The sequence below is a fragment of the Microlunatus soli genome (assembly GCF_900105385.1).
GTDB classification, from domain to species: Bacteria; Actinomycetota; Actinomycetes; order Propionibacteriales; family Propionibacteriaceae; genus Microlunatus; species Microlunatus soli.
This window is the reverse complement of the sequence record NZ_LT629772.1, coordinates 345,697-401,171: the sequence shown is the minus strand read 5'-3', so window position 1 is coordinate 401,171 and position 55,475 is coordinate 345,697. Positions and strand designations below refer to the sequence as shown.

Annotated in this window: 60 protein-coding genes (2 of these 60 only partly in view); 37 read left to right on the top strand and 23 right to left on the bottom strand. The window is 67.8% G+C overall.

Features of this window, described 5'->3' with window-relative positions:
* A protein-coding gene (locus BLU38_RS01805; protein WP_091518948.1) for a DUF222 domain-containing protein crosses the window boundary here: on the top strand, positions 1-350 show its 3' end. The gene continues 1,312 nt to the left of window position 1, outside the view; only the last 350 of its 1,662 coding nucleotides appear in the window; its start codon lies off the left edge, out of view; its stop codon occupies positions 348-350.
* 871 nt (positions 351-1,221) lie between these two features.
* On the top strand, positions 1,222-1,962 hold the full coding sequence (locus tag BLU38_RS01800; protein ID WP_197679949.1) for a sigma-70 family RNA polymerase sigma factor: 741 nt from the start codon (positions 1,222-1,224) through the stop codon (positions 1,960-1,962).
* 123 nt (positions 1,963-2,085) lie between these two features.
* Here the strand turns inward: BLU38_RS01800 and BLU38_RS01795 are convergent, their stop codons facing one another.
* The 6 genes from BLU38_RS01795 to BLU38_RS01770 all read right to left on the bottom strand — a co-directional run bounded on the left by BLU38_RS01795 (position 2,086) and on the right by BLU38_RS01770 (position 7,014).
* Positions 2,086-2,667 carry a Dps family protein gene (locus BLU38_RS01795; protein ID WP_091518942.1) on the bottom strand — a complete coding sequence of 194 codons (582 nt, stop codon included), beginning with the start codon at positions 2,665-2,667 and terminating at the stop codon, positions 2,086-2,088.
* Complete coding sequence (locus BLU38_RS01790; RefSeq protein ID WP_091518940.1) at positions 2,660-3,646, bottom strand: SDR family NAD(P)-dependent oxidoreductase; 987 nt, start codon at positions 3,644-3,646, stop codon at positions 2,660-2,662. Before BLU38_RS01790 ends, BLU38_RS01795 begins: the two co-directional genes overlap by 8 nt.
* Positions 3,647-3,670: 24 nt before the next feature.
* The gene (locus BLU38_RS01785; RefSeq protein WP_091518936.1) at positions 3,671-4,663 is read right to left on the bottom strand and encodes a TIGR03557 family F420-dependent LLM class oxidoreductase; all 993 of its coding nucleotides are present in this window, start codon (positions 4,661-4,663) and stop codon (positions 3,671-3,673) included.
* A gap of 46 nt (positions 4,664-4,709) precedes the next feature.
* On the bottom strand, positions 4,710-5,258 hold the full coding sequence (locus BLU38_RS01780; protein WP_091518931.1) for an isoprenylcysteine carboxyl methyltransferase family protein: 549 nt from the start codon (positions 5,256-5,258) through the stop codon (positions 4,710-4,712).
* The gene (locus tag BLU38_RS01775; RefSeq protein ID WP_231920134.1) at positions 5,251-6,348 is read right to left on the bottom strand and encodes a type III polyketide synthase; all 1,098 of its coding nucleotides are present in this window, start codon (positions 6,346-6,348) and stop codon (positions 5,251-5,253) included. Before BLU38_RS01775 ends, BLU38_RS01780 begins: the two co-directional genes overlap by 8 nt.
* Positions 6,349-6,477: 129 nt before the next feature.
* Positions 6,478-7,014 (bottom strand): hypothetical protein, encoded by a 537-nt coding sequence (locus BLU38_RS01770; RefSeq protein ID WP_157683149.1) that lies wholly within the window; start codon positions 7,012-7,014, stop codon positions 6,478-6,480.
* A 141-nt stretch (positions 7,015-7,155) separates the two neighbouring features.
* Here BLU38_RS01770 and BLU38_RS01765 point away from each other — a divergent pair, with 141 nt between their 5' ends.
* The gene (locus tag BLU38_RS01765) at positions 7,156-7,689 is read left to right on the top strand and encodes a DUF6328 family protein (RefSeq protein WP_091518924.1); all 534 of its coding nucleotides are present in this window, start codon (positions 7,156-7,158) and stop codon (positions 7,687-7,689) included.
* Positions 7,690-7,835: 146 nt separating this feature from the next.
* Here the strand turns inward: BLU38_RS01765 and BLU38_RS01760 are convergent, their stop codons facing one another.
* Entirely contained in the window at positions 7,836-8,603 is a 768-nt protein-coding gene (locus tag BLU38_RS01760) for a GAF and ANTAR domain-containing protein (protein WP_091518921.1), read from the bottom strand.
* Between the two features lie 141 nt (positions 8,604-8,744).
* On the bottom strand, positions 8,745-9,569 hold the full coding sequence (locus BLU38_RS01755) for an endonuclease/exonuclease/phosphatase family protein (protein WP_091518917.1): 825 nt from the start codon (positions 9,567-9,569) through the stop codon (positions 8,745-8,747).
* Positions 9,570-9,742: 173 nt separating this feature from the next.
* Here BLU38_RS01755 and BLU38_RS01750 point away from each other — a divergent pair, with 173 nt between their 5' ends.
* The 6 genes from BLU38_RS01750 to BLU38_RS01725 all read left to right on the top strand — a co-directional run bounded on the left by BLU38_RS01750 (position 9,743) and on the right by BLU38_RS01725 (position 14,512).
* A complete protein-coding gene (locus BLU38_RS01750) occupies positions 9,743-9,958 on the top strand; it encodes a hypothetical protein (protein ID WP_091518913.1) in 216 nt (71 codons plus the stop codon).
* Between the two features lie 134 nt (positions 9,959-10,092).
* Complete coding sequence (locus BLU38_RS01745; protein ID WP_157683148.1) at positions 10,093-11,112, top strand: FUSC family protein; 1,020 nt, start codon at positions 10,093-10,095, stop codon at positions 11,110-11,112.
* Positions 11,113-11,212: 100 nt separating this feature from the next.
* A complete protein-coding gene (locus BLU38_RS01740; RefSeq protein ID WP_091531648.1) occupies positions 11,213-12,394 on the top strand; it encodes an alcohol dehydrogenase catalytic domain-containing protein in 1,182 nt (393 codons plus the stop codon).
* Between the two features lie 57 nt (positions 12,395-12,451).
* Positions 12,452-13,237: an aldo/keto reductase gene (locus BLU38_RS01735; protein WP_091518907.1), complete on the top strand. Its 786-nt coding sequence runs from the start codon at positions 12,452-12,454 to the stop codon at positions 13,235-13,237.
* Positions 13,238-13,289: 52 nt separating this feature from the next.
* The gene (locus tag BLU38_RS30675) at positions 13,290-13,709 is read left to right on the top strand and encodes a hypothetical protein (RefSeq protein WP_157683147.1); all 420 of its coding nucleotides are present in this window, start codon (positions 13,290-13,292) and stop codon (positions 13,707-13,709) included.
* A gap of 128 nt (positions 13,710-13,837) precedes the next feature.
* Entirely contained in the window at positions 13,838-14,512 is a 675-nt protein-coding gene (locus BLU38_RS01725; RefSeq protein WP_091531644.1) for a DUF6766 family protein, read from the top strand.
* Between the two features lie 3 nt (positions 14,513-14,515).
* On the opposite strand, the gene BLU38_RS01720 is transcribed toward BLU38_RS01725, so the two are convergent.
* Complete coding sequence (locus BLU38_RS01720; protein WP_091518904.1) at positions 14,516-15,028, bottom strand: MarR family winged helix-turn-helix transcriptional regulator; 513 nt, start codon at positions 15,026-15,028, stop codon at positions 14,516-14,518.
* 101 nt (positions 15,029-15,129) lie between these two features.
* Between BLU38_RS01720 and BLU38_RS01715 the strand changes: the two genes are divergently transcribed.
* Genes BLU38_RS01715 through BLU38_RS01705 form a run of 3 tightly spaced genes read left to right on the top strand, consistent with a single transcriptional unit; the run spans position 15,130 to position 18,306 of the window.
* Positions 15,130-16,371 (top strand): FAD-dependent oxidoreductase, encoded by a 1,242-nt coding sequence (locus tag BLU38_RS01715; RefSeq protein ID WP_091518900.1) that lies wholly within the window; start codon positions 15,130-15,132, stop codon positions 16,369-16,371.
* The gene (locus BLU38_RS01710) at positions 16,371-16,739 is read left to right on the top strand and encodes a DUF3099 domain-containing protein (RefSeq protein WP_091518897.1); all 369 of its coding nucleotides are present in this window, start codon (positions 16,371-16,373) and stop codon (positions 16,737-16,739) included. Before BLU38_RS01715 ends, BLU38_RS01710 begins: the two co-directional genes overlap by 1 nt.
* On the top strand, positions 16,732-18,306 hold the full coding sequence (locus BLU38_RS01705) for an SDR family oxidoreductase (RefSeq protein ID WP_091531640.1): 1,575 nt from the start codon (positions 16,732-16,734) through the stop codon (positions 18,304-18,306). The genes BLU38_RS01710 and BLU38_RS01705 overlap by 8 nt, the downstream gene beginning before the upstream one ends.
* On the opposite strand, the gene BLU38_RS01700 is transcribed toward BLU38_RS01705, so the two are convergent.
* Positions 18,257-19,606, bottom strand: a complete 1,350-nt coding sequence (locus BLU38_RS01700) for a cryptochrome/photolyase family protein (RefSeq protein WP_091518894.1) — start codon at positions 19,604-19,606, stop codon at positions 18,257-18,259. The genes BLU38_RS01705 and BLU38_RS01700 overlap by 50 nt on opposite strands.
* Complete coding sequence (locus BLU38_RS01695) at positions 19,603-21,597, bottom strand: acyl-CoA dehydrogenase family protein (RefSeq protein WP_091518890.1); 1,995 nt, start codon at positions 21,595-21,597, stop codon at positions 19,603-19,605. The genes BLU38_RS01700 and BLU38_RS01695 overlap by 4 nt, the downstream gene beginning before the upstream one ends.
* A gap of 205 nt (positions 21,598-21,802) precedes the next feature.
* Between BLU38_RS01695 and BLU38_RS01690 the strand changes: the two genes are divergently transcribed.
* The 3 genes from BLU38_RS01690 to dprA are packed head-to-tail and all read left to right on the top strand — an operon-like array spanning position 21,803 to position 24,969.
* Positions 21,803-22,195: a YraN family protein gene (locus BLU38_RS01690; RefSeq protein WP_091518887.1), complete on the top strand. Its 393-nt coding sequence runs from the start codon at positions 21,803-21,805 to the stop codon at positions 22,193-22,195.
* Positions 22,192-23,763 (top strand): YifB family Mg chelatase-like AAA ATPase, encoded by a 1,572-nt coding sequence (locus BLU38_RS01685; protein ID WP_091518883.1) that lies wholly within the window; start codon positions 22,192-22,194, stop codon positions 23,761-23,763. The genes BLU38_RS01690 and BLU38_RS01685 overlap by 4 nt, the downstream gene beginning before the upstream one ends.
* A gap of 21 nt (positions 23,764-23,784) precedes the next feature.
* Positions 23,785-24,969, top strand: coding sequence for a DNA-processing protein DprA (gene dprA, locus BLU38_RS01680; protein WP_231920133.1), 1,185 nt, complete (start codon positions 23,785-23,787; stop codon positions 24,967-24,969).
* 5 nt (positions 24,970-24,974) lie between these two features.
* Here the strand turns inward: dprA and BLU38_RS01675 are convergent, their stop codons facing one another.
* From BLU38_RS01675 to BLU38_RS01665, 3 genes are all read right to left on the bottom strand, one after another.
* Entirely contained in the window at positions 24,975-25,697 is a 723-nt protein-coding gene (locus tag BLU38_RS01675) for a GntR family transcriptional regulator (RefSeq protein ID WP_091518874.1), read from the bottom strand.
* A 161-nt stretch (positions 25,698-25,858) separates the two neighbouring features.
* Entirely contained in the window at positions 25,859-26,407 is a 549-nt protein-coding gene (locus BLU38_RS01670) for a YciI family protein (RefSeq protein ID WP_091518871.1), read from the bottom strand.
* Position 26,408: 1 nt separating this feature from the next.
* Positions 26,409-27,062, bottom strand: a complete 654-nt coding sequence (locus tag BLU38_RS01665; RefSeq protein WP_157683146.1) for a VC0807 family protein — start codon at positions 27,060-27,062, stop codon at positions 26,409-26,411.
* A 104-nt stretch (positions 27,063-27,166) separates the two neighbouring features.
* On the opposite strand from BLU38_RS01665, the gene BLU38_RS01660 reads away from it, so the two are divergent.
* Both BLU38_RS01660 and BLU38_RS01655 read left to right on the top strand, forming a co-directional pair.
* Entirely contained in the window at positions 27,167-27,790 is a 624-nt protein-coding gene (locus BLU38_RS01660; RefSeq protein WP_091518863.1) for a TetR/AcrR family transcriptional regulator, read from the top strand.
* Positions 27,791-27,895: 105 nt separating this feature from the next.
* Positions 27,896-28,708: a 2-keto-4-pentenoate hydratase gene (locus tag BLU38_RS01655; RefSeq protein ID WP_091518860.1), complete on the top strand. Its 813-nt coding sequence runs from the start codon at positions 27,896-27,898 to the stop codon at positions 28,706-28,708.
* Positions 28,709-28,778: 70 nt separating this feature from the next.
* On the opposite strand, the gene BLU38_RS01650 is transcribed toward BLU38_RS01655, so the two are convergent.
* The 6 genes from BLU38_RS01650 to BLU38_RS01625 all read right to left on the bottom strand — a co-directional run bounded on the left by BLU38_RS01650 (position 28,779) and on the right by BLU38_RS01625 (position 34,350).
* Positions 28,779-29,396 (bottom strand): bifunctional 4-hydroxy-2-oxoglutarate aldolase/2-dehydro-3-deoxy-phosphogluconate aldolase, encoded by a 618-nt coding sequence (locus tag BLU38_RS01650; RefSeq protein WP_091531636.1) that lies wholly within the window; start codon positions 29,394-29,396, stop codon positions 28,779-28,781.
* A gap of 31 nt (positions 29,397-29,427) precedes the next feature.
* Positions 29,428-30,396, bottom strand: a complete 969-nt coding sequence (locus tag BLU38_RS01645) for a sugar kinase (protein ID WP_091518857.1) — start codon at positions 30,394-30,396, stop codon at positions 29,428-29,430.
* A 50-nt stretch (positions 30,397-30,446) separates the two neighbouring features.
* Positions 30,447-32,393: a penicillin-binding transpeptidase domain-containing protein gene (locus BLU38_RS01640; RefSeq protein ID WP_157683145.1), complete on the bottom strand. Its 1,947-nt coding sequence runs from the start codon at positions 32,391-32,393 to the stop codon at positions 30,447-30,449.
* 181 nt (positions 32,394-32,574) lie between these two features.
* A complete protein-coding gene (locus BLU38_RS01635) occupies positions 32,575-32,877 on the bottom strand; it encodes a GNAT family N-acetyltransferase (protein ID WP_091518850.1) in 303 nt (100 codons plus the stop codon).
* Positions 32,877-33,527, bottom strand: coding sequence for a GNAT family N-acetyltransferase (locus tag BLU38_RS01630; protein WP_231920132.1), 651 nt, complete (start codon positions 33,525-33,527; stop codon positions 32,877-32,879). The genes BLU38_RS01635 and BLU38_RS01630 overlap by 1 nt, the downstream gene beginning before the upstream one ends.
* Before the next feature lie 25 nt (positions 33,528-33,552).
* Entirely contained in the window at positions 33,553-34,350 is a 798-nt protein-coding gene (locus BLU38_RS01625) for a methyltransferase domain-containing protein (RefSeq protein ID WP_091518847.1), read from the bottom strand.
* 232 nt (positions 34,351-34,582) lie between these two features.
* Here BLU38_RS01625 and mtrA point away from each other — a divergent pair, with 232 nt between their 5' ends.
* The 9 genes from mtrA to BLU38_RS01580 all read left to right on the top strand — a co-directional run bounded on the left by mtrA (position 34,583) and on the right by BLU38_RS01580 (position 43,661).
* A complete protein-coding gene (gene mtrA, locus BLU38_RS01620; protein ID WP_269458150.1) occupies positions 34,583-35,302 on the top strand; it encodes an MtrAB system response regulator MtrA in 720 nt (239 codons plus the stop codon).
* A gap of 15 nt (positions 35,303-35,317) precedes the next feature.
* Positions 35,318-37,156, top strand: a complete 1,839-nt coding sequence (mtrB, locus tag BLU38_RS01615) for an MtrAB system histidine kinase MtrB (RefSeq protein ID WP_231920131.1) — start codon at positions 35,318-35,320, stop codon at positions 37,154-37,156.
* The gene (locus BLU38_RS01610; protein ID WP_091518841.1) at positions 37,153-38,925 is read left to right on the top strand and encodes an LpqB family beta-propeller domain-containing protein; all 1,773 of its coding nucleotides are present in this window, start codon (positions 37,153-37,155) and stop codon (positions 38,923-38,925) included. Before mtrB ends, BLU38_RS01610 begins: the two co-directional genes overlap by 4 nt.
* An 88-nt stretch (positions 38,926-39,013) precedes the next feature.
* Positions 39,014-39,772 carry a ComF family protein gene (locus BLU38_RS01605; RefSeq protein ID WP_091518838.1) on the top strand — a complete coding sequence of 253 codons (759 nt, stop codon included), beginning with the start codon at positions 39,014-39,016 and terminating at the stop codon, positions 39,770-39,772.
* Entirely contained in the window at positions 39,772-40,725 is a 954-nt protein-coding gene (locus BLU38_RS01600; protein WP_091518834.1) for a pyridoxal-phosphate dependent enzyme, read from the top strand. The genes BLU38_RS01605 and BLU38_RS01600 overlap by 1 nt, the downstream gene beginning before the upstream one ends.
* Positions 40,726-40,860: 135 nt before the next feature.
* Positions 40,861-42,138 carry an MFS transporter gene (locus BLU38_RS01595; protein WP_091518830.1) on the top strand — a complete coding sequence of 426 codons (1,278 nt, stop codon included), beginning with the start codon at positions 40,861-40,863 and terminating at the stop codon, positions 42,136-42,138.
* A gap of 9 nt (positions 42,139-42,147) precedes the next feature.
* A complete protein-coding gene (locus tag BLU38_RS01590; RefSeq protein WP_197679948.1) occupies positions 42,148-42,828 on the top strand; it encodes a GntR family transcriptional regulator in 681 nt (226 codons plus the stop codon).
* 63 nt (positions 42,829-42,891) lie between these two features.
* A complete protein-coding gene (locus tag BLU38_RS01585; protein WP_091518827.1) occupies positions 42,892-43,230 on the top strand; it encodes an ArsR/SmtB family transcription factor in 339 nt (112 codons plus the stop codon).
* Positions 43,230-43,661: an SRPBCC family protein gene (locus BLU38_RS01580; protein ID WP_091518823.1), complete on the top strand. Its 432-nt coding sequence runs from the start codon at positions 43,230-43,232 to the stop codon at positions 43,659-43,661. Before BLU38_RS01585 ends, BLU38_RS01580 begins: the two co-directional genes overlap by 1 nt.
* On the opposite strand, the gene BLU38_RS01575 is transcribed toward BLU38_RS01580, so the two are convergent.
* Together BLU38_RS01575 and BLU38_RS01570 are read right to left on the bottom strand one after the other, a co-directional pair.
* Positions 43,662-45,083 carry an MFS transporter gene (locus BLU38_RS01575; protein WP_231920130.1) on the bottom strand — a complete coding sequence of 474 codons (1,422 nt, stop codon included), beginning with the start codon at positions 45,081-45,083 and terminating at the stop codon, positions 43,662-43,664. It abuts the gene before it with no gap.
* Between the two features lie 54 nt (positions 45,084-45,137).
* A complete protein-coding gene (locus BLU38_RS01570; RefSeq protein ID WP_091518819.1) occupies positions 45,138-45,527 on the bottom strand; it encodes a VOC family protein in 390 nt (129 codons plus the stop codon).
* Positions 45,528-45,637: 110 nt separating this feature from the next.
* Here BLU38_RS01570 and BLU38_RS01565 point away from each other — a divergent pair, with 110 nt between their 5' ends.
* On the top strand, positions 45,638-46,474 hold the full coding sequence (locus BLU38_RS01565; protein WP_091518815.1) for a TetR/AcrR family transcriptional regulator C-terminal domain-containing protein: 837 nt from the start codon (positions 45,638-45,640) through the stop codon (positions 46,472-46,474).
* A gap of 187 nt (positions 46,475-46,661) precedes the next feature.
* Positions 46,662-47,300, top strand: a complete 639-nt coding sequence (hpf, locus tag BLU38_RS01560) for a ribosome hibernation-promoting factor, HPF/YfiA family (protein WP_091518811.1) — start codon at positions 46,662-46,664, stop codon at positions 47,298-47,300.
* Positions 47,301-47,384: 84 nt separating this feature from the next.
* On the opposite strand, the gene BLU38_RS31145 is transcribed toward hpf, so the two are convergent.
* Positions 47,385-48,227: a MerR family transcriptional regulator gene (locus BLU38_RS31145; RefSeq protein WP_172836045.1), complete on the bottom strand. Its 843-nt coding sequence runs from the start codon at positions 48,225-48,227 to the stop codon at positions 47,385-47,387.
* A gap of 174 nt (positions 48,228-48,401) precedes the next feature.
* Here BLU38_RS31145 and BLU38_RS31970 point away from each other — a divergent pair, with 174 nt between their 5' ends.
* From BLU38_RS31970 to secA, 9 genes are all read left to right on the top strand, one after another.
* Positions 48,402-48,533 (top strand): hypothetical protein, encoded by a 132-nt coding sequence (locus BLU38_RS31970; RefSeq protein WP_269458149.1) that lies wholly within the window; start codon positions 48,402-48,404, stop codon positions 48,531-48,533.
* A 130-nt stretch (positions 48,534-48,663) separates the two neighbouring features.
* Positions 48,664-48,855, top strand: coding sequence for a hypothetical protein (locus BLU38_RS31140; protein WP_172836044.1), 192 nt, complete (start codon positions 48,664-48,666; stop codon positions 48,853-48,855).
* A 31-nt stretch (positions 48,856-48,886) separates the two neighbouring features.
* Positions 48,887-49,036: a hypothetical protein gene (locus BLU38_RS30670; RefSeq protein ID WP_157683144.1), complete on the top strand. Its 150-nt coding sequence runs from the start codon at positions 48,887-48,889 to the stop codon at positions 49,034-49,036.
* A gap of 102 nt (positions 49,037-49,138) precedes the next feature.
* Entirely contained in the window at positions 49,139-50,146 is a 1,008-nt protein-coding gene (locus tag BLU38_RS01550; RefSeq protein ID WP_157683143.1) for a GNAT family N-acetyltransferase, read from the top strand.
* Positions 50,147-50,198: 52 nt separating this feature from the next.
* Positions 50,199-51,515 (top strand): winged helix-turn-helix domain-containing protein, encoded by a 1,317-nt coding sequence (locus tag BLU38_RS01545; protein WP_231920129.1) that lies wholly within the window; start codon positions 50,199-50,201, stop codon positions 51,513-51,515.
* Positions 51,516-51,987: 472 nt separating this feature from the next.
* Entirely contained in the window at positions 51,988-52,356 is a 369-nt protein-coding gene (locus BLU38_RS01540; RefSeq protein WP_157683142.1) for a hypothetical protein, read from the top strand.
* A 105-nt stretch (positions 52,357-52,461) separates the two neighbouring features.
* Positions 52,462-53,229 carry a phytanoyl-CoA dioxygenase family protein gene (locus tag BLU38_RS01535; protein ID WP_091518798.1) on the top strand — a complete coding sequence of 256 codons (768 nt, stop codon included), beginning with the start codon at positions 52,462-52,464 and terminating at the stop codon, positions 53,227-53,229.
* 229 nt (positions 53,230-53,458) lie between these two features.
* Positions 53,459-54,139, top strand: a complete 681-nt coding sequence (locus tag BLU38_RS01530; RefSeq protein WP_091518795.1) for a hypothetical protein — start codon at positions 53,459-53,461, stop codon at positions 54,137-54,139.
* Positions 54,140-54,223: 84 nt separating this feature from the next.
* Positions 54,224-55,475 carry the 5' end (the start) of a preprotein translocase subunit SecA gene (gene secA / locus BLU38_RS01525; RefSeq protein ID WP_456238074.1) on the top strand. It continues 1,706 nt past the right edge of the window, so the window shows 1,252 of its 2,958 coding nt (coding positions 1-1,252); its start codon is at positions 54,224-54,226; its stop codon lies off the right edge, out of view.

Below are 55,475 nucleotides of genomic sequence, written 5' to 3'. Positions count from 1 at the left end.
ATGAGATTCCGCGGGCGATGCGGGAACGCCTGTTCCTGAAGTATCCGGGCAGCATGTTCCCCCTCTCCGGCTCGGTCGGCCGGCATCTTGATCTTGACCACAACATCCCGTTCATCGAGGGCCTCCCGGCCCAGACCCGCGAAGACAACCTCGGCCCGAACGGTCGCCGGGAACACAATGTGATCACTCACGGACTGTGGAAGAGGCGACGAGCCGAGCCCGGGACGTTCTTGTTCCGGGCGCCGGACGGCAGAGTGTTTCTGGTCAACGCGACCGGCAGCTACGACCTCGGTCGTGGACAATTCGCCCAACACATTTGGCAATTGGCCGCGCCCACACCGTCCGGCTGAGCCACAGCCCGACGTCACATCCGAATGATCATGATCCCTGGATGAGGCGCAGCTCGTTCTGCTGGCCGGCGACAGCGCGACCGGACGCCTCCCGGGGTTTGATCAACACCTGCGGGTCGCCAAGCATGCCATCGCCGCGATCGGTCGGATCGATCCCGCAAGTTCCGACGTCGCCACCATATCTGTCCACATCGCTTAGGAATCCTGCAATCCGGCCTCGGCGTCACCCGCGTCAAGCGCATCGGGCCGATGATTCCAGGCTGCTGCCGGGTATCCAGGAACATCCGCTCCCGCATCGCCGGCGGAATCTCAAAGGCATCCACGGGCGTCATATCCACGGCAAGATCGATCACCGGTTCGACGGTGATATGGCAATGGGCGAGCCAGTCGGCGACCGGTCCGGCATGGGCACCGCTCCACCACCAGAAACAGCAGCCACCAGATTCACGCTGTGGGTTAATCCCGTCGGACATCCTCCCGAGGTGTGAAGTTCCAGCCCGGAGCAACCGTCGAACGCCCTCGTGGCCGTCGGGCCTCGACGGCCGAGAATGGCCCGTGCAGCGGGGTTGCCAAACGGTGCTGGTCATGGTTTGGTGGAAAGACGTGGTTGAGCAAACAGCCACGTGTCGTTCTCGACCCGTGAGGGGACTTGAGAACCATGAATGCAGCAGCAGTAGCCAACGAACCCACGCACGCAGCCGGTCAGGCTGACTCCTCCCGACAGGGCCCGGGCACCACGAAGCGTGGGAATCGACATGTTCAGCGCAGTGAGAGTGAGAACGCGCGACGAGAACAACGAACCATCGAGCTTCTCACCTCAGCCCGCGATGATCGACTGACCGCGGCGGAGCGACAACGGTGCCGGGATCTGGTGGTCAAGATCAACCTTCCGATCGCCGACTCACTGGCCCGCCGCTACCGGTCGCGTGGGGAGAACCTGGAGGATCTGATCCAGGTGGCGAGACTCGGCCTGGTGAACGCGGTCCTTCGTTACGACCCGGCCAACGGTGCGTTCCTCTCCTTCGCGGTCCCCACCATCTCCGGTGAGATCAAGCGGCACTTCCGCGACCACTGCTGGACGGTGCGTCCGCCGCGTCGGCTGCAGGAGTTGCACAGCGAGGTCGCCAGCGCCATGGTCGATCTCGCACAGGACAAGGGGAGTACGCCCACCGCCGCCGAAGTGGCCGACTGGATCGGGGCCGATCGGGCCGATGTTCTGGAGGCGATCCGGAGCAACGCCTTCCACTCGGCGTCTCTGGACACCAGCGACGGACTGGCCGCAGCTTCCGGAACGCTGGGTGCCACAGACGCCGGTTTCGACGAAGTGGACGATTCGATGGAGCGATCGGATCTGATGCGGCGGGTCGATGACGCCTGCACCCGGCTGTCGAACGACGAACGACGGCTGCTCCGGCTGCGTTTCGCCCAGGGCCGGACCCAGTCCTCGATCGCCGATGAGCTGAACATCAGTCAGATGTCGGTGTCCCGTCGGCTGCAGAAGATCACCAGGCGGCTACGGGCCGACGTCGCCGGTCGAGCCGGTACATCTCCGGTGGCGCGGTCGATGCAGCGTCGGGTCAACGTGGTGCCGCAGCAGCCCGCTCGTGCCTGACGGTAGGGATCCCGAGCACGTCGGAGGATCCTGGGCCCGGTGTCGGGGTGTGGCCACCGCCGGGTGGTCACGTCGGCCGACAGTGGCTCAGGATCCTCGACATGACAGGTGAAGTCGACGCGCTCAGGAGCCGGCGCGTGCCCGATCGGCAGCTTGATCAACAGCCTCCGCCGCCTCGACTTCTTCGGTTGCATCGGCGGTGACCAGACCGCCGGTCGTGTCCTCAAGATGGGCGCGGACGAACCAGTGGAAGAGTTCCAACTTCTGCGCGTGATCGATGAGCACGTCCTGCGTCACCGGGTCGAGCTGCTCCAGATCGGTGATCGCCGTTCTGGTGTCGGCGATGACCCCGCGGTACACGATGTCCAATGCCGCCAGATGCTCCTGGGTGCTCGCTCGGCCGACGCTGTAGTCCTGCCAGGTGCGGGCAGCGACCAGAGCACCCGGCGTTCCCTGCGGCGATCCGCCGAAGGTTGCGATCCGCTCGGCCGTCTCGTCCGCCATGGCACGCACCTCGTCCACGTGCGGGTCGATCATCTCGTGCACGGCGATGAAATGCGGTCCGACCACATTCCAGTGCACGTGCTTGAGGGTCAACTGCAGGTCGCTGTAGCAGTTGAGCCGGCTCTGGAGCAGATCGATCACCTGTCGGGCGTCGCCGACACTCATTCCGGGGACGGTGTACTTCAGATTCTGTTCAGTCATGTTCCTTCCTTACCCTTTCTCCGGTCTGCATCCCGGACGCGTGAGCCCCCAGCTGATTGAGGCGTTCGATCGCCCGACGACCGAGCACGGTGGCCCGGTCGTAGAGCGATGAGTCGATGGCATCGGCGGCGAGATAGCCGGGGGCGTGGTCGTCGCCGGGCCCCGGAAGCAATCGGCTCGCCGCTCCGAGCAGGGCCACCGTGGCTCGCGGGCTGATCCGGTACGCCATCGCGCCGGCCCTGGCCAACGGTGTGAAAATGATCTTGGAACGCCCGGTCAGCACGGCACGGACGATGATCGCGGCCGCCCGGTCCGCCGCGATCGAGACGATCGGTAACGAGGAGAGCAACGCGAACCACCGATACTCCTGCTCCGGCCGACCGTCGTACGCGGCATGCCAGTGGCCGCCGGTTCTCATCAGTCCAGGGACGATCGTGGTCACCGAGATCGGTTCGCCGCGCAGTTCCTCGGTGAGTCCCTGCGCGAACCCGATGGCTCCGTACTTGGCCGCGGTGTATGGGACGAGATGGGGAGTCGGGACGACGGCAGCGATCGACGTCACGATCCCGATCCGACCGGCTCCGCGCTGTCGCATTCGTGGTAGGACGGCATGGACCAGATTGATCGGACCGCGCAGCATGGTGTCGATCGGTTCGTCGTAGTCTTCGGCCCGGTCGGGGAGCGGACCGACCTTCAGAACGCCGGCGACGCAGATCAGCGTCTCGACCGCCCCGTGCTCGGACTCGATCTCGGCCACCAGATCGCGAGCACCGGCCGCATCCCTGACGTCGTGCACCCGGGTGATCACGGACCCGCCGTCGGCGGCCAGCTGGTCGCGGGCACGCCGGAGATCATCGGCAGTCCTGGCGGTGATCACCACACGCTGACCCGCTCGGTCGAGTTCGCGGGCGATCGCCAGACCGAGACCTCGCGATCCGCCTGCCACCAGAGCGATCGGTCGCCGATCCTGATCCTCCATCGTCGCTGCTCCTCTTTGCTCGGTTCAGGAAACTCGACGGTTCGTCCGCCGACGCAGTCGATCCAGCAGCGGCCCGGCGGCTTGATCAAGGAAATCCTGCTGACCAGCATCGCCGACCTGGACCAACCCGATGTCGGTGAAGCCGGCGTCGATCGCCGGTTCGCAGGCAGCAGCGAGCTGATCAAGATCGGGTCCGCACGGGATCGCTGCGGCGACGTCCTCTGGGCGTACGGTGTCGGTAGCGGCGGCGAAAGCGTGCGCGGTGGGAAGTTCGGCGTTCACCGACCAGCTGCCGATCGACCAACGGAACTGATCATGCACTGTCTCGATCGCTGACTGTTGGTCCGCCGCCCAACAGATCGGGAGTTGGATGAACGATCGGCTGGCCCGATCACTGTCCGGCCTGTTGGCGTGCCACTGTCGCAGGATGTCGGGGTCCGGCTCGGTGGTGATCAGATGGTCGGCAAGCGGGGCAAACCGTTCGATCGACCGACGTCCGGAGACCGCCACGCCGATCGGCACCGATTCCGCAGGACAGTCCCACAGCTTTGCTTGAGCCACGGAGAAGTGCGACTTCCGAGTGGTCACGGTCTTTCCACCGAACAGCTCCCGGATGATCTCCATGGCTTCGAGCAGCATCTGCTGACGCACATCGACGGTCGGCCACCCCTCGCCGATGACGTGCTCGTTGAGGTTCTCACCGGAACCGAGGCCGAGGATGAACCGGCCGCCACTGAGGAGCTGTATCGTCGCAGCCTTCTGGGCGACGACGACCGGGTGATAACGACGGGTCGGGCAGGTGACGAAGGTGATCAACTCGATCGCCTCGGTCGCCTGGGCAGCGGCCCCGAGCACTGTCCACGCATACGGTGCATGTCCCTGTGAGGCCAGCCACGGGCTGTGGTGATCGCTGCACAGGGCGAAGTCGAAGCCGACCCGTTCCGCCGACCGGGCGTAGTCGACGAGTGCGACCGGCCCACTCTGTTCGGTCATCAGCGTGTATCCGAAACGTGCCATGGCGTCCTGGTACCCCAGCGGTCGGCGTCCTAACCCGGGGCGCGGCTCAATCCGAACGCGCCGCCGACGCCGTCCCGGCCATGGCCAGGGCGCGCTGCTCGGCCCTGATCCGTACCCAGAGAAAGCCGAGATTCGTCAGTGTGAAAGCGATCGCGGTGATCCGGGCCGCCCCGGTCAGCGGAAGTGCGATGCCTTCGACGACGACGGCGACATAGTTCGGGTGTCGCAGCCATCGATACGGTCCGCGTCGCACCAGGCCGAGGCCCGGCACCACGATGATCCGGGTGTTCCACTGTCGGCCCAGCGTGCCGATACACCACCATCGCAGGGCCTGCGCCGCCAGCACCAGGATGAACATCACCAGAGCAAACGGGAGCAGAACCGGCGGCCGACGGAGCCAGACCTCGACCGGTCCGCCGACCAGCAGGCCGACCTGCAACGCCACGACGACGGGGTAGTGCCGACTCCCGGATTCCACGCCACCGCGGGCAAGGGACCAGCGTCGATTGCGACCGGCCACGACCAGTTCGGCGATCCGCTCAGCACCGATCAGCAGAGTCAGGAGGGTGAACCACACCGCGGAAGCGCTAGCCACGCAACAGCACCAGTTCGAGGGAGAAACCGGGACCCAGCGCGAGCATCAGCCCGTACGCACCCGGCTGGGGTGGCCGGGTACGCAGCGTGTCATCCAACACGTGCAGCACCGATGCCGAGGACAAGTTGCCGATCTCGGCCAGCGAGTCCCAGGTGAGCTGCAGCTCACCGTCCCGCAGGTCGAGCGTGTCCTGAACGGCCTCGAGGACCTTCGGGCCGCCGGGGTGGCAGACCCACCAGTCGATGTCGGCCCGGGACAGGTCCTGATCGGCCAGAAAGACGTCGATGTCCTTGGCCAGCTCGGAATGCACCAACTCGGGGATCTCCGCGCCCAACACGATCTGCAGACCCGTCGGGCCGACATCCCAGCCCATCACTCGCAACGATTCCGGATAGAGCCGACTGCGGGTGGCCACCACCTCGGGGGACCGCGACGGCCGATCGGCGGACATCACGCGATCCCGGCCGGCGAGCACGACGGCGGCCGCTCCGTCGCCGAAGAGTCCGCTGGCGATCAGATTGGCGGTGGACCGGTCGTCACGTTGCAGGGTCAGGGTGCACAGTTCGACCGTCACCAGGACGACGATCTGGTCGGGATGGCCGGCGAGATAGTCGGCGGCGCGGGCGATCCCGGCTGCACCGGCCGCACAGCCCAACCCGACGATCGGCACTCGTTTCACGTCCGGACGCAGACCGAGCCCCGGCGCGATCCGGGCGTCGATCGACGGCACGGCCAAGCCGGTGGTCGATGCTGTGATGATCATGTCCACCTCGTCCGGCGGAACCGACGCCACCTCGAGAACCTCACCGACGGCCGCCTGGCCGAGGTCGCAGGCGGTCGTGATGAACGCGTCGTTGGCATCGCCGAAGTCGCCCAGTTCGGCGTATTGTTCGACCGGCAGCGCCAGGTGTCGAAAGTGCACGCCGGCATGGCCGTGCACCCGTTCCAACAATCGGCGCCGCGGTCCGTCGAGACCGGCGAACTCGGCGAACGCTTCGGTCAGCCGGGCCTGCGGGTATCGATGATCGGGAAGTGCACCACAGACTCCCAGAATGCCGGGGCCGATGTGATGGCTGGTGGTGGGCTGCACGTTTGCTCCTGGAGCCGGATGGCACGCCGTGGTGACGTTGTGTGCCGAATCATTACCCGATGCCGTCCGGGTGACCCGCTGCCTCCATCGGCAGGCTCGCCAGCCAACGTCGTCAGGTCTGCCGGGTCGTCAGGTCGGCAGGCCCGTCGGTCGGCTCTCCCGCTGCACCGAGCCCAACGCTGCGCGGGCAGGTGCGGCGACCAACCGGATCGTCGTGACGTCGGTGCCGACGAATTGCCGGACCTGTTTGCCGTAGACGGTGAACAGTGCCGACTGTCCGAGGTCGCCGGCTGGCACGATGACAGACAGTAGGCTGCGAAAGCCGAGATGCGCGGCGAGCGGGGCCCAGCGGGGCCAGCGACGTTCGGTGAGGAGATCGCGGGAGTCCGTCGTCCCGGAGCAGGTCGCCGAGGTCAGGTCGATCCCAGGACCTTCGCGCAGTTGATCCTGCATCGCGTCGGTGGTGATCACCAACCGGTCGCTCTCGCCGACGGTGAGCAGTCGGCCGTCGGGGGCGAGCACGCTGAAACCGGCGGCGTCGGCACCGACGGCGCGCCGAGTGAAGGAGGCGATGCGGGCGAGGGTTGGCTGCGGGTCGTCCGACGAACTGTTGCGCAGCACAGCGCGAAGTTGATCAACGAACTCTTCGTGACTGACAGTGGACACGATATGTTCCTTGCTGGACAGCCGCCGTTGGCCATCCGCTGGTGCTATAGCCGTCCCGCTTTGTTGGAGGACGGTTCAACAGTAGTCCTGTTCCAGCGTTGGCGGAAGGCGCAGCGGTCGACGAACGAGGGGAGTGGACCGGTGACCCCATCCGATCCAGGCGGCTCCGATTCCGGCCGCCACGAAACCGATTCCGGCCGCCACGAAACCGATACCGAACGTTACGACCGTAACTGGCGTGACATCCAGCAGGAACTCCGGATCACCCAGACCGGCACCCAGCTCCTTGCCGGCTTCTTGATGACGTTGCCGTTCCAACAGCGGTTCAGCATGCTCACCGACAACGAAGAAGCGATCTATCTCGCACTGGTGCTGCTGGCAGCCGGAATCTCGATCCTGGCGCTGGCTCCGGTCAGTGCACACCGGGTGCTGTTCCGCCAACATCGGATGTCGGAGGTGGTCAGGATCGGCAACCTGATCTTGATCATCTGCATGATCGCCAGTGCCGTACTGTTCGCCGGAACGGTCCTGATGATCTTCGACGTCGTGCTCGGTGAGTCGGTGGGGCTGCCGGTGGCCGCCGGGCTCTTCATCGGCACCGCCGTGCTCTGGCTGGCCGTCCCACTGCGGATCCGCAGCGGGCGCTCCGGAACGAGGCGACGCAAGCATGAATAGTCCGGCCGTTGGCGGGTACCACCCCGATCATGAACAGAGGAATCATCGGGACCATCATCGGCGTACTCGTGATCATCGTTTTGGTGATCGTCATTCTGCAGCTGATCTGAGCCGGCCGTTCCGGGTCCGCCGCTGGTGGGCCCGGATCAGCTTTCCCGCGGCTGGTCGACCGCGAGGTCGAACGAGCGCGCGACCGCATCAGCGACGTCCAGATCGTCGCGAATCCCCTTGTTTCTTACAAGATTCTCCGCGAGCACCCGCAGTTTGATGTTGTAATCGCGTGAGTAGCGGCGAAGCAGTTCGAAAGACTGATCGAGGTTGAGACCGAACCGTTGGACGAGGATGCCCTGTGCGACCCCGATCATCTGCCGGGATTCCAGGGCCGTTTCAAGACCTTCCCGGGTGCGCGCATCGGCGAGCGCTCGGCTGGCGTGCCGGGCGTAGATGCTGGCGATCGCCACGTCGGTGTGGTCGAAGACATGTGCTTCGACGGAATAGAGATTGAGCGCCGCGACCGCCTGCTCGTTCGGGCCACTGAGTCGCACGCTGAGAATCGATCCGATGCCCAATTCGGCAGCGCGCGGTGTCCAGCGCGGCCAACGCGACTCGGTCCGGAGGGAGTCGATCAGGTACGTGTCGGCCTGCCAGATGGCGTCCACGCACGGGCCCTCGGCCAGTTCGTACTGCAGGGCATCGGCTCGCGAGGAGATCGGGGACGTGCTGGCCGGGGTGGTGATCCTGCCGTCGCGGTCTCGCAGGGAGATCCCGCAATAGTCGCAGGCGTCGATCGTCTCGACCGCCAGACCGGCGATTCGTTCCAGGGTCGGTTGCTCGCGCGGTTCCTGATGGAGCTGCTCGGCGAGTCGCGCGAACTCGGTGGCATATTTCAACTCCGGGTTGTCCTCTCCCAGCATCGGACACCCCTCTCAGATTCCGTCGTGGCTTCCACCGGGTCCAGGGTAGCCGGATCGAACCCCGACCAGACCGGCTTGCGGGATCTTTGGACACCGCTGCGCTCAACCGGACCGACTGCGCCGTCCGACCGATCAATTGACTCAGTCGCCGTGCTCGCGACGGTCGGGGCGGAGGTCGACCAGGACTCCGAAGTGGTCACTGACGATGTCGGAGCCGTGGTCGAAGATCCGCATGCAGCCGTCGACAAGCATCGTCGGACCGTGCTCGCCGCACCGGACGAAGACGTGATCGATGGTCCGGAACGGCCAGTCCACCGCGGTGGTCTGTAGCGGATTGGCGGGGCTGTAGGTCTCGGCAGGTGGCCGGTCGCTGTGCCGGGCTTCCCACACACTGCGGTAGCAGACACTGACGTCGTCGATCACGTGCCGGCCGGTCCAGAATCGGATGCTGTCAGCTGCCGGGTCGGCGTCGAGGTCGCCGCCGACGACCACATGGCCGGGCGCCTGGGTGACAAGTCGTTCGAGTTCCCGGCCGACCGCTGCCGCCTGCAATCGACGCTCGCGTTCATGATCAAGTTGATAGTCGGGGAAGTGATGGGCAACCCAGACCCGGCCGATCGGTTCCGGAGCCAGGATCTCGGTGATCAGGCAACCGCAGGCGAAATCGTCGGTCCGTTCGGTCAGATGGAGATCGACCTCGACGATCCGCCCCAGTGGCCACCGGCTGGCCGTGCTGATCCCTTGTCCGGCGGGGACACCGGCGCGACCGCGCTCCCGGTCGCTCTGCTGGGCGATCTGAAAGCCGTCCCCGAGGATCTCGCGGGCCTGGTCGACCTGCTCGGTCAGCACCGTCTCCTGGAGCAGCACGATGTCAGCGGCCAGCGCGCTGAAACCCGCCCTCATCCTCGGCAGCCGACGCTGCCAGTCGCCGCGCATTCCCCAGGTGTTCAGGCTGGCGATCCGCATCGGTCCACCCCTCGTTCGTTCGCGCCATCTCTCGCTGCGGTGGCCGGTACCCCGCCGTCGGTGCGTCACACCGATCGTCGTCGCGAGCCCGTGCTGCGACGTCCGACGGCGTAACTCCCGTCGGACGGGGTACAGAACGGTCAGCGCACGTATCGACGAGAGGAAACCTGAAGATGATCAAGAAGATGCACGACCTCGGTGTCCGCAGCGACTACGCCTACATCGCCGGCATCGCCTCGGTCGGGCTGACCTACATCAGCTACCTGACCAGCCGAGCGCGGAAGGGCAGCGACAAGGCACAGGCCGACCGGTGGGGGATCTTCGTCGCAACCTGGGCGCCGACGATGTTCGCATTGGGGACGGCGCTGCGGTTGGAGGAGGGCAAATGATCGGTCCACGGCACAACCGCCGGTAGACCGATCCGTCCAGACCGATGGGATCGGTGATCCACTCGCTCAGCGGCGGCCAGCCGGCGTGGCTTCGGACCGCGCGGCGTCGCTGGCGGATGCACCCTCGAGTCGGGATGGCGATCCGTACGGCGATCGCCGGCGGCCTGGCCTGGTGGGTCGCGCAGCTGCTGCCCGGCAGTGAACCCGGGCGGTACGCCTACTTCGCTCCGATGGGCGCAGTGGTGGTCACCTCGACCAGCGTCGCGGCCACCTTTCGTGAACTACTGCGTTCGGTGGCCGCGCTGGCGATCGGTGCCGGCCTCGGCTCCTTGGCGCTGCTGGTGACCAGGCCGGATGCCTTCAGCGTTGCCGCCATCATCGTGATCAGTGTGCTGATCGCCGGCTGGTCGCGGCTCGGATCGATGCGCGGCTGGGTGCCGACCGTTGCTGTCCTGACCTTGGTCCTCGGCGTCGGCAAGCCGCTGACCTATGCGTCGGCCTATACCGGCCTGACCGGGCTCGGTGCCGGCATCGCCGCCACCGTCGTCGTGCTGCTGCCCCAGTTGGTGATCGAGCCGATGGTGGCCGCGACCCGACGCCTGTTGTCGTTGATCATCAACAATCTGCAACAGATCCAGGACGACCTGGAACGAACGGGGTCCATCGGCTCGGCCGACGGGTCCGAGCTGGAAACCGCCTTGGCGCAGCTCGGCGACCGGCTCCGGGACACCGAGGACTCCGGCAGAGCCAATCTGCGCCGCCGCCGCAGCCGCGTCGATGACCGACTGCAGCGGGCGCGGGCGGTCCGCGCGTTGGCCGAGCGCCTGCAGTACTTCCGGCAGCGGTTGGCCGAACATCAGTCCGACGACCGCGGCGACCGTACCGGCCGCGACGCCAGCAGCGCCGCCGGCGGCGAACTGGCCCGACTGATCAGCGGGACCATCGCACTGGTCCTGCGCGCGCTGCGTGATCAGGACGGTGAGGTCGACCTCGAAGCCGAGCTGGACGAGCAGATGAGTGCGCTGGACGAGGCGGTACAGCAGGAGCCGTACGGCGCGCCGGGGCTGCACACCGCCAGTTCAACGGTCTACGAACTCCGCCGGCTCGGCCTGGCGGCCCGCGCGGTGCTGGACGCGGGTGCGCCGTGGGATTGATCGTTGTCAGGGCGGAAGGCTTGTTCGCGTGAATGACGACGCCCGGGCCGGGTATCGGACGACCGAAGTGTGCCGGGAAGTCGACAGGAAGGCTCGCACGATGAGAGCAGTGACGTGGCAGGGCAAACGGGACGTCAGCATCGACACCGTTGCCGACCCGACGATCAGCGAACCGACCGACGCGATCATCGAGGTCACCTCGACCGCGATCTGCGGCTCCGATCTCCACCTCTACGAGGTCCTGGGACCGTACATGACACCGGGTGACGTCCTCGGCCACGAACCGATGGGCGTGGTCCGTGAGGTCGGCAGTGCGGTCGATACGATTCGTCCGGGTGACCGTGTCGTGATCCCGTTCACCATCTCCTGTGGTTGGTGTTGGATGTGCCGACAAGGCCTGCAGTCCCAATGTGAGACGACCCAGGTCACCGACCACGGAACCGGCGCGGCACTGCTCGGCTACTCCGCGCTCTACGGTGCGGTTCCGGGCGGGCAGGCCGAATACCTCCGGGTGCCGCACGCTGACTACGGCGCGATGAAGGTGCCGCAGGACGGACCGGACGAGACCTACCTGTTCCTGTCCGACATCCTGCCGACGGCCTGGCAGGGCGTCGAGTATGCGCAGCTGCCCGACGGCGGCACCCTGGTGGTGAACGGACTCGGACCCGTCGGTCAGCTGGCGTCCCGGATCGGCGTCCATCGCGGCCACCGGGTGATCGCGATCGAGCCCGAAGAGGTCCGCCGGACGATGGCAGAACGGCACGGAGTCGAGACCCTCGACCTGACCGACGACGTGAACGACCGGATCCGGGAGAGCACCGACGGTCGCGGCCCGGACGCCGTGCTGGACGCCGTCGGCATGGAAGCGCACGGCTCGCGGGCCGCCAGGACGCTGCAGAACCTCGCCGGACTGCTTCCCGACCGGCTCGGGCAGACCATGACCGAGAAGGCCGGTGTGGACGCCCTCGGCTCACTGCACGCGGCGATCGATCTGGTCCGTCGCGGCGGGACCGTATCGATCTCCGGCGTGTACGGCGGCGCCGTCGATCCGATGCCGATGATGCAACTGTTCGACAAGCAGATCACGCTCCGGATGGGACAGGCCAACGTCCGGCGTTGGACCGACACGTTGCTGCCGTTGCTGACCGATCCGGGCGACCCGCTCGGCGTGCTGGACCTGACGACCCACACCGCACCGCTGGATCGGGCACCCGAGCTGTACAAGACCTTCCAGGACAAGACCGACGGGTGTATCAAGGTCGTGCTGAAACCTCGGCAATGATCATGATCGCCGACCGCCCCTGGCGCAACCGACCCGTACGGCGTAAGAAGGAGTCCCATGACAGCCGACTATTCGCGTCCCACCACCCAACTGGCCTCCGGGCAGTCGATGCCGCTGCTCGGCTTCGGCACCTGGCAGATCCCCGACGACGAGGCGCCGGCGGCGACCACCGCGGCCCTGGAAGCCGGCTACCGGCACATCGACACCGCAACCGGCTACGCCAATGAGGCGGGGATCGGCAAGGCGCTCGCCTCGGCCGGTCTGCCCCGGGACTCGGTGTTCGTCACCACCAAGATGCCGCCCGATCACGTCGGACGTGAGCGGCAGACCCTGGAGGAGTCGCTGACCAAGCTCGGTCTTGATCATGTCGACCTCTGGCTGGTGCACTGGCCGCCGAACAAGCAGGCCACACCGCAGGCCTGGGAACAGTTCATCGCAGCCCAGCAGGACGGACTGACCCGAGCGATCGGCGTCAGCAACTACTCGCTGGACCAGATCGACGAGTTGATCAAGGCCACCGACGTCGCTCCAGCGGTCAACCAGATCAGGTGGAGCCCACCGATCTACGACGCAGCGATCGCCGCCGGACTGGCCGATCGCAAGGTCGTGCTGGAGGGCTACAGCCCGTTCCGGGCAGCCGATCTCGATGATCCGACGTTGCTGGCGATCGCCGACGAACACGGCGTGAACAGTGCCCAGGTGATCATCGGCTGGCACGTCAAGCACGGCTTCGTGGTGATCCCGAAGTCGACCAGGCCGGAGCGGATCATCAGCAACGCGGCCGGCGCCACCGTCGATCTGACGGCCGACGAGGTGGCCGCAATCGACGCACTCGGGAGCTAGCCAGTACCGCACGGCGCGCGGCCGGCGCCGCGTGCCGCCGGGAGGAGTGGAGATGTCCGCGCTGTCGAGTATCCACGCGAGGACCTGCCCGACCGTCGCGGGCGCGCTGCTCGTTGGTCTGATCGCGCTGTCCGGATGCTCGGCCGCGGCGGCACCGCAGGTCCGGTCGGCCGCGGGCGGCTTCCAGGCCGCGGTTCGGGCAGGCGATCTCGACCGTGCCTGCACGATGCTGTCCGAGGATGCCCGTTCCGCCGTGGAATTGACCAGCTCGCGGCCGTGCCGACAGGCCCTGGCGGACCTGGACCTGCCCTCGTCCCGGCCGGCCGAGATCGAGGTCTGGGGTGACAACGCCCAGGCCCGTTGGGCCGGAGGAGCGCTGTTCCTGGCCGAGTTCGGTTCCGGTTGGAAGATCACCGGAGCGGGATGTCGGCCGAGGCCGAACCAGCCCTACGCCTGCGCGGTGCGGAGTTGAGATGCGGATCGTCTTCGCGCTGACTCTGGTCTTCATCGCGTCCGGACTCGTCTTCATGATCATCATCGGGCTGCTGCAACGATGATCACGATCAGCCGACGATGCCGGCACGACGCAGGGACGCCGACATGACCCGGTTCCTGCGGGAGAACGGTCTCAGCCTGTTCTTCGGGACGATTCTGGTCATGGCCCTGGCCGGGCAGGCCGTCGCCGGGCTGGCCGAGTTCAACGACCAGCAGCTGGTAGCGGGCCTGCAGCCGCTGACGATGAGGGACTATCTGCTGAGCTCCGACTTCGCCGTGGACGTCGCGGAGAACTGGCAGTCGGAGTTCCTGCAGTTCCTGCTCTACATCTACGCCACCGTCTGGCTGCTGCAACGCGGGTCCAGCGAGTCCAAGGAGCTGGACCGACGCGGCCACGAGTCGGATCAAGATCAACTCGTCGGACCCCATGCCACCGACCGGTCACCGGCCTGGGCCCGTGCCGGTGGGTGGCGACTGGCGATCTATTCGCGGTCGTTGTCGATCATGATGGGCAGCATCTTCCTGCTGTCCTGGCTGGCGCAGTCGATCGCCGGGCGTGCCTCCTACAACGCCCAGCAGTTGAGCCAGTACTCCGATCCGGTCAGCTGGCTCGGCTACGTCAGCTCCGCCGACTTCTGGAGCCGGACGTTGCAGAACTGGCAGTCGGAGTTCCTCGCGGTAGCGGCGATGGCGGTGTTCGCGATCTATCTGCGGCAGCGCGGTTCACCGGAGTCCAAGCCGGTCGGCGCACCGCACGACAGCACCGGTCTGGAGGGCTGATGATCACCGGTCGGTATCGGAGTCCGGTGCCGTCGCTCCGCCCCGGTCGGCGGCCCCTGCGTCATCGGAGTACTCCTGAAGGATCTCGGTGGCGCGCTCCAGGAAGGACAGCACCACGGCGGCGTCCCTCGGCGACAATGTCGTGGCAAGGTCGCGGAAACCGTCGTTGACATCGCGCAGGGTGTCGCGGACCTCGCTGCGTGCGGCATCGGTCGCGGAGATGTTGGTCCGCCGACGGTGGCCGAGCGCTGCATCGCGGCTGGCCGGGCCCCGTTCGAGGTGTCCGACGGCGACCATCCGGTCGATCAGTGCGCTGGCCGACGCGGTGCGGATCCCCAACTGATCAGCAAGATCGACCGGACTGATCCGATTCCCCGAGGCTGTCACCAGGTCCATAGCCTGCACGTCGGTGATCCGCAGCCCTAACCGGCGGGCTGCCGCCGACTGCATCCGACGGCCCGATTGCAACAGGCGTCGCACGGCCATGCTGATGTCGTCGGAATCGCCTGCGGCCACCGTCCGATCCTAACGTCCATGGCATCGCCGTGATCGGCGGCTAGTATCGGGAGCATGACTAGAAAATCTAGCTCAAATGGCGTGATGGGGTGCGGGGCGCGATGACGACCAGGGTGGCGGTCGTCGGCGGCGGGCCGGGTGGGGTGATGCTGGCCTACCTGCTGGCGCGCGCGAGGATTTCGGTGACGCTGCTGGAGACGCACCGGGACTTCGACCGGGACTTCCGCGGTGACTCGCTGCACCCGTACACGTTGGAGCTACTGGACAGCCTCGGCCTGGCCGAGGATCTGCTGCGGCTGGATCATGTCGCCGCCCGGTACTTCCGATTCCACACCCCGACCGGAACGGTGACGACCGCCGACTACGGGAAGGTCCGATCGCCGTTTCCCTATGTCGCGTTGATGCCCCAGGCGCGCTTCCTGGCCTTCCTGGCTGAGCGGGCGAGCCGGTTCGACGACTTCGAACTCCGTACCGACGCCAAGGTGGTGGACCTGCTGACGGCCAGGTCCGAAGATCATCAAGCGACCGAACGGTGGCCGGCCGACCGGCGCGTGCGTGGGGTGCGCTATCGATCCGCCGACGGTGAGCACGACCTCGCGGCCGACCTGGTGATCGCCGCCGACGGGCGCTTTTCCCGGCTGCGCCGGATCGCCGACCTGCCGGTCCGCTCACTGGGCGCGACCACCGATCTGCTCTGGTTCCGGCTGCCGCGGCAGCCCGATGATCCGCCGGAGGCCGACACCGACCTCTACTTCGGCAGCGGCAACTATGTCGGTCTGTTGGGCGCGCCGACGAGTTGGCAGGTCGGCTACAGCCTGCCGAAGGGTGGCTATCGCGCGTTGCGTGCCGACGGTGTGCAGCCGATCAAGGACTTCCTGCATCGACATGTCGGCTGGCTGGGAGATCGGATCGAACTGCTCGAGAACTTCAACCAGACCACGCTGCTGTCGGTCGACATCTCCCGCGTGGACCGGTGGCACCGGCCCGGGTTGCTGTTGATCGGCGACGCCGCGCACGTCATCTCACCGGTCGGCGGCAACGGCATCCTGATGGCGATCCAGGATGCCGTCGCCGCGGCGAACCGGCTGATCCCCGCGATGCGCACCGGGCAGCTCGACTCGGCGGACCTGGTTGCCATCCAGGCCGCCCGAGAGCCCGCCATCCGGCAGGTGCAGGCCCAGCAGGTCCGGGTCGAACGCCGTGCAGCGACAGCTCGTCAGGCCGGCAGACCGTTGATCCCCACCCGGCCCTTGAAGGTGATCACGGCGATCCCCGGGATGCGTGCCAGGGCAGCGACGGCCAATGCGTACGGTCCCTACCCGCCCCGGTTGGAGGTCGGCTGATGAACACAACGCATCGGATCGGGTCATCCACCGAACGCCCGGTGATCACCGACGCGGCAACCGCCGCCAGCAGTGAGCTCAGGTCCCGGCAGATCCGCTACAACATCACGATGGCCTTCCGGACGGCCTGCTTCGTCGGCATGTTCTTCACGCCGAACCCGTTCCGCTGGGTGCTCTTCGGCGCAGCGGTGGTGCTGCCCTACATCGCGATGATCACCGGCAGTCAGGCGGACCGCCGGACCCGGCGGTACTGCGCCGGCGGTTCGGCTGTTGATCGTGGCGTCGAGGAGCCGATGTCGTCGGACATCCGCCGGATCGGTGCCGGACCTGATCAACTGGATCGATACCGAGGTGGTGGCCATGAATGATCGTGACGACGCGCCGTTGGTTCTGGTCACCGGGGCCAGCGGGTATGTCGGCGGTCGGCTGATCCCCGAGCTGCTGTCGGCCGGATATCGTGTCCGAGCGCTGGCGCGGCACCCCGAGACGTTGGCCGATCGGCCCTGGCGTCCGTCGATCGAGGTGGTCGGTGGCGACGCCCGGCGGGCCGACCAGATGCGGTCGGCGCTGGACGGTGTGCAGATCGCCTACTACCTGATCCATGCGATGGGATCCGGTGCGCACTACGACGCCCGGGACCGACACTTGGCCCGGACCTTCGCCGAGGCCGCCCGTGGCGCCGGCGTCGGCCGGATCGTCTATCTCGGCGGCATGCATCCTCGGGACGAAGTCCTGTCGCCACATCTGGAATCCCGGCGCGAAGTCGGTGAGATCTTCCTCTCCTCCGGAGTGCCGAGCATCGTCCTGCAGGCCGCGGTGATCATCGGCTCCGGCAGTGCCTCGTTCGAGATGCTGCGGTATCTGACCGAGCGGCTGCCGGTGATGATCGCTCCGACCTGGCTGCGGACCCGGATCCAACCGATCGCCATCCGGGACGTGCTGTACTACCTGGTCGCGGTCGCCGGCCTGGCCGATGATCACAACCGGACCTTCGACATCGGCGGGCCCGACGTGCTCACCTACCAGCAGATGATCCAGCGGTATGCCCGAGCCGTCGGACTGCCGTCGCGGCTGATCGGAACCGTTCCCTGGTTGACGCCCTGGCTGGCCAGCCATTGGGTCGGACTGGTCACGCCGGTTCCGGCGACGATCGCCAAACCGCTGGTGTTGTCGCTGACCCACGAGGTCACCCGTAAGGAAGATGATCTTGATCGGCTGCTGCCCGGCCCGCCCCGGCAGCTGATCGGCTTCGACCGAGCGGTCGAGCTGGCCCTACAGAAGATCCAGGACTACGACGTCAGCACCACCTGGTCCTCGGCCAACTACGTCGGTGCACCAAGCGACCCGCTGCCCGACGACCCGGACTGGGCCGGCGGTGACCTCTACGTCGACGACCGCCGGACCGAGGTCGATGCCAGCCCCGCGGATCTCTGGTCGGTGATCGAAGAGATCGGCGGTCGGGCGGGCTGGCATTCCTGGCGGTTGGGCTGGCTCGCTCGCGGTCTGATGGATCGGCTGGTCGGCGGTCCGGGGCTGCGTCGCGGCCGGCGCCATCCGACCAAGCTGGAGACCGGTGATCCGTTGGACTGGTGGCGGGTGGAGCAGATCATCCCGGGCGAGCTGCTCCGACTTCGCGCCGAGATGAAGCTACCCGGGTTGGCCTGGCTCGAGTTGATCATCGAGACCGACGATGCGGGGCGCACCTTCTTCCGGCAGCGCGCCCTCTATCACCCGTACGGTCTGCTGGGTCACCTCTACTGGCTTGCCGTGACGCCGTTCCACGGCGTCGTCTTCGGTGGCATGCAGCGCAACATCGCCCGGTCCACCCCGGCCGGCGGCGCCGATCACCGACACTCGGTCGGTGGCGCGGGAAAGCCTGATCCGGCTAACCGCGGCCGTGCGCAAAGCGGTCGCGACCGACCGTCAGGTCGATGATCGGCTCCGGATAGCGTAGTGTCCGGCGATCGGCAGCCGGCAGCAGCCACGGCTGATGGGCCATCGTCGGATCATCGATCGCGGCCAACTCCGGCAACCAACGGCGTACGTAGTCGGCGTCGGCATCGAAACGCTTGGCCTGGCGCAACGGGTTCAGCACCCGGTTGGGCCGGGTGTCGTTGCCGGTGCCGGCCACCCACTGCCAGTTCAGGTTGTTGTTGGCCAGATCGCCGTCGACCAACTGGTCCAGGAAATGCTGTGCCCCGAGTCGCCAGTCCAGATACAGCGTCTTGGTCAGGAAGCTGGCAACGATCATCCGGGCACGGTTGTGCATCCATCCGGATTTCGTCAGCTGCCGCATGCCCGCATCGACCAATGGATAGCCGGTCAGTCCGGCCTGCCAGGCCCGGAAGGCGGCATCGTCGTCGATCCAGTGATCACCCCGCGGGCGATAATCCTGCCAAGCTGCCTGCGGCCGGGCAGCCAGCACCTGGTGATGGAAGTCTCGCCAGGCGAGCTGCCGAACGAACGCCTCGGGGCCCGGCCCGGCGTGCCGCTGAGCCCGCGTGACGAGTTCGAGTGGGGAGACGAAGCCGAAATGCAGGGACGGCGACAGCTTCGAGGTGGCGTCGCCGGCAAGATCATCGTGTCGGTCGTGGTAATCGTCGAGACCGTCGGTGAACCAGTCCTCGACCCGCTGCCGGGCGGCGGTTTCGCCACCGGTCCAGCCGCGAGCCTGCTGACCGGACGGCACACGGCCGGACGGGAGGCCGTCCGGGAGGCGGATGGCCCGGGGTGGTGGCAGCGGATCCCGGCGGGGCTGCTGGAGCCAGCGCCGCAGATAGGGCGTGAACACCGCGAAGTGGTCAGATCCCGACGGTGTGATCGAGCCGGCGGGCTGCACCGTGGTCACCGCTTCGTGGACCACCAGGCCACGCCGGTGGCCGGCCAGTGCGGCTGCCAGTCGCTGCTCCCGGTGCTGCGCGTGGCTGGACACGTCGGCCGCGATGTGGACGGCTTCGGCGTCCACCCGTTCGGCCAGTCGGACGATCTCGGTGATCGGGTCGCCACGTCGTACGACCAGTGCGCCGCCGATGCCGCGCAGCGAGTGATCAAGGTCGGCCAGGCCGGCGTTCAGCAGGTGTTGCCGAGACGGGTTGCTGAACCGGCCCCCGGTGATGGCCGGATCCTGGACGAACAGCGGCACGACACGCTCGGCGGTGGCTGCCTGCGCCAGCATCGGATTGTCCGCGACCCGCAGGTCGCGGGTGAAGACGGCGAGCTGCACCCTGGGATTCATGAAGCTAGATTATCTAGTCCTTCGGCCAGGGCTGTCGGCGGGACGGCAAAGGCGTCGACCAACGGGACCGCAACGGCGCGGAGCCTGCCGAGCAGGGCGTCGATCTCGCGGGTGATCGCCTTGGCTCGCGGCGCCGACAGCCGGCCGTGCTCCATCCACCAACCGCGGTCGGTCTCGATCGTCGACAGGGCGAACAGATCGCACAGCAATGCCATCGTGATCTTGTTGTCGCCGTCCGGCATCGCTGCGACGGTGTCGGCGAACGCCTCCAGCAACAGGCGTTCGCCGTGTGCCCAGGCCGCGTTGATCGCATGCGACTGGCAGCGATTGAACACGTCCTCCGGACTCATTCCGTCGTCGACGCCACGCTTGAGCCGCCGGGCCACGCCGGCGATCCGATGTTCCTCCCGCCACCGGAACATGGCCAGCTGATAGTTCCGATCGCGAATGCCCGCCTGGCGGTCCCATTCCCGATCGCTACCCGGAAGCACATCCTTGATCTGTTCCACCAGCGAATGCACGGCGGTGCGTTCGATCACCGTCTCGACGGCCTGGCCGGCGACGAAGCGCACCAGACCGAGTTGATCAAGGTCGTTGAAGCCGCTGGAGTAGTTGGTCAGCAGCCCCTTGGCGACCAGTTGCAGCAGCACGTGGTTGTCGCCTTCGAAGGTGGTGAACACGTCGGTGTCGGCGCGCAGCGCGGCGAACCGGTTCTCCGCCAGGTAGCCGGCGCCGCCGCACGCCTCCCGACAGGCCTGGATGATGTCCACCGCGGACCAGGTGCTCAGGGCTTTGGTGGCTGCGGCGCGGGATTCCAGCGCGCGGCGTCGATGATCATCGGCGCTGTCGGGACGGGTGAAGACGTCGTGGTACTCCGCGACCAGTGCCTGCTGGGCACAGTGCAGGGCATAGGTCCGCGCAAGCCGGGGGAGCAGCCGGCGCTGATGCATGCCGTAGTCGAGGAGTTTGGTCTCCGCTGTCGTACCTCGTGGGGCGAACTGGCGACGGCGATCGGCGTATCGGATCGCGATCGCCAACGCGATCTTGGCCGAACTGACGCCGGCGCCGGCGACGCTGACCCGGCCCTGGACCAGGGTTCCGAGCATGGTGAAGAAGCGGCGATCGGGATTGTCGATCGGGGAGGAGTAGCTGCCGGCTTCGGAGACCTTGCCATAGCGGTCCAGCAGAGCGGCGCGGGGAACGGAGACGGAGTCGAACCAGATCCGACCGTTGTCCACGCCGTTCAAACCGATCTTGTGGCCGTCGTCCTCGACCCGGATGCCCGACAGGACTCGTCCGTGTTCGTCGCGGAGCGGCACCAGGAACGCGTGCACACCCTGGGCTGTCCCGTCGACCTCGAGCTGGGCGAAGACCACCGCCAGCCGGGCATCCACGGCAGCGCCACCGATGAACTCCTTGTGTGCGGAGTCGGTCGGCGTGTTGATCACGAACTGCCCGCTGTCGGCGTCGTAGCGGGCAGTCGTCCGAAGGCTCTGCACATCGGAACCGTGTCCACGCTCTGTCATCGCGAAGCAGCCGAGCAGCCGACCGGAGACCACGTCGGCGAGAAAACGATCATGGTGCGCCGTGCTGCCGAGTTGCAGGATCGCGCCGCCGAACAGTCCGAACTGGACACCGGTCTTGACCAGCACCGACAGATCGCCGAAGGCCAATGTCTCGAAGGCCGCGATCGAGGCGCCGAGGTCACCACCACCGCCGTACGCCGTCGGCAGGCCGAACACGGAGTCGCCTGCTGCAGCAAGATCGAGAACGGCCTGCCGGACACGTCGGCGATAGTCGTCCGGATCAAGCCGGCACTGCGGTTCGAGCAACTCGGCATGATCCGGAAGGTGCGCTCGGATCTGATCACGTACGGCTGCATACGGCCCGTCCAGCAGGTGGGCGAGCTCGGCCACATCGATGGGGGCCGGCGCCACTGCGGCAGGATCGATGGGGTTCGGATCGATCTCGAGGCTTTGCTCTGCGTCCATCACCCCACTGTGACAACCCGGACCAACACCGCACCAGTGGTCGGCTGTCTGCGGATGGGCGGGCTGCGGGCGCCGATGAGTGCTCGGACGGTTGCTGCCGCGTTCGGTGCAGGGCAGTTGTCCACAGGCCGAAACCGCTCTCGAAGCGTTGTCCACAGCTGAACCAGGTGCGCGATCCGTTCTTAGGGTGTCGATGGAGGTGGCTATGCCAACCACGAGATCGAGGACCGAGGGTCGCGACAGCCTGGGACGACGCGGTGAGGACGTTGCCGCGGACTACCTGACAACACTGGGTTATCGGATCGTCGCGCGCAACTGGCGTTGTCGGGCGGGGGAGATCGACCTGATCGCCCGGATCGAGCACGAGGGCCGCAGCAAGATCATCTTCTGCGAGGTGAAGACCCGTGCCGGCCTGGGCTACGGCAGCCCGCTGGAGGCGATCACCTACGCCAAACGGCAGCGGTTGCGCCAACTCGCCGGGGTGTGGCTGTCCAGCACCGGCGAGCACGCCGACGACCTGCGGATGGACGCGATCGGCGTCCTGCTGCTACCCGGGCAGCAGCCGCAGGTCCGGCATGTTCCGGGGATCGACCGATGACGTTGGCGAGCTCCTGGTCGGTGGCGCTGGTCGGCCTGGAGGGCAAGATTGTCGAGATCGAAGCTGATCTTGGTGCAGGGTTGCCGCGGACGGTGTTGGTGGGATTACCGGACACGGCGTTGTACGAGTCGCGGGACCGGTGCAAGGCGGCGATCAGCAACTCCGGCAGGCGATGGCCGGACAAGTTGGTCACGATCAATCTCAGTCCGGCGAGTCTGCCGAAGGCGGGTGCTCACTACGATCTGGGCATCGTGTCGGCGGTGCTGGCAGCCGACGAGGCTTTCAAGGCCAAGGAGCTTGTCGACACGGTGTTCCTCGGCGAGCTGGGCCTCGACGGACGGGTGCGTCCGGTCCGCGGATTGTTGCCGGCGCTGTTGGCCGCGTCCCAGCACGGGTTTCGGCGGGCGGTGGTGCCGCACCAGCAGTCGGGAGAGGCAAGCCTGGTCGACGGGCTGGAGATCTTCGGCGTCGCCAGCCTGGCGCAGCTGATCGCGTTGCTCCGGGGAGAACCGTTGCCCGAGCCGCCACCGCCCGATCCCGGTGACGGGGCGAGCCCCGCCGATCCTCGGCCGGTGGTCGATCGCCGACAGCTCGACATGTTGGATGTGGCGGGGCAACTGGATGCCAAGTGGGCGTTGGAGGTTGCCGCCGCGGGCAGACATCACGTCTTCTTCAACGGGCCGCCGGGGGTGGGCAAGACGATGCTCGCCGAGCGGCTGCCCGGTCTACTTCCCGATCTTGCTCTGCCGGAGGCGTTGGAGGTCTCCGCCATCCATTCGTTGGCCGGTATCGCCTTGGAGGATGGGCTGATCACTCGGCCGCCGTTCTCCGCGCCGCACCACTCGGCCTCGGTGCCGAGCATGGTCGGCGGCGGTCATCGGGTGGCCAAACCCGGCGCCATCTCCCGGGCCCACCGCGGCGTGCTCTTTCTGGACGAGGCTCCGGAGTTCAGCAGCCGGGTGCTGGAGGCGTTGCGGACCCCGTTGGAGTCGGGTCGGGTGACCATCGGCCGCAGCGAGTCCGAGGCACATTACCCGGCCCGGTTCCAGTTGGTGCTTGCCGCCAATCCGTGTCCGTGCGGCCAATCCGGGATGCCCGGCGGCCGCTGCGAATGCACACCGATGGCGATCCGTCGCTATCGGGAGCGGCTGTCCGGTCCGATCAGAGATCGCATCGACCTGCTGCAGACGCTGCTGCCGATGAAGAAGTCGTTCCTGAAGGCCGCACTGGCTCGCGGTGAACCGACCTCGGTGGTGGCCGACCGGGTCCGGCAGGCCCGCGACCGCCAGCAGTATCGGCTGACCGGCACCAGTTGGCGGACCAACGGCGACATCGCCGGGTCCTATCTGCGGCGGCACCTGCCACTGCCGGACGGCATCGAGATGTTGGACCGGGCGGTTGCGACCGGGGCGCTGAGCCCGCGTGGTGTCGACAAGACACTCCGGATCTCGTGGACGCTCGCCGACCTGGCCGGTGTCGATCGACCGGGTCGTCAGGAACTGCAGATCGCGTTGGCGATGCGGCGCGGCGAATCGAGCTCGGCGGCGACCCAGATGCGGGTGGTCTGATGATCAGGATCGGGGGCGGACATGGAGTCCGGTGTACGCGCGGCAGATGATCAACGCGGCGATGCCGGTGATCAACTCGCCGATGCCGACCAAGATCAGGAGCAGGACCGGCAGCGACGAGCTCGGATGGCGCTGAGCTGTGTCGCCGATGCGGGCGACCCGGCGGTCGCTTTGGATGTCGAGCGCCTCGGGCCGGTCGAGGTACTGCGCTCCATCATCGCCGGCAAACAGGGACCGGCCCTGGCCGAACGAGCACGCCGGCTCGATCTGACCGACCTGCAGGCGGCGATCGCCGCCGGACGGTTCCGGTTCGTCGTCCCCGGCGACGACGAGTGGCCCGACCAACTGGCCGACCTGTCCGGTCATCAACCGATCCAACGGCGCGGCGGGATGCCGTACGGGTTGTGGCTGCGCGGGCCGGGCGAACTGACCGCAATGCTGCGGCGATCGGTGGCGGTGGTCGGTTCCCGAGCCTCCAGTTCGTACGGTGATGCGGTCGCCACCGACATCAGCTACGAGCTCGCCGACGCCGGCTGGACGGTGGTGTCCGGCGGTGCCTTCGGCATCGACGCCGCGGCGCACCACGGCGCCCTGGGCGCGGGCGGGCCGACGATCGCGGTGCTGGCCTGCGGCGTGGACGTCTCCTATCCGTCCAGCAACAGTTCGCTGTTCGCCGCGATCGCCCGTGATCATCTGGTGGTGTCGGAACTGCCACCCGGTGCACACCCGACCCGCGTGCGGTTCCTGTCCCGGAATCGGCTGATCGCGGCGATGACGGTCGGCACGATCGTGGTGGAGGCCGCCATCCGATCCGGTGCCCGCAACACCGCCAACTGGGCCTCGCTGTGCAATCGGCGGCTGATGGCGGTGCCGGGGCCGATCCATTCGGCCCAGTCGATGACGCCGCATCTGCTGATCCGCGACGGTGCGGCTGCCATGATCACCAGTGCAGCGGAGGCCCTGGAGCTGCTGTCGGCGGCCGGTGACGGGCTGGCGCCGCTGCCGGTCGGGGAAAGCAGACCGACGGACCGGTTCGACGAGGTCCGGTTGGCGGTCTACGAGGCTGTTCCGCGGCGGCGTCATCGCAGCGCGGGGGAGATCGCGTTGCTTGCCGACGTCAGTCTGCAACGCTGTCTGGCCGAGCTGGCCTCGCTGGACGAGGCGGGGATGATCGAGTCGGGCCCGTTCGGGTGGCGATTACGGTGACGCGCTCAGTCCTCGAGTTCGAGGACCATCCTGATCATGTCCGGACGGCTCCATGTCGAGCCGCAGGTCAGCGGACGGCGACTGTTCCGATCGCGACTGAGGCTTGTCACGAGCCAGGCCTGGCCCGGGCCGTCCAGTTCGAGTCGGTCTCGGATCGGTTCGGGAGCGGTCTCCAGGCCGATCCGACACCAGGACCGGACCGGATCGTGGCCGAGTCCGCGGAGGAGTTGATCCAGCGAATCGATGGCGCGCAAGCCGACCCCCAACTGGTCGCTGCTGCCGATCGGACTGATGTCCTGCGGTACCCACTCTTCGGCCCAGCTGACGACGGCGTCGTCAACGTAGCCGAGTCGGGTGATCCGGTGCAGCGAACTGCCGGCGTGCAGATCGAGGAGCTCGGAGATGTCGTCGGGCGCAGGCTGCTCCTCCGAGCCGATCATCACGGTGCGGACCCGCGCACCGGTCGCGGCAGCGGTCTCCTGCATCGTTGTCCGCCGGTCCCTGGAGATCACGTAATCGATCCGACGATTGACGAAGGTCCCGGCACCGCGGACCCGACGGACCAGATATTGCTCCTGCAGCTCCTTCATGGCGGCACGCACGGTACTGCGGCTGACCGCGAAGCGCTCCATGATCGTGTGCTCGCTCGGGACACGATGACCGGCGGGAAGCAGCCGGATCTCGGAGGCGAGCAGGCCGGCGAGTTCGTGCGACGGCAGGGCAGCCATGAGCGGAGTCCACCGGTGCCCGACGACCGCAGCGTGTCCGATGGGGCAACAGTCGCATGAATCCGGTGCGAACACTGGCGAAGCGTCGCGTATTGCTGGTCGGAGCTGACCATTCTGCTTCCTGTTCCAGAGTTCGCTGCGACGGGCGAGGCGAGGGGCTGTCAGGGCCGGCCACCGAACTCCCAGTCATGGACCTCGACGGTCGCGTACGCCTGGTCGCCGAACAGTTGCCGAGCACTCGTCGGGTCGGCGGCTCGGACGAGTGCCGCAACGCCCAGCCGCGTGCCTCCGTCGTCGGACAGCAGCGGCCCGTACGCGATCAGCTCGCTGGTATCGGCCGGCAGGCTGACGTCCAGGTCGCCGGCCGGAGCCAGGCCCAGGACGAAGTAGCGATGCGGCCCGTCCTCGCCTCCGGGGAACTCCCACATCGTCCGGCCCAGCAGGTTCTGCCAGCGTCGTACCAGCACGTCGCGAGACACACCCGCCTGGTAGTTGGGGTCGTCAAGCGCGAAGTTGCGGGCGGCCCGTGGACTGGGCAGCTCGACCAGATGAACGCTTCCCGTCGCCTGCCCGGTGAGGCGGTCAAGGGTCGGGCCTCGGGCGATCAGCTGACGTTCGTAGCGATCCATGAAGGACCAATGCCGCTCGACCAGCCGGGCACGCAGCTCGCCGGCATCGGCGCGGTCGCGGTGATGGGTCAGGAACTCCATGTCAACGCACAGATCCGCGCCCGGTCGGCAGCAGCACCCGAAGCTGCGGAGTTCGCCGCGCCGAACGGACCAGATAGCCGACGGTCCACGCGGTCAGCGTCGCCATCACCGCGATCATCAGCGCGCTGGACAGACCGACCATCACCTCGACGGGAAGCAGATAGATCAGCGGCACGCGGAGTGCCGACTCGCCCAGCATCCCCAGGCCCCAGCCGAGCGTCGTCATCCGGAACGCTCGACGGACCCCGGGCACGGTGCCGTACAGCGCCGCCAGCTGTTCGGCCTGTCCGGGCCGCCAGCTGTGCGAGGACGACAGCGTGAACGGTTCGCGTCCGAGCAGGCTGAGCAGAAAGACGGTGCCGATCATCGCCGTCCCGACGGAGTCCTTGAGAAGGATCATCCGTGCATCCCCACCGGTGAAGGTGAGCAGGACCCCCGCGCCGAATACGGCCAGCATCACCGCTGCGAACCAGGTCACCCGGCGACGCGCCAGCGCCTCCCACAGCAGCCGTCCGCCGGCGGCTACGGCGGCGGCGATCAGCGCGACGCGATCGGATACGCCGAACGCGTGCAACGAGTAGTACGTGACCAACGGCAGCCCGACGTCGACAGCCAGCCGCGCCACACCGGACGTGGTCGTCGTCGATCCCGGCATGGGGCCGGAAGCGGACGCCGCAGGGGCCGGCGCTGGAGCATCCGCAACGTCGCAGGAAGGTGGCATACCATCGTTATATATCAGCGTTGTGCTAGCGTCAACCCATGAGTCCTCGCGCCGCCGACCCGGCCGTCCGGAACGCCTTGATCGAGGCGGCTGCTCGGCTGCTTGCCGAGCACGGACCCGCCGGACTGACCACCCGTCGGCTGGCGGCGGAGGTCGGAACATCGACGATGAGGATCTACACCCACTTCGGCAGCATGAGCGACCTGCACGCCGAGGTTCGCCGCGAGGGGTTCGGTCGCCTGGTGGCAGCCCTGCGATCGATGGCGGCACATCCCGACCCGGTCGCAACGTTGGTGGCCGCCGGCGCCGTCTACCTCCGGACGGCCCTGGCCGCACCGGAGCTGTACCGGGCAATGTTCAACCATCGACCGCCGCCGGGCGACGACGCCGGGCAAGAGGTCTTCGACCTGCTGACCGGACAGGTACGCCGCTGCATCGACCAGGGCGCCTTCCCCGACGCGGACCCGTCGCGGAGCGCCGGCTGGGCCGGGGAGATCTGGGCGGCCTGCCACGGCGCCAGCACCCTGGCGCTGTCGGGCACCTTGCCCGAAGAACACGTCATCGACCTGCTGAACGACATGATGTATCGGCTGGCAATCGGGTTCGGCGACGAACCAGACTCCGCCCGACGATCCGTCGACGCGGCAGTTCGAGCCGGATGATCTTGGTCCGCACCCGGTTGGCCACTCCCTCGACCGGCGGTGCTCCGGGCACCGTCCGCGACGCCGCAATGATCAGTCGATCGACATCGTCGATAGGGTACGGGCGTGGACATCACCCTGCCTGCCCGTGCGTTCGTCGAAGCTCGCCGCAGCGCTGCCGGCCTGCCGGACTATCCGGGTCCGCTGCCGGTCGATCTTGAGCAGGCCTACGCGATCCAGGATGCTGCGATCACGTTGTGGCTGGATGAGAAGGCGCCGGGTGAGGGATCGAACGTCGACGGGCCGGCGGGATGGAAGGCCGGATTGATTGCCCCGGATCGGCGGACCCCGGGCGGCGACGAACGGTTGATCGGCCCGATCTGGGCGGACTCCGTTGCCCCCAGCGGTGCCGATCCGGTGTCGATGCCGGTCTACGCCGATGGGTTCGCCGCCGTCGAGGCCGAGTTCGTGATCAGGCTCGATGCGGCGGCCGAGCCCGCGACCTGGACCGCCGACGATGCGGCAGCACTGCCGCAGACGATCTTCGCCGGGATCGAGATCGCCAGCAGCCCGCTGAAGACGATCAACGATCTCGGTCCGGCGGTCACCGCCTCGGACTTCGGCAACAACGCCGGACTGGTCATCGGTCCGGAGATCCCCGCCGGCACAGAACCGGCGACGATCGCGGTCAGCACCGAGATCGACGGTCGGCGGGTCGGCGATGCCACCGGCGCCGCCGTCCCCGGCGGCATCCACACGTCGCTGGCGCAGACCTTGACGATCCTCGGGCGGCGCGGGCGCTCGGTGCCCGGCGGTACCTACTTCGCCACCGGAGCGGTCACCGGTGTGCACGTGGCCGCCGCCGGTCAGTCGGCGGTGATCAGGTTCGGTGATCTTCCGGAGCTGCGCTGCCTGCTGCAACCCGCCGCACCGCGCTGACCGGCTGCTCGATGCGCGGCTGTCGCCGGGAACGGGCTGGGCCAGGAACGGGCTGGCGAGAGAGTAACGGCTACCGAGCCGATCGGACCGCGGACAACAGGGCGGCCACCGCCGCGGCCGGATCGGGGCCCTTGGTCAGGGCCGACCCGATGCCGACGGCGACCGCTCCGGCTCCGATCCAGTCGGCCGCGTCGGCAGCCGACACACCGCCGGTCGGGACACACCGCAGTTGGGGCAGCGCCTGCAGCACATCGGACAGCGTCTTCGGAGTCCACTGGCTCGCCGGGAACACCTTGACCAGATCGGCACCCAAGGTCTGGGCGCGCAGCATCTCGGTCGGTGTCGCCGTCCCGATCACTGTCGCGGCGCCGTAGCGTCCGGCGGTCTCGATCACGTCCTCGGCCAGTGTCGGCGTGACCAGCAATCGTGCCCCGGCCGACACCGCCGACCGAGCGGTGGCCGCGTCCAGCACGGTGCCGGCACCGAGCAGACAGCCCGAGGGGACGTCGGCGGCCAGTTCGGCGATGGCGTCCAGTCCGTTGGGTGTGGTGAGGGCGACCTCGACGGCCGGCACACCGGCCGCCCAGATCTGCCGGGCCAGCTCGACGGCGCGCTCGGCGCTGTCGGACCGGACGATGCCGACCACGCCGGAATCGGTGACCAGCCGGACGGTCTCGGCGGGATTCATGATCAACACCACTCTCCTAGTGACACGAGGCTCAGCGGATCACGTCGGCGCCGCTGGCCAGCACCTGGTCCAGCATGGCGCGGGTCGGCAGCCCGGTGCGGTCGCCGCGGGCACTGACCACCATCGACGCGACGGTGGCGGCGGTCAGCAGACGACGCTCGGCATCGGCTTCGGTGAGCTCGCCGGCACCGTCCAGCCAGCTGGAGATCCAGCCGGCGTTGAATCCGTCACCGGCACCGATCGGATCGACCAGCGGCACCGGTCGGACACCGCCGTGCACCGTACGTCCGGTGCCGAGCTGATGTTCGGAGGAACCGTTGCCGCCGTCCTTGACGATCACGATCTCGGCGCCGTGATCGCCGTACCAGGTCACCGGATCGACGCCAGGGGAGATCACCTCGGCCTCGTCCCGACCGGTGAAGATGATCTTGGCATGTTGGGCCAGCTGCTTGATGATCACCTGCCAACGATCCGGATCGGCCAGCCGCAGCCGGATGTTGGGATCCAGCGACACGGTCACGCCCGCCTCCGCGGCGATGATCATGGCCCGTTCGGTCGCGGCCAGCGACGACTCCGACAGAGCGGCGGTGATCCCGGTGACGTGCAGCAGGCGGGTATCGGTGATCATCGCGGTCGGCAGCGACTCGGGGGACATCGCGGCGGCCGCGGTGCCGCTGCGGCGGTATTCGACGGTGATCGGTCGACCGCTCGGATTGTCCCGGATCAGCAGTCCGGTCGGCAGCTCCGGGTCGTCGACCAACTGCCCGACGTCGATGCCCTCGGCGCGCAACTCGTTCCGGATCCGCATCCCGAAGGTGTCGGCGCCGACCCGGCCGAAGAAGCTGACCCGATGACCGAGCCGGGCCAGTCCGGTCGCGAGATTGCTCTCCGCGCCGGCCACCTCGACCTCGAAGTTGTCCGCCGAGATCAGCGGGACGTCGCCCGCCGCCAGGAAAAGGGTCATCGGCTCGCCGAAGGTCACCACGTCGAAACTCGTCACCCGGACATCCTGTCAGGTGCTGTCGGATCGGCTCTCGGCCACCCGGCGGATCACTTGGCCTGCTGCAGGAAGGACTTCAGCAGCGGACCGGCGACTCCGGAGCCGCTGTCTCCTTCGTCGACGAAGACGGCAACGGCAAGATCGTCCTGGCCGGCGACCATCCAGGCGTGGGTCTTCGGCGGCGTCTCGTCGCCGTACTCGGCGGTGCCGGTCTTGGCGATGATCTGCGGCGGCTCCAACGAAGTCAGCATCGCACCCGACCCGTCGGTCACCACCGCATGCATCAGTTCGCGCAACTGCTTGACCTCGGAGGCGGTCAACGGTTCGGCCTTCGACTTCGCCGCGGTGCCGTCCACCATCCGCGGCAGCACCGTCTTGCCGGCCTGTACCGAAGCGACGACCGTCGCCATTGCCATCGGCGAGGCCTGCACGCGGCCCTGACCGATCATCTCCGCACCACGCTCGGTGTCCGATTCGGGCTTCGGGATCGACCCGAAGTAGGCGGGGAAGCCGACGTCGTAGTCCGTACCGAACCCGAGTGAGGCGGCGGCGGCCGAAAGATCATCGGAATCGACCTTGTTGCGCTGGCCGATGAATGCGGTGTTGCAGGAGTTGGCGAATGCCGTCCGGAAATCGACCGACCCGATCTTGGAGGCCGGATAGTCGTCGTAGTTCTCGAACTTGCGGCCGTCGACGGTGATCGTCTTCGGACAACTCATCGTGTCGGTCGGCTTGATCCCCTTGCGGATCAGGGCGAGCGCGTCGATGATCTTGAACGTCGAGCCGGGCGGATACTGACCGTAGGTCGCGAGATTCTGCCCGTCGGAGGCCTCGCCGTTGGCTGCCGCGACGATCTCGCCGGTGGACGGACGGATGGCGACCAACGAGGTCGCCGACTTCTCCTGGGCGATCGCGGACTCGGCCGCTTTCTGCAGCGTGCTGTCCAGACTGATCTTGAGATCCTTGCCGGGCTTGGCCGCCTCGTGGAAGACGCGGGTGGTGTGGGTGGCCTCCGGGCTGGCCGAGGCGCCCGGCGTCGGCGACGAGCCCGCCGAGGGAGAGGCCGACGGGGAAGCGGACTGCGGCGGCACCACGCTGACCGACACGGCCGGTCGTCCGCGCAACTGCTCGTCGTAGCGCGATTCGAGACCGCTGAGACCGACCTGGTCACCGGCGGCGACCTCACCGTCGGACTTGTCGACGATCTCCTTGGTGGCTTCACCGACGGTGCCCAGGATCGGGGCGGCAAAGGTCTTCGTCGGGCCGAGGACGGCTTGATCATCGAGGGCGACGGCACCGTCGATCGCGGTGATCTTGGACTCGCTCGGCAGCTCCGGATCGTTGCTGCGGTAGACGATCGCCTGGACGAAGGCCTTGTCGCCGGCGCTCTTGACCAGCTTGGCGTAGTCGGCGGCGTCGATGTCGAGCAGCTTGGCCAGCGACGCGGCGGACTTGGCGGCCATCGCAGCCGAGACCCGGGACTTGTCGATCCCGATCCGTTGCACGGCTCGTTCCTTCATCAGCGCCGTACCCTTGCCGTCCAGGATCTTGCCGCGTTCGGGCTGTTCCCGAGACAGCGCGAGCTTGCCGCCGGGCTTCAGGTCCGGTTGAACCAGCGACGGTTTCCAGACCGTCTGCCAGGCGTCGCTCGGCTTGTCGAAATCAGCGGTGACGGTATAGGTCCACGGTTTGCTGGCGCCGGGCAGCCGCCAGGTCATGGTGATCTTGCTGGTGGCGTGATCGTCGTCCACGGTCGGTTCGCCGGTGGCGGTCGCCCTCAGTTTCGCATTGTCCAGCGGGTCGACCAGTGTGCTGAAATCCTTGGCGGCGTTGGGGGTGGCGGCGGTGAAAGCGACCGAGGAGAGGTCCTGCTTGGTCAGTGCCGCAGCCAGCGCCGTGGTCGCCTTCTTGGCGCCCTCGACATCCTCGGACTTCCCGGGCAGTGGCACCTTCCCGCTACAGGCCCCGAGGCCGGTGACCAGCACCGGCACCAGCACCAGGCCGAGTGTTCGCCGATGGCGGTTTCGTGGCTGACGGAATGGTCGGTCGGAGCGAGGCGATCGAGAGGTCACGATTGCCCATTGTTATCCGGCGGGTGGGGCAGACCACGGATCGGCGCGGGGTATCGATGCGGGATCGTTGCTGCCGGGGCGCCGAACGGGCGAGCGGTGAGCGGAATCACGCCTCCGCGAGCAGGTCGGCGTACTCGCTGTGTTCGACCAGGAACCGCTGGGTGTAGCTGCAGGCCGGGACCAGCAGCAGCCCATGTTCACGAACGTCGTCGAGGGCGAACCGGGTGAGCCGGCCGGCGATTCCTCGACCCTGGTGTGCCGGGTCGGTCTCGGTGTGCAGGAAGACGATCCGATCCCGCGACGGCGGCTCGGTCCGGCGCAGCTGGACGTCGATCCGTCCGACGACCTCGGTGCCCGATCGGGCGAGGTAGCAGTTGTGCGCAGCGTCCCGGTCGAACTCCAGTGTCATCAGCGGTCCTGACCGTGGTCGTTGAGCGGCGCCGCGCGCCGACGCAGAGCCGCTTGCAGGGCTGCCTCGGCAGCCGGCCACTCCTCGGCGATCATGGCGAACTGGACGGTGTCCCGCCAGCTGCCGTCGGGACGGATCCGGTGATGCCGGAAGACGCCCTCGTGTTGAGCCCCGAGTCGCTGGATCGCCTGCTGGGACCGGGTGTTGCGGATGTCGGTGTGCCAGACCACCCGCTCGGCTCCCAGCCCGTCGAAGGCCCGGGTCAGCATGGTCAGCTTGGAGGTGGAATTCAGCCAGCTCCGCCACCAGCGGTAGCCGATCCAGGTGTGGCCGATCGCGAGCGCCCGCAGAGCCGGGTTGACCTCGTAGAACGACGTGGTTCCGGCGAACTCGCCGGTCTCGACGATGATCTGCGCGTACGGGATCTGGTCGGCCGGGGCGTTCAGCCGCTCGATGATCGCCGTCGCGCCGGCCACGTCCTGCGGCGGTCGGTGCGACAGGTGGGCGAAGACCTCATCGGCATGATCATTCGCCGCGGCCAGGAACGCCTCGGCGTGATCGGTGGTCAGCGGCTCCAGCCGGAGCCGGGGCTCTTCGCCCGGCAGTCCGGGGTCGGTCAGCACCTTCGGTTCGAACCAGTCGACAGTCACCGGACGATCCTGTCACGGGTACTGCTCACGCCGGCTTGTGGGCCACAGCGAAGATCCGCCGGAACGGCAACACCGTGCCATAGTCGTGAACCGGATACGCCTCCCGCAGCAGTTCCTTGTAGTCGGCGACGAAGTCCCGGCGCAGGTCGTCGGGCAACGCCTGCAGATAGGGCCGGGCACCGGTACCGGAGACCCAGTTGAAGACCGCGTCCTCGCCGGCCAGCAGATGCAGATAGGTGGTCTCCCAGGCGTCCACCGCACAACCCAGCGCGGACAGATCGGACAGGTAGGTCGCCGCCGGCGGCATCACCCGCCGGTCGATCCCGCCGCAGTAGGCCGCGAACCGCGGGTCCTGCCCCAACCGATGCAGCAAGGTGTGACTGGGCTCGTTCTGATTGCCGGGCACCTGGAACGCCAGCCAGCCGCCGGGTCGCAGCGCCGCGACCAGCCCCGGCAACACCGTACGGTGCTGGTCGACCCACTGCAGTGTCGCGTTGCTGATGATCACGTCGACGCCATGCTCGGCCGCGTGTTCGTCGCCGATCGTGGCCGGGTCGAAGTCGCGAAGGTCACCGACGGTGAACCGCAGCCGGGGGCCGGCGTGCTGCCGGGCGGAGTCGATCATCTCGGGGGAGGAGTCGATGCCGTGCACCGCTGCCTGCGGCCAGCGCCGGGTCAGGGTCGCGGTCTGCTCGCCGGGACCGCAGCCGAGGTCGACCACCGAACGCGGGTCGACCGCGGCCACCCGATCGACGAGTTCGAAGAACGGTCGGCCTCGTTGGTCGGCGTACTGCAGGTAATGGGTCGGGTCCCAGGTCGGCATACCGGTCCTTCCTCGCGATGTATCTTGACATCAAGATACATCAACTCGACAGCGGCCTGCCGGTCGGCGTGCGGTTGCGCGGTCGGGTGGGGTGCCTCGTCTAGGATGAATGCGTTCGGACCACGTGGTCCGGTTCGGCGTCTCGCCGGCCGGCCACGACAGGAGGGAGTTCGGGGTGTCGGAAACCGCCAATCCGGATCCGGGGGCAACGCCGGCCACAACGGGAGCTGCCGTGGCCGATGCGCGTGACAACGCGCGTGGACGGAGCAGGGTGCTGGTGGTCGATGACGACGCCGCCCTGGCCGAGATGCTGTCCCTGGTCCTGCGCAACGAAGGCTTCGAGCCGATCTGGTGTGCGCACGGCGACAAGGCCCTGGGGGCCTTCCACGACTCCCGACCCGACCTGGTGCTGCTGGACCTGATGCTCCCGGGCCGCGATGGAGTCGATGTCTGCAAGGAGTTGCGGGCCGAGTCCGGTGTCCCGATCATCATGCTCACGGCGAAGTCGGACACGATCGACGTCGTGAGCGGCCTGGAGGCCGGAGCCGACGACTATGTCGCCAAGCCCTTCAAGGCCAAGGAACTGCTTGCCCGGATCCGGACCCGGCTCCGCCGGACACCGGAGGACAGCGATCTGGAGACGCTCCGGATCGGTGACCTGGTGATCAGTGTCGACGGTCATTCGGTCAAGCGGGACGGCCAGCCGATCCAGCTGACGCCGCTGGAGTTCGATCTGCTGCTCGCGTTGGCCCGTCGGCCGTGGCAGGTCTTCAGCCGCGAGGTGCTGCTGGAACAGGTCTGGGGCTATCGGCATGCCGCGGACACCCGTCTGGTCAATGTCCATGTCCAGCGGCTGCGGTCCAAGGTCGAGAAGGATCCGGAACATCCCGAGATCGTCATCACCGTCCGGGGGATCGGGTACAAGGCCGGAGAAACGCCTGCCGCACGATGAAGGCAGTACACGCCCGTGAGTGAGGCCAACACCCGAGCCGACCCCGTGGCCGACGTTCCGGTCACCGGTTCGGTGGTGACCGGCCCGGCGCTCACCGCAACGGCCTCGGCAGGCGGTGAACCGGACCGACCGTCCCGGCGCTGGTGGCGGTTGCCCGTCGACGCGTGGCAGCAGTCGCTGCCGCTGCGAGTGGTGGCCACCACATTCATCGCTTCGGTGGTGGTGATGGTGCTCGGTGGTGTGCTGCTGATGCAACAGGCCGCGATCGGTGTGCTGGACGCCAAGAGCCGGGCAGCGACCGGCCAGGCGCAGCAGGCGGCGCGGACCGCACAGTCACGCCTGGACGCGCTGAACGTCGACTCCGACACCGGCCCGAACGAACTGCTGGAAGGCATCCTCACCGACATCTCCGATCGGAACAGCAGCGCGAACTCCAGCACCTACTACGTGATCCTCGAGTCCCAGATCGGCACCCAGAAGTCGGGCAATGTGGTGGAGAGCAGCGTGCCGCAGAACCTGCGCGATCAGGTCCGGGCCAGCAAGGGGGCCGACCCGCCGCTGTGGAAGGCGCCGACCACGGTGCACACGACCGGCGGTCCGGATGTGCCGGGCCTGGCCTTCGGGACCACGCTGTCGGTCGGCGGCGTCCCCAGCTATCAGGTCTACATCATCTTCCGGATGGAGCAGGAGGCCGACACCCTGCGTGCGCTGCAGCAGGCGGTGTTGATCACCGGTGCGGTGCTGGTCTTCCTGCTCACCTTCATCGCCGGGATGGTCAGCCGGCAGGTGGTCTCGCCGATCCGTGCCGCCCGGCGTGCTGCCGAGCGATTGGCCTCGGGCAATCTGGAGGATCGGATGACCGTCAAGGGCAAGGATGACCTTGCCCGGTTGGCGATCTCGATGAACTACATGGCCTCCGAGCTGCAGAAGCAGATCACCCAGTTGGAAGAACTGTCCCGGGTCCAGCAACGCTTCGTCACCGACGTCTCGCACGAATTGCGGACACCGCTGACGACGGTCCGGATGGCCGCCGAGATGCTGTACGAGGCGCGCGAGGACTTCGATCCGTTGGCCGCCCGCTCCGCCGAACTGCTGCAGGTCGAACTCGACCGTTTCGAATCGTTGCTCAGCGACCTGTTGGAGATCTCCCGCTTCGACGCCGGCGCTGCGGTGCTGACGCCGGCACCGACCGATCTGAACGAATTGGTGGACCGGGTGCTGGGCGGCATCGCCTCGTTGTCGGCCTCGACCAACACCGAGATCCGGGTGCACTCGTCGGGACCGATCACGGCCGAGCTCGACAGCCGCCGGATCGAACGTGTGCTGCGCAATCTGGTGGTCAACGCGATCGAGCACGGCGAGCACCGACCGATCGACATCCACCTGGCCGGCGACGACGACGCGGTCGCCATCGCCGTCCGCGACCACGGCGTCGGATTCGAAGCAGCACAGGCCAAACAGGTGTTCCACCGCTTCTGGCGGGCCGACCCGTCCCGGGAGCGTCGGATCGGCGGGACCGGGTTGGGGTTGTCGATCTCGATGGAGGACACCCGGCTGCACGGCGGCTGGCTCAACGCCTGGGGACGGCCCGGCCGCGGTGCCCAGTTCCGGGTCACCCTGCCGCGTCAGGCCGGGGCCATCCTGCAGCAGTCACCGCTGCCGCTGGTGCCGCGCGATCTGATCTCGCCGCTGCCGATGCCGTCACCGAGCGAACCCGAGCCGGACCCTGCCGATGACGAGGCCAGGAACACCGCCGGGGTCGGTGCCGGCCTCGTACCTGACTCGGATCGATCCCGGGACGGGACGGGCCGACCGACTCCGATCGAACAGACTCGCGGAGAGGAGCTGCGATGAGGACCACGGCGATCATCCGCGGTCGGCGCGCGATCATGATCATCTGGTTGCTGGTCGCGGCGCTGACGATCACCGGCTGTGTCTCGGTGCCGACCTCGGGACGGGTGGAGAAGGCAGGGCCCGGTGGCCGGATCTCGCAACAGAAATCCGAGATCGTCCCCAAGCCGCCGGTGAAGGACGCCTCGCCCCGGGTGATCGTCGACGGCTTCCTGCTGGCGATGAGCCAGTACCAGCCCAAGTACTCCACCGCCCGGCAGTTCCTCACCGAGGAAGCGCAGCAGGGCTGGCGTCCGGAGGACAAGATCACCGTGTTCTCCAACCCCGAGTACAACAGCGCGGACAACAACATCGTGCTCTCGATGACCCGGATCGGCCAGGTCGGACCGGACGGTTCGTACAACGCCACCTCCGGCCCGCAGATTCAGGATTTCCAGATCCAGAAGAACGACGACGGTCAATGGCGGATCAGCAATCCGCCGGACGGGCTGATGGTCAGCGACACCTCGTTCATCGGTCAGTACAAGTCCTACAACCTCTACTTCTTCGATCCGCAGTTCCACACCCTGATCCCGGATCCGATCTATCTCCCGACCGAGGGTCAGACCGAGACCGGGCTGGTGACCGCACTGCTGCGGGGGCCGACGACGGCGTTGCAGCCGGCGGTGAGCACCGGGATCCCGGTGCGGACCTCGTTGATCGGCAACGCCGTACCGGTGACCGGCGGTCTGGCGCAGATCTCGCTCAGTCCGTCGGTCGAGTCGCTGAGTGATCAGCAACGCAAATGGTTGGCGGCCCAATTGGCCTGGACGCTGCGTCAGGTCGGCGAGGACCTGAAGGGCTTCCAGATCAGTGTGAACGGCACCCGGCTGCGGGTGCCCGACGACTCCGGCGACGGTCAGAACGCGTACGTGCCGGTCAGCTACGGATCCGATTACGCCCCGATCCCGGACTCCAGCAGCACCATGGTCGGGGTCCGGGACGGTGCCGCGGTCACCGTCGCGGGCGACGGCGCCAAGATCGCTCCGGTGCCGGGCCGGCTCGGGCGTCCCGGATACGACATCGACTCGCTGGCGCTGTCGACCGACGGTCGGACGCTGGCCGCGGTGACCGACGATCGGAAGAAGTTGATCACCCAGCTGATGTCGGAGTCGGAGCCGCGGACCCTGTCGGAGCAGAGCGGCCTGCTGCGGCCCGAGTACACCCGATTCGGTGAGTTGTGGTCGGTCAGCGGCAAGCCGGGCAAACAGAAGATCACCATGTATCAGGACAACAAGGCCGACACCTCGGTCGACGCATCCTGGCTCGGACGGGTCCAGGTCACCTCGTTCCAGATCTCTCCGGACGGGTCGCGGATGGCCATCGTCGGCAAGAGCGGCGACAACGAGATGCTCGCGGTGGCTCCGATCATCCGCGGCGACCGGGTGACGATGGGCAACCTCCGCTTCATCTCGCTGTCCGATGCCGCGTCGGCGCAGGTCAAGCGGATCGCCGACCTCGGTTGGACCTCGACGACCCAGTTGTTGATCTTGGGTGCGTCGACCACCGGTGGCACCTACGAGCCCTATCGGGTGGAGATCGACGGATCCCAGTTCGAACGGGTCGGTGCCAGCGACGGGTGGGGTGCCAGTTCGCTGGCCACTCGGGTCGACAACAAGGGATCGTTCCAGGCCGCGGTCGGTGGGAAGGGCAAGAAGGTCTGGGCCTACCGCAGTGGCGACGAGTGGTATTCGCTGACCGACAAGCTGTCCAGTCCGGCCTACGCGGGGTGATCCTCGGTGGTGCCGTCGCCGCCGCCCGGGCCTGAGGTTATCCACAGCAGATCGGCAGCGGCTGTGGTGCTGGGCGCATAGTGACGGGGTGTGGTGGATCCGGCGGGCGGTGGACGTGACCGCCGAGTTGTTGCTCGGCGCGGTCTGTCCGGGGTGTCAAGCCCCGGGCTTCGGACTCTGTACCGCGTGCCGGGTCCGGCTGGCCGAGCCGGCACCGCACCGCGCGGTGCCGACGCCGTGCCCGAGCGGTTTCCCGACCACCTACAGCGGCGGCCCGTACGACGATCTGTTGCACGCGGTGATCCCGGCGCACAAGGAACGCCAGGCCTGGTTGTTGACCGCGCCGCTGGCCGACAGGCTGGCCACGGCGGTCGAAGAATTGATCATGCGGACTGCCGTTGACGGCGCGCCGTTGGTGCTGGTGCCGGTGCCGTCGACTGCTGCTGCCGTACGCCGTCGTGGCCGCGATGCCACGGCCGCGATCGCCGGCTCGGCTGTGCTACGCCTTCGGCGTGATCATGACCGGCCGCTGACGATGATCAAGATGCTCCGTCCGGTACGCAGACTCGCCGACCAGTCCGAGCTGACCGAATCCGAACGCCGCCGCAACCTGGCCGGCGGTTATGGCCTGCGGCGCGGCCTGCCCCGACTGCCGGTCGGTGCGCAGCTGATCCTGGTCGACGATCTGGTGACCACCGGGTCGAGTCTGACCGAAGCCTGCCGCGCCGTACGTGCCGCCGGCCTGTCGGTGCTCGGCGCCGCGGTGGTGGCCGCCACCCAGCGGCGGCACCCGTCCGACGACCGTGCCGTCCGGCCGTCGGGTGGTCGGGTGTTAGATCGGGGTTGATGATCACCTTCACCGAGATCGAGAACGCCGCCGCGGCGATCTCGCCCTACCTGCTCCGTACGCCGACGATCGCCAGCCCTGGGCTGTCCGAGCTGATCGGGGTGCCGACGACGATCAAGATCGAATCGCTGCAGCGGACCGGCTCGTTCAAGGCTCGCGGAGCGACCGCCAAGCTGCTGGCGCTGAGCGAGCAGGAGCGGGCCGCCGGGGTGGTCGCCGTCAGCGGCGGCAACCACGGCATTGCGGTGGCGACGATGGCGCAACTGCTGGGGGTCCGGGCCACCGTGGTGATGCCGCGCACCGCCTCTCGGGACTCGATCGAGCGGTCCCGTGCGACCGGGGCGTCGGTGCAGCTGACCGAAGGCATGCCGCGGGCTTTCGAACTGGTCGAGGAGCTGCAGGCCGAGGGGGCGACCCTGCTGCATCCGTTCGACGACCCGGTGGTGATCGCCGGGCAGGGAACGGTCGGACTGGAGCTGGCCGCCGATGCCGCCGAACTGACCGACGTGCTGGTCAGCGTCGGCGGCGGGGGACTGATCGCCGGGATTGCGACCGCGGTCCGCGCCCAGCTACCGAACGCCCGGATCTGGGGCGTCGAGCCGACGGGTGCCCGAGCGATGACCGACGCGCTGGCGGCCGGCGGACCGGTGACCACCGACCTCGACTCGGTGATCACCACACTCAGTGCGCCGCAGGTCTCGGACCTGACCTACCGGCACGTCGCCGCCCTGGTGGAGGAGATCGTGCTGGTGTCCGATGCCGACGCGGTCGCCGGGACGGTCCAGGCCGCCGAGCGTGCCGGGGTCTGGGTCGAACCCGCCGACGGCAGTCTGCTGCCCGCCGCCCGTGTCGTCGCCGACCGCGTCGGTCCGAACGCCCACTTGGCCCTGGTCCTGGCCGGTGCGAATGCCTCCCTCGCCGATGTCACCGCCTGGTCCGCCTCCCTCACCTGACCACAACCGCGATATATCAAGCTTGCGCACGTTCCAGCACCCTCAGAAGGTGCGTAACCTCGTCGGATCCGCGCGCCGAGTTCGGAAGCCGGATCCGCCACAGCCTTGCACGCGACTTGTATCTATGATGTGTACATGCAACAACTCGTCGAGGCACGCGCGGACCCGGAACGCGCCGGACGAACGGTTCGATGGGGAGGGGTCGCGGCGGCGTTGTTCGCCGTCGCATGGGGAGGCAATCAGTTCACGCCGCTGTTGACGATGTACCGCCAGCATTCCGGCTTCTCCAGCCAGGCGGTCACGGTGCTGTTGGCGGCGTACGTGATCGGCATCATCCCGGCGCTGCTGCTCGGTGGACCGTTGTCGGACCGGTACGGCCGCCGGCCCCTGATGTACCCCGCGCCGCTGATCGCCGCTGCAGGGAGTGCGTTGCTCGCGGTCGGGGCCAGTGCCGAACCGGTTCTCTTCGCCGGCCGGCTGCTGTCCGGGGTCGCGCTCGGACTCGGGATGGCGGTCGGCTCGAGCTGGATCAAGGAACTCAGCATGCTCGATCCGGCCGGCATCGGCCGCGGGGCCTCGCGGTCCTCGACGGCCCTGTCTGCCGGCTTCGCGGTCGGCGCCGCCGCGGCGGCGGCGCTGGCACAGTACGCACCCTGGCCGACTGCGCTGGCCTACCTGCTGCACATCGTGATCGCGCTGGCGGCAACGGTTGCGGTGATCGGCGCGCCGGAGACCCGGCCGACCAACCGCTCCACGAGTCGGGGCACCGACACCGCCGACACCCGTCCGCGTCGCCGGCTGATCGACGATCTCCGGGTGCCGGCGGCCCGGCAGCGACGGTTCCTGCTCGTCGTGCTGCCGATGGCGCCGTGGATCTTCGGTTTCGCCGGCAGTGCGTACGCGATCCTGCCGACGCTGACCGGCGGTTGGACCGCGGCTGACACCGCCTGGTCCGGGCTGCATTGCCTGCTGGCGTTGGGTTGTGGGATCGCGGTGCAGCCGCTCGGTCGGCGCCTCGGCGCTGCCGACGCGACCCGTGCGATCGTGCTCGGGCTGGCGATCGGCATCGCCGGCCTGTTGGTCGGGAGTACCGCACTGATCACCGGCGCGGCGATCGGTTCCTTGATCGCCGCCGTCGTCCTCGGTACGGGGTACGGCATGTTGTTGAGCTCCGGCCTGCAGGAGGTGCAACGGATCGCCGGTCCCGACGACCTGGCCGGGTTGACCGCGGTCTACTACGCCCTGTCCTATCTCGGCTTCTGCGTGCCGGCCGTGTTGGCCGCGCTCAGTCCGCTGGTCGGCTATCCGGTGCTGTTCGACATCGGTGCCGGCATCGGTCTGATCGCCCTGCTGGTGGTGTTGATCGGGAGCCGTACGGCGCGGGGTGTCAGCGCGCAGCAGCCGGGTCGATAGGCTCGTCCTGTGGTCGGTATCCCGCAGTCCGCGACCGAGCCGCCGGGTGAAACCGGCTCGGCATCCGAGCGCGCCTACTCCGACGTCAAGGAACGGATCCTGTCCGGCGAGCTCGCCGGTGGCGAGTTGATCAGCGAGGGCGAGGTCGCCGAGCTGCTGGCGATGAGTCGCACACCGGTCCGGGAGGCCTTCCTCCGGCTGCAGGCCGAGGGGTGGATGAAGCTCTATCCCAAGCGCGGTGCGGCGATCATCCCGGTCAAGCCCGAGGAAGCCGACGAAGTGCTGCAAGCCCGGGTCTTGATCGAGACGCACGCGGTCTCGGTGATCACCGACGAGCCGTCCCGGGTCGGTCCGCTCGTTGCCGAATTGAAAATGATCATCGAACGCCAGCGCGCCGCGGTTGATCATGACCTGACCGGTTTCATCGACGCCGACGCCGACCTGCACACCGCCATCGTCCGAGCGGCCGGCAACGGCCTGTTGATCGACTTCTACACCGGGCTGCGTGATCGCCAGCGGCGGATGGCGGGGGACTCGGTACGTCGTGGCGCCGCCGATCACGACGGCCCCGACAAGCAACAGCTCATCCTTGATCAACACCACCGCCTGGTGGAATTGATCGCCGCCGGCGATGCCGACGAGTTCGGCGTCGAGCTGCGCAGTCACCTGAACGACATCCACCGCCGCTGAGCGTTCCGGCCGTCCGGTCGTGATCACCCGCCGGCGGACCGACGATGAGATATACTTCACCATATGGCGAAGTATTCGCTCGAGGAGATCCGGCAGCTTGCCGGCGCGTTGGCCGCGGACAGCCGGTTGTTGATCATCGATCGGCTCCGGTCCGGGCCGGCCACCAGTACGGAGCTGGCGGCGTCCGCCGGGATCGGGCTGCCGGCAGTCCAGAAGCAGCTGGCGGTGCTGCAACGGGTCGGGTTGATCGCATCGACCAAACAGGGCCGCGTCGTCATCCATCGACTGCAGCCGGAGCGGATGGATGTCCTGGCTGACTGGATCCGCACCCGGACCAGCTTCTGGCGCAACAGCTTCGCCACGCTGGAATCGGCGCTCGACACTGCGACGAAGGGACACTGATGAATCCATACGCGTTGCGCCTCGAGCATCGGTTCGCGGCGGCGGTGGAACAGGTGTGGGACGCCTGGACGACCGAGTCCGGGCTGCGCCGCTGGTGGTGGCCCGGTTGGACGCCCACGATCGAGGTCGACCTCCGGGTCGGCGGGCGCTATCGGATCGCGGCCGCAGCGCAGCGGATCGTCGTCCGCGGCGAGTACCTGCTGGTCGCCCCGATGACGCAGTTGCGGTTCAGCTGGACCTGGGTCGACGGCGCCGGCGGATCGGACGAGGTCGTGGGCGAGGAGGAGCTGGTCGATGTCGGCTTCGTCCCGGACGCCGACGGCACCCTGATCCGACTCGAACACACCGGACCATGGACGTCGGCCGGACCGACCGACAACTATCGGCAGGGCTGGACCTCGGTGCTCGGCGAGCTGACGGCCGTGGTCTGATCAACGACCGGCGGCGACCTCACTGCCGGCCTGGCGGTGCAGTCCGATGACCCCGTCCAGCGCCGGGTAGAGCATGATCACCGCCAGCAGCCCGAAGGCGATCTGGAAACCGGCCTGCGGGTCCGCAGTGGCGTGCGCCGCGTACAGGATGCCGTCGGCCAGACGCAAGGACAGCGCGCCGACCGCGACGCCGAGACCGGCGGCGATCTGGGCGATCGTCGAGGACAGGGTGTTGGCGTCGGCCATCTCGTCGCGGTCGATGTCGGCGAACTGCAACGAGTTGTAGCCGCTGAAGCCGACCGAACGGAAGACACCACTCAGGAACAGCAGGACGACGATCAGCCAGACCGGCGACTCGGCGGTGAGCAGTGCACAGCCGGCGAACACCAGCGCTCCGCCGATGCAACTGCCGACGATCACCGTACGGAAGCCGAAGCGTCGGATCAGCGGCGACGTAGCGGGCTTGATCAACACGTTGCCGGCGAACAGTGCCATCACCAGCAGTCCGGCCCGGGCCGCGCTCCAGCCGTAGCCGATCTGGAACATCAACGGCAGCAGGAACGGTGCCGCCGAGATCACCATCCGATAGACCATCCCGCTGGCATTGACCACCCGGAAGGTGCGGATCCGCAGCGCGCCGAGGTTGAGCAGCGGATGCTGTCGGCGTCGCATCCCGGTCAGGCAGAGGATGCCGAGGACGACGGCCAGCGCCAACAAGCCGATCGCGACCGGCCAGTCGGTGCGGTCCGCTCCGGCACCGCCGATCGACTCCATCCCGAGCAGCAGCGCGGCGAGGCTGCCGCCGCACAGCAGGAAACCGATCCAGTCCAGGCCGGGCATCCGGTCCCGCGGCCGATCGTGCACCAAACGCCAGGCGGCGACCAGGCAGGCCGCGCCGATCGGCAAGTTGATCAAGAAGATCCAGTGCCAGGAGGCGAAGCTGGCCAGCCAGCCGCCCAGGGTCGGTGCGATCACCGGTGCCAACAGGGCCGGCCAGGTGAGGTACGCGGTCGCCGCCAGCAGATCCTTCTTCTCGGTGTTGCGCAACACGACAAGCCGGCCGACCGGCACCATCATCGCCCCGCCCAGTCCCTGCAGGATCCGGAACGCGCAGAGCATCGGCAGGCTGGTGCTGACCGCGCACAGACCGGAGGTCAGCGTGAACAACACGATGGCCATCATGAAGACCCGCCGGCCGCCGAGCCGGTCGGTCAACCAGCCGGACACCGGGATGCCGACCGCCACCGTCACCAGATAACTGGTCATCGCCGCGTTGATGGCGACCGGCTGGGTCCCGAGGTCGGTCGCCATCGCCGGTGCTGCGGTGGCGATGATCGTGCCGTCCAGGTTCTCCATGAAGAAGGTGACGGCGGCCAAGATCGCCAAAGGACGGTTCAGCCCGGTGTCCGTGGTCGAGCTCACGCCGCTCCTTGCTCTGCTGGTCTTGTTCTCCTCGTCGGAGGTGACTGCAGAAAGCTACCCTGCGGGCTGTTCCACCCAGCCGACGGCCTGCAGGATGAGACCGTTCGGATCCTCGATCTGGAAGTACCGCTCGCCCCAGGGCTCGGTCTCGATCGGCGTCACCACCGGAGCGCCGGCGGCGGTGATCTCCTGGTAGGCGGCGTCGACGTCGCCGACGCTGAAGGCCAGCAGCAGCCCGTTCGCGACACCGGCCTGACTGGCCGGCTTGAACGACGCCAAGCCCTGTTGCAGGAACACGATCGTGAACGGCACGTCGCCGTGTCCGACCGAGACCAGCTCGTCGATCTCCATCAACCGACGGAAACCGAAGTGCTCGACGATGAAGTCGGCCGAGGCCTTCGGGTCGGCGACGTTCAGCGAGACGGTGTAGGTGTCGATCTGCATCTGCGCTCCTTACTGCGGACAGTGTCCGGTATTGATGTGGCAGTGGTAAGTATGGACGCTGTCCGGTGATAATCAAGTGATCGGGACGAGAAACTTCCGGGAGGATTCGGATGGAGCAGGAACCGGCCGTCGAACGCGCCGAGCACACCGCCCGGCTGCTCTGGCGCCATCGTGAGCAGCAACCCCGTCGCCGTGGCCCGCGTCCCGGTCGCGAGCTGGACGACGTGGTCGCCGCCGGCATCGCGATCGCCGACGCCGACGGCATCGCCGGGCTGACCGTCCGTGGCCTGACGGCCCGGCTCGGACTGGCCCGGATGGGGCTCTACACCTACGTCGCCGATCTTGATCAACTCGTCGAGCTGATGATCGATCAGGCGGCCGCCGAGTTCTTCGACGGGCGACTGCGCGGTTTCCCCTACGGACCGCGCAGCCGACGACCGGCCGACCCCCGACGTGGCTGGCGGCGCGCCGCGGGGACCCTCTGCGACGCCAATCTGGATTGGATCCGGCGGCACCCGTGGCTGGTCGAGCGGCCGAACGTCCGACCCGTCCTCGGCCCCTCCAGTACCGCCAAGTACGACGCCGAGCTCGGCGTCTTCGACCGGCTGGGGCTGACCGACCTCGAGATGGACCTCGCCGTCTGGCAGCTGCTCAACCACGTCCGCGGGATCGCCGTCGATCTGACCGCGGCCGCCCGGGAGCCGGAGACCAGCGAGCAATGGTGGTCGGCCGGTGCCGCGGCCGCAGCCGCGCGGATCACCGCCGCGGAGTTCCCGCTGGCGGTCCGGGTCGGGACTGCCGCAGGCGATGCGCAGGCCGCGGCCTACGACCCGCTCGGCAGCTACCGCTTCGGGCTGTCTCGACTGCTGGACGGGTTGCAGGTGATGATCGACGATGCGGGCTCCCGGCACCGGCAAACCCTGGAATTTCGGCCTGATGAGGGCTAACGTCTGGTTATGGTGAACGTCGCCATCAACGATCGCGATGCACGTGGTGCACCGGGTCCAGGCCGCCCGCTCCGACGAGAGCGTGCGGCCTTTTGCGTTCCCGGTCCCAGAGGGCGTTCGCGGTCTGTTGTCTCCCGGTTGACCCCGGCCCCGCGCTGCGCGGGACACCTACTGTTGGAGGATTGACATGGACGTTGTCGTCAAGAGCCGGCACTGCACGTTGCCCGATGAGTTCCGGGACTACGTCGAGGACAAGATCACCAAGCTGGAGAAGCTCAACGACCGGGTGATCCGGGTCGATGTGGAGGTGTCCGCCGAACGCAACCGACGACAACTTGATCATGGCAGCAAGGTCGAGATCACGCTGCACGGCAAGGGTCCGGTGGTCCGGGCCGAGGCTGCAGCCGAACACAAGTCTGCCGCGTTCGATCTCGCGTTGGAGAAGCTGATGTCCCAGCTGCGCAAGGCGGCTGACCGACGCAGGGTCCATCGCGGATCGCACAAGCCGCGCTCGTTGGCCGAGGCCTCGGCGCGCTGGCCGGTCGACGAGCCGTCGACCAACGGCTCGAGCCCGGAGAAGGACGATGTGCACAACGTCGCCGGGATGGAGGTCCAGGGTGACGGCCCGCTGGTGGTGCGTCAGAAGGTGCACCATGCCGCGCCGATGACCTTGGGTGAGGCGCTGGACGCGATGGAACTGGTCGGCCACGATTTCTTCCTCTTCATCGACAAGGAGGCGCAGGCGCCCAGCGTCGTCTACCGCCGCCGTGGTTACGACTACGGCGTGATCCGATTGGAGAATGTCGAGGCGCTCGTCCACGCGTGACCGGCACCGGTCGCGCGTTGACGCGTTGTTGATCATGATCCGATGTTGATCATGGGACCTGTTGGTCCATGATCAACATCGCGATCAGTCCGCCGCGACCGGTTGCTGCAGATCGGTGACCCAGCCGTCCTGCGGAACGTCGGGAGGGGAGTGGTACACCTCCCGGCAGACCCCGCTCGGATGGAGGTCGTGCGCCTCGACCCAACCGAGCAGCCCGTGCCAGGTCTGGTCGATGGTCGCCACCGATCCGTGGTGAGTGACCGTGGCGACCCGGTCCAGCGCGGGGAACACGGCCAGCTTGTAGCCCGGGTCCGGGCCTTCGGCCGCGGCCGGTTCGCCGGAGTCGAGGATGTAAGCAGCAGTGACGACGATCCCGTCCTGTTCGCGCTCGGTTGCTCGATAGCTGGCGATCGCCGGGCCGAAACCGGTCCGCCCGGCGTCGCTCAGCCGCCCGGCCAGCTCGGCGAAGAGCGGGCCGATCACGGGCGAGATGTTGACGCTGCCCCAGCCGGCAGCCGGAGCCGTCAGGTAGCCGACGGTCACCGGCGGCACCGAGATCACCGAGGCCGCCACCACCGGTGCGGTCGGCTCGCCGGCCTGAGCGGCCAGGAAGGCGTCCAGCCGCTGCAGCCGTACGGTGTCCTGCTCGACCTGCCGGGCCAGCGTCGACCGCGCGGCCGCCAACAGGTCGGACTCCGCCGACGCCGGCAGCTCGCCGCCGACGATCGCGGCGACGTCGTCCAGCCGGAGCCCGAAGTCGCGCAGTTCCAGGATCCGGTTCAGCTGCCGGCTCTGGTCCGGTGCATACCAGCGATACCCCGAGGACGGATCGACCCGAGCCGGCGCGAGCAGCCCGATCCGGTCGTAGTGATGCAGCAGCCGGACCGTCACCCGATTGATCGAAGCGAACTCGCCGATGCTGAACATGCCTGCTCCCTCCAGTGCCGGTGCATCGCAGCGTAGAGCGTCAGCCGGGTCCGCGGGCGTCGGAACGTCTGGTCCACTGTCGGAGGACTCTGACAGGATCGCCCGTATGAGGGGCGATCGACGCACCGGGCTGAGCGCGGACTGATGCCGACGTGGGGCGCGGTGGTTCTTGCGGTGGCGACGCCGATCCTCGCTGCCATCGGTGCATTGGTCGGGCACCTGCTCACCCGGCGCAGTGCGCTGGAGCTGGGGTGTGTCTCTTTGTTCGTGCGGGCTGCGCGGCACGCGGTCGGCACCTCGCCGTAGCCGGACTCGGTCGACATATCCCGATATGCCTCCCTCACCGGCCACGCCGAGGCACTCGACCGCGCACCTGCTCGCTCCCACCCGAACAAAGAGGAGACACCCCGACGTCTGGCGGCATCGCGAGGAGACCATGCGGATGCTGCGGTGGAGTGCCGAGCTCGTGATCAGTGAGGGCAGATCCGCCCGGCTCGGCATCGTGGTGCTGGAATCGCTGGCCGACTCCGAGCTGTTGCAACCCGAGGACCAACCGATCGTGAACGGTGTGCTGATCGCGGTCACCCGGCCGCCCGTTGACGAGATCGTCGGAGGGTTGTCGTCGTAACTGGAGGTGTCGAGAAGCGGAGGTGGTTGCCATGGCGACGCACGTGACGGAGTCGGCGCCGACATGGGCGCAGGTCCGTGCCGCGCAACTGCTCGTCGAGCGCGCCCGCAAGGGTCTGGCGCCGCAGCCGTCGGAGCGGATCAAGGCACTGGCGAAGGCGACACCGCGACCGGAGGACTGACCCTCGGATCAGTGCCCGGATAAATCGGATCGGGCCCGGATAGTCGGATCGGCCCGGATAATCGGTGGGCCGGCCGACTCGATGGCTGGCACGATCGTGCCCATGGTGCGGATCCGGGACCTGAACACGACCGACGACGCCGAGGTGCGTGCCTACTACGACATCTACCGGCGCGCCGAGCGGGACGGCAATCCTGATGCGCGGGTGTATTCCTACGCCGAGACGGCAGCATCGGTGCGCGGGCCCTCGGCCGGGATGTCCTTCCAGGTCTCGGTCGCCGAAGTAGACGAAGTCGCCGGGCCGGTCGGCGCGGTGATGACGATCGGCTCGACGACGGACAACCTGCGATCGGCCTGGGTGGCGGTGCACGTGCTGCCCGAGCACACCGGCAACGGCGTCGGGACGGCCCTGCTCGCGACGGGGGAGCAACGGATGGCCGAACAAGGGCGCACCGAGTTGACCGCGGAGTTTGCGCTGCAGGGCGACCGGGTCGAGCGCAACCGTGGCTTCGCCGAACGGCACGGCTACCGGTGGACCTACAACGAGGTCGAACGCCGCCTGCCGCTGCCGATCGACGACGGACTGTTGGATGAGTTGGACGCCGAAGCGCGGCCGCACCGTACGGGCTATCGATTGGTCACCTTCGACGGCCCGGTTCCACAGCAGTGGGCGCAGGGCTACTGCGACGTCAACAACCGGCTGGTGCTGGACGCCCCGCACGGTGACCTCGAGGTCGAGGCTCGCCGCCGGACACCCGAACTGCTGGCCGAACAGGATGCGGAGATCAACGCTTCCGGCCGGCGTCGGGTCTCGGCACTGGCGATCGCCCCGGACGGATCGGTCGCGGCGCTGAGCAGTTGTGTGATCTCCGATCCGGATGAGGAATCGGTCGACCAATGGGCAACGGTGGTCGACCGCGCTCATCGCGGGCATCGGCTGGGCATGTCGGTCAAGGTCGCCGGCTACCGGCTGCTCCGCGACCTGGCCCCGGACAAGCGGTACCTGCAGACCGGCAACGCCGAGACCAACCGGTGGATGATCGCCATCAACGAGGCGTTCGGCTTCGCGGTTCACTCCACGATCGGCGTCTTCGTCAAGCGCATCGACTGACGATCAGGGACGACGTACGGGCATTGTCCGACCTGCCCTCTAGGGTCGGGACGTGGCCAAGCACGCTCCGCAGACTCCTCCGCACCCACCGACCGCGCGCCGACTGTCGACTGCCCAGGCCCGCCGGATCGCGCTCGCCGCGCAAGGATTCGGCGGCCGCCGCGGTTCTGGTGCAGGTGGGCAACGCCCCGATCACCGGCCGACGATGCGCGACGTCCAAGCCGTCATCGACCGGCTCGGGCAGTTCCAGATCGACACCATCAACATCGTCGCCCGGGCGCATTACCTGCCGCTGTACAGCCGACTCGGTCCCTACGACCCAGGTCTGCTGGATCGGGCGGCGGGCAAGGCCCCGCGGCGGCTGTTCGAGTACTGGGGCCACGCCGCGAGCATGATCGACGTGACCCTCGAGCCGGCACTGCGGCATCGGATGGAGTCCTGGTCGGCGCGGGAGATGTGGGGCTCGATGGCCCGGATCGCCCGCGACCGGCCGGAGTTGATCGACTGGGTGCAGCAGCAGGTGATCGACCACGGACCGATCGGAGCCCGCGGCATCGACGCCCGGGCCGCCGCGGAGCTGGCCGATCACGCCGGTCCGCGGCAGCGCGAGAACTGGGGGTGGAACTGGTCGGATGTGAAGACCGCCTGCGAACACCTGTTCGTCACCGGCCGGATCACCGCGGCCCGGCGCAACGGTCAGTTCGAGCGGCTCTACGACCTGCCCGACCGGGTACTGCCCGCAGCCGCGACAGCGACCGCGACGCCGACCGAACCGGAAGCGATGCTGACCCTGGTCCGCCGCGCCGCCGCCGCGCTCGGCGTGGCCACCGAGCCCGATCTGCGCGACTACTTCCGGACCAGTCAGGAGCGGACGCTGCCGGCAGTCCAGGAGCTGGTCACGACCGGCGAGCTGATCCCGGTCACCGTGCAGGGCTGGAAACAGCCGGGTTATCTGTGGCATCAGGCGAAGCAGCCCCGCAGAATCGAGGCCCGGGCGCTGATCAGCCCGTTCGACTCGGTGATGTTCGAACGCCGTCGACTCGAGGCCCTGTTCGACTTCTTCTACCGGATCGAGATCTACGTCCCCGAACCGAAGCGGGTACACGGCTATTACGTCTACCCGTTCCTGCTCGGAGAACGGTTCGTCGCCCGGGTCGACCTGAAGGCCGACCGGGCTGCCGGCGTGCTGCGGGTCCGGTCGGCCTGGATCGAGGACACTGCCGACCCGGCCACGGTTGCGCCCGAACTCGCTGCCGAGCTCGCGCTGCTGGCCCAGTGGCTGGAGCTCTCCGACATCGATGTCGAAGCCCGCGGCGACCTGTCGGCCGAACTGTCCGATCACGTCCGAGCTGCCCCGTTGTCGGCGTGAATCCCGGTGGGGCGCGTCGACGGGCAGTCGTGATGGGCCATCGATCGACAGATCGCCAGCGGCGTAGATTGACCGATCGGGCGAGGTCGGCCAGGACGTCGGCACCTGGCAAACCTGACCGAGAGGATTGCTGCCAGGCGGGGCGGATCACAGCAGCTCTCTCGGTCAACTTGGCGACCATGCCCGTTCGCCTCGCATCCTGCAACGGCTATCGGGCAGCGTCCCCCGCCGCTCACAGCTCGGTGCACGGAACCATGCAATTCGCGATGTCAACGGACGGCAGGTCGAGCCTGCCCGCTCAGAGCGTCGTTCTGGACGGGAATGAGATCGCGATATGCCGGGATCCTCTCTCCGGAACCGATGAACGATTGGGCTACGCGGCAGGACGTTTCCCTGGATGGGAGCACCTCGGCCGGCCGGTGGCTGGCTGGCAGAGTGCCCCCTGACCCGGCCGGGATCGACAATGGGGGAGATGGACCTCCATCCGCAGCCCCCAGTCCGACGATCGGCGGGCGGCTGGGACGTGCTGGCGATCCTGCTCGCTATCGTCGCCGGCTGCGTCACGGCGGTCCGCTTCCTGCGACACTCCCTCGCGGTGGCGACCGCCGCTCACCCGTGCACCGGTGCGTGCGCCGAGGGGCGTGGGATGGTGCTGGTGCTGCCCACCGGCCTCGTGTTCGCCGGCTGCGTCGCGGTCGGCATCGTCGTCTCCGTCCGCTGCCTGGCCAGGATCGAACCGTCGTGGCACTGGGCGGCCGCGCTGCTGCTCCCGCTGGCCTGCGGTGTACTCGGGTACGCCGTTGCCACCGGTCTCGCGGAGGCCGTCGGGCGGATGATCTGACGGCGACCCAGCCCGCCGTGCGGCCTGCCCGATCCGGTCGGCGTTCGATTCAATCGGCGCCCAATTCAATCGACGGGACCGTACCGTCCTGGGCACAATGCCGCCATGCTGACCGCCGAGCAACGGCAGACGTTCGACCTGCGCGGGCTCGTCAAGCTCCCGGCGGCGATCCCGGCCACCGACAGCGGCCGGATGGGCGACGCCGTCTGGTCGTTCCTGGCCGAGCACCGAGGCATCCAGCGACACGATCGGACGACCTGGGGAGTCGACCGACCGACAGGGTTCCAGCCGCTGACCCGGTCCGGTGGCCTGGACGGCATCTGGTCCGCGCCCGTCGCCGATGCGGTGGCCGCACTCCTCGGACCGGCGGACCGGCAGCGTCGTGAGCGCGGCCGGCTGCTGATCACCTTTCCGCAGGCGACCGCCTGGACGGTCCCGGGCGACAGTTGGCACTTCGACTACGTACCGCCCGACGGGACCGACCCGCGTGCCGTGCAGGTGTTCGCGCTGCTCGATGACGTACGGCCGCACGGCGGCGGGACCCTGGTGCTCACCGGCTCACACCGGCTGGTCGCGGCGGTCGGCCGTTCGCAGGAACCCAGGCCCCGCGCCGTACGAGCTGCTCTCGCGACCGCGCATCCCTGGCTCGCCGATCTCTGGGCTCCCGATGAGCAGTCGACTCCCGCCGAGCGCGAGGACAGCTTCCTGAAGCATCCGGAACCGATCCACGACGTGACAGTCGAAGTGGTCGAGGTGACCGGCCGGGCCGGTGACGTGTTCCTGATGCACTCCGACTGCTTCCACGCGATAGCGCCCAACGCGCTGGACCGGCCACGGCTGATGTGCACCAGCCTGGTGACCCGGCGGCCGTAGCGAGGGCGTGTTCGGTGAGTCCGTCGCGGCCCGGTGAGATCAAGAATGGGTCGCGATCGCACCAACCGCGCCTGCGGCGTCCGGCGTCGCGACACGATGAGCGGGAGTGTCACGGGAGGGAGCGACGATGGGGCGACGATTCGTTGCGGTGTCGGCGCTGCTGCTGTGTACCTCGATCGGGTGCATGCCGACGACATCGGAACCAGTGAGCCCGGCAGAGATCGAGGGAATGCGAACGGACCCGGACCACCAGGGTCTGGTGGTGAGCTATATCGGCGGCGCCTGCGACGGTCGGGCACGTCTTGCAGTGACCGAGAAAGGTAGCCGGATCGACGCCAAAGTGCTCGTCGAGCGGAAGATGAACGTTTCTTGCACCGATGTGGGCATTCCTCGAACCGTCGCGGCCCGGCTCGCCCGCCCGATCGGTGAGCGCACCGTCTGGTCGTCGGGACGCGAGTATGTGCCGTTCGACGGGGCACACCTGCTGACTCCCGCTCCGGTGCCGGCCGGATTCGGCGGGGTGAACGAGAAGGCGGAGTCCTGGGCGGGGCCGACGTCTCCGCGCGGCCGGGTTGTCACCAGTACGTGGGTGACGAGCCGCTTCGACGCGAACGCGGCCGCTCCCGACGGTGAGTGCCGCGCGACGCGAGGCTTTCTGACCGTGGAAATCGGTCCGGTCCCGGCCGGCAGAACGTCCGGGCGAGCCAAGGTCGGGACGGCGCGGATCGGCACGGCGACCGCGCAGGTGTATCGGGACGGGCCGACCGATGACCCGGCTGGCTGGAGTTACGTCTGGCAGGTCGACCATCGCCGGGTCGAGCTCGGCAACAGCGGCAACTGCAACGAACAGGATCGGCTGCTCAGCCGGACCGAGTTGCTCCGAGTCGCGAGGTCCCTCCAGCCCGCCTGAGCGCTGGGCATGGGATGCTGCCCGCCCGTCGTCTAGCATGAACGATGGACTGAAGACCGCCGAGCAGGGAAGAAGAGCAAACTCGTGGCTTTGATGGACAGGCTGTCCCGCATCGGCGAGGGCAGGACGCTCAAGAAGCTGAAGGCCGTGGCCGATCGCGTCAATGCGATCGAAGAGGATTTCGTCGCGATGAGCGACGACGAGTTGCGCGCCCAGACCGACGAATTCAAGAAGCGCTACGCCGACGGCGAGTCGCTGGACGACCTGATGTACGAGGCCTACGCGACGGTCCGTGAGGCCAGCAAGCGGGTGCTCGGCAAGCGGCACTTCGACGTCCAGGTGATGGGCGGGGCGGCGCTGCACTGGAACAACATCGCCGAGATGAAGACCGGTGAGGGCAAGACCCAGACCGCGTTGCTGCCGTCGTACCTGAATGCGTTGACCGGCAAGGGCGTGCACATCGTTACCGTCAACGACTACCTGGCCAAGATCCAGTCCGAACAGATGGGCCGGGTGCACCACTTCTTGGGGCTCAAGGTCGGCGTCATCCTGTCCGAGATGGATCCGGCCGAGCGCAAGGTCGCCTACGAGGCAGATGTCACCTACGGCACCAACAACGAGCTCGGCTTCGACTACCTGCGCGACAACATGGCGCTCAGCATCGACGACTGCGTCCAGCGCGGCCACTACTACGCCATCGTCGACGAGGTCGACTCGATCCTGATCGACGAGGCCCGGACACCGTTGATCATCTCCGGTCCGGCCGAGGACAATCAGCGCTGGTATCCGACCTTCGCCCAGCTGGTCACGAGGATGCGCCGGGACCGTGACTACGAGGTCGACGAGAAGAAGCGCACCGTCTCGGTGCTGGAGGCCGGCATCGACCTGGTGGAGGACCGGCTCGGGATCGAAAACCTCTACGAGTCGGCCAACACGCCGCTGATCTCCTACCTGAACAACGCGATCAAGGCCAAGGAACTCTTCAAGCGGGACAAGGACTACGTCGTCACGCCCGAGGACGAGGTACTGATCGTCGACGAGCACACCGGCCGTACGCTCGCCGGCCGACGCTACAACGAGGGTCTGCACCAGGCGATCGAGGCCAAGGAGTCGGTGGAGATCAAGGAGGAGTACCAGACCCTGGCCACCATCACCCTGCAGAACTTCTTCCGGATGTACGACAAGCTCGCCGGGATGACCGGTACGGCGATGACCGAGGCCGCCGAGTTCCAGAAGATCTACGGCATGGGCGTGGTCCCGATCCCGACCAACATGCCGATGATCCGCGAGGACCAGAAGGACCTGATCTACCGCACCGAAGAGGCCAAGTTCACCG

What these genes read in the sequence shown, in the direction of transcription:
- BLU38_RS01710 (WP_091518897.1), top strand. Translation starts at nt 16,371, where the DNA reads ATGAACACAACGCATCGGATCGGGTCATCCACCGAACGCCCGGTGATC.
- hpf (WP_091518811.1), top strand. Translation starts at nt 46,662, where the DNA reads ATGGACGTTGTCGTCAAGAGCCGGCACTGCACGTTGCCCGATGAGTTC.
- BLU38_RS01625 (WP_091518847.1), bottom strand. Translation starts at nt 34,350, where the DNA reads ATGCCGACCTGGGACCCGACCCATTACCTGCAGTACGCCGACCAACGA.
- BLU38_RS01755 (WP_091518917.1), bottom strand. Translation starts at nt 9,569, where the DNA reads ATGCGGATCGCCAGCCTGAACACCTGGGGAATGCGCGGCGACTGGCAG.
- BLU38_RS01600 (WP_091518834.1), top strand. Translation starts at nt 39,772, where the DNA reads ATGATCACCTTCACCGAGATCGAGAACGCCGCCGCGGCGATCTCGCCC.
- BLU38_RS01535 (WP_091518798.1), top strand. Translation starts at nt 52,462, where the DNA reads ATGCTGACCGCCGAGCAACGGCAGACGTTCGACCTGCGCGGGCTCGTC.
- BLU38_RS01705 (WP_091531640.1), top strand. Translation starts at nt 16,732, where the DNA reads ATGAATGATCGTGACGACGCGCCGTTGGTTCTGGTCACCGGGGCCAGC.
- BLU38_RS01595 (WP_091518830.1), top strand. Translation starts at nt 40,861, where the DNA reads ATGCAACAACTCGTCGAGGCACGCGCGGACCCGGAACGCGCCGGACGA.
- BLU38_RS01685 (WP_091518883.1), top strand. Translation starts at nt 22,192, where the DNA reads ATGACGTTGGCGAGCTCCTGGTCGGTGGCGCTGGTCGGCCTGGAGGGC.
- BLU38_RS31145 (WP_172836045.1), bottom strand. Translation starts at nt 48,227, where the DNA reads ATGTTCAGCATCGGCGAGTTCGCTTCGATCAATCGGGTGACGGTCCGG.
- BLU38_RS01760 (WP_091518921.1), bottom strand. Translation starts at nt 8,603, where the DNA reads ATGCTGGGAGAGGACAACCCGGAGTTGAAATATGCCACCGAGTTCGCG.
- BLU38_RS01585 (WP_091518827.1), top strand. Translation starts at nt 42,892, where the DNA reads ATGGCGAAGTATTCGCTCGAGGAGATCCGGCAGCTTGCCGGCGCGTTG.
- BLU38_RS01695 (WP_091518890.1), bottom strand. Translation starts at nt 21,597, where the DNA reads ATGGACGCAGAGCAAAGCCTCGAGATCGATCCGAACCCCATCGATCCT.
- BLU38_RS01530 (WP_091518795.1), top strand. Translation starts at nt 53,459, where the DNA reads ATGCGAACGGACCCGGACCACCAGGGTCTGGTGGTGAGCTATATCGGC.
- BLU38_RS01715 (WP_091518900.1), top strand. Translation starts at nt 15,130, where the DNA reads ATGACGACCAGGGTGGCGGTCGTCGGCGGCGGGCCGGGTGGGGTGATG.
- BLU38_RS30670 (WP_157683144.1), top strand. Translation starts at nt 48,887, where the DNA reads ATGGCGACGCACGTGACGGAGTCGGCGCCGACATGGGCGCAGGTCCGT.
- BLU38_RS01745 (WP_157683148.1), top strand. Translation starts at nt 10,093, where the DNA reads ATGGCGATCCGTACGGCGATCGCCGGCGGCCTGGCCTGGTGGGTCGCG.
- BLU38_RS01690 (WP_091518887.1), top strand. Translation starts at nt 21,803, where the DNA reads ATGCCAACCACGAGATCGAGGACCGAGGGTCGCGACAGCCTGGGACGA.
- BLU38_RS01565 (WP_091518815.1), top strand. Translation starts at nt 45,638, where the DNA reads ATGGAGCAGGAACCGGCCGTCGAACGCGCCGAGCACACCGCCCGGCTG.
- BLU38_RS01610 (WP_091518841.1), top strand. Translation starts at nt 37,153, where the DNA reads ATGAGGACCACGGCGATCATCCGCGGTCGGCGCGCGATCATGATCATC.
- BLU38_RS01660 (WP_091518863.1), top strand. Translation starts at nt 27,167, where the DNA reads ATGAGTCCTCGCGCCGCCGACCCGGCCGTCCGGAACGCCTTGATCGAG.
- BLU38_RS01790 (WP_091518940.1), bottom strand. Translation starts at nt 3,646, where the DNA reads ATGGAGGATCAGGATCGGCGACCGATCGCTCTGGTGGCAGGCGGATCG.
- BLU38_RS01740 (WP_091531648.1), top strand. Translation starts at nt 11,213, where the DNA reads ATGAGAGCAGTGACGTGGCAGGGCAAACGGGACGTCAGCATCGACACC.
- BLU38_RS01550 (WP_157683143.1), top strand. Translation starts at nt 49,139, where the DNA reads ATGGTGCGGATCCGGGACCTGAACACGACCGACGACGCCGAGGTGCGT.
- BLU38_RS01635 (WP_091518850.1), bottom strand. Translation starts at nt 32,877, where the DNA reads ATGACACTGGAGTTCGACCGGGACGCTGCGCACAACTGCTACCTCGCC.
- BLU38_RS01795 (WP_091518942.1), bottom strand. Translation starts at nt 2,667, where the DNA reads ATGACTGAACAGAATCTGAAGTACACCGTCCCCGGAATGAGTGTCGGC.
- BLU38_RS01750 (WP_091518913.1), top strand. Translation starts at nt 9,743, where the DNA reads ATGATCAAGAAGATGCACGACCTCGGTGTCCGCAGCGACTACGCCTAC.
- dprA (WP_231920133.1), top strand. Translation starts at nt 23,785, where the DNA reads ATGGAGTCCGGTGTACGCGCGGCAGATGATCAACGCGGCGATGCCGGT.
- BLU38_RS01650 (WP_091531636.1), bottom strand. Translation starts at nt 29,396, where the DNA reads ATGAATCCCGCCGAGACCGTCCGGCTGGTCACCGATTCCGGCGTGGTC.
- BLU38_RS01540 (WP_157683142.1), top strand. Translation starts at nt 51,988, where the DNA reads ATGGACCTCCATCCGCAGCCCCCAGTCCGACGATCGGCGGGCGGCTGG.
- BLU38_RS01670 (WP_091518871.1), bottom strand. Translation starts at nt 26,407, where the DNA reads ATGGAGTTCCTGACCCATCACCGCGACCGCGCCGATGCCGGCGAGCTG.
- BLU38_RS01735 (WP_091518907.1), top strand. Translation starts at nt 12,452, where the DNA reads ATGACAGCCGACTATTCGCGTCCCACCACCCAACTGGCCTCCGGGCAG.
- BLU38_RS30675 (WP_157683147.1), top strand. Translation starts at nt 13,290, where the DNA reads ATGTCCGCGCTGTCGAGTATCCACGCGAGGACCTGCCCGACCGTCGCG.
- BLU38_RS01675 (WP_091518874.1), bottom strand. Translation starts at nt 25,697, where the DNA reads ATGGCTGCCCTGCCGTCGCACGAACTCGCCGGCCTGCTCGCCTCCGAG.
- BLU38_RS01570 (WP_091518819.1), bottom strand. Translation starts at nt 45,527, where the DNA reads ATGCAGATCGACACCTACACCGTCTCGCTGAACGTCGCCGACCCGAAG.
- BLU38_RS01700 (WP_091518894.1), bottom strand. Translation starts at nt 19,606, where the DNA reads ATGAATCCCAGGGTGCAGCTCGCCGTCTTCACCCGCGACCTGCGGGTC.
- BLU38_RS01785 (WP_091518936.1), bottom strand. Translation starts at nt 4,663, where the DNA reads ATGGCACGTTTCGGATACACGCTGATGACCGAACAGAGTGGGCCGGTC.
- BLU38_RS01665 (WP_157683146.1), bottom strand. Translation starts at nt 27,062, where the DNA reads ATGCCGGGATCGACGACGACCACGTCCGGTGTGGCGCGGCTGGCTGTC.
- BLU38_RS31140 (WP_172836044.1), top strand. Translation starts at nt 48,664, where the DNA reads ATGCGGATGCTGCGGTGGAGTGCCGAGCTCGTGATCAGTGAGGGCAGA.
- BLU38_RS01580 (WP_091518823.1), top strand. Translation starts at nt 43,230, where the DNA reads ATGAATCCATACGCGTTGCGCCTCGAGCATCGGTTCGCGGCGGCGGTG.
- BLU38_RS01725 (WP_091531644.1), top strand. Translation starts at nt 13,838, where the DNA reads ATGACCCGGTTCCTGCGGGAGAACGGTCTCAGCCTGTTCTTCGGGACG.